The organism is Sphingomonas endophytica, assembly GCF_014199415.1.
GTDB lineage: Bacteria > Pseudomonadota > Alphaproteobacteria > Sphingomonadales > Sphingomonadaceae > Sphingomonas > Sphingomonas endophytica.
The window spans coordinates 226,410-275,540 of the sequence record NZ_JACIJN010000006.1 but is presented as its reverse complement, the minus strand read 5'-3'; the positions used below and the strand labels follow the sequence as shown (position 1 = coordinate 275,540).

Sequence of the window (49,131 nt, the reverse complement as noted above, 5' to 3'; positions counted from 1 at the left end):
AACCATCTCACACACACACACACACACAACGGCCCCGTCTCCAACGAGACGGGGCCGTCGTGCGTTCGATACCCGCCAAAAACGCACAGCCCGCGATACCCAGACCGCGTTGTGCGCCTTACTAAAGAACCTCCGCCCCCAACCTCCCCCGCGCCACCTCAACGATAACCTCCCATCGTCACCTTCAGCACCTGCGGGCGGTCGACAAGGTTGATCCCATAGTCGGTTTGATCGCCGTTCCAGATACGCGAGGTTACCCAGCGTCCCTTGTCGAACGCGCCTTCTTCCACGCGCAGCATCATCGCGCCGGGTGCCTTCTCTGCCGCCTCGATCTCGATGCGGACATGATCGCCGACGATCAGAAATTCGTCGGGGGAGAGTTGCGCGACCGCCACCCCGCCGACCGGCTCCTTCGCCCATGGCGCCGGCTCGGCCTTGAGCCACGTCCAGTTCCGCATCCCGAACTGCCACTCGCCCCAGGACGCCTTGATCGTCCACATCCCCATCCGGGTCGTTTGGACCGCGCCATCGTCGGGCTTGGCGACACCCCAGGTCGGCCGCGCATAGGCGATCCGCGCCCAGTCGCGCATGATCGAGCCGAACATGCCATAAGCGAGCGTCAGCGGCGCGAGCGTCGCGTCGCTCAAATCGCGCGCGCCGAGCGGGAAGTTAAAATAGCCGCTTTCGTCGGTTCCGAACGGCGCATAGCCGATCGCGCCCCGTCCAAGCGCGGCGTAGACGTAGCGATGGAAGTCACGCGCATTGCCGACTTCCGGCACCATCAGCGCGTTGTCGGCGCGTGCATATTGGTCGAGATAGGAAGTGGCGTTGGCGCTTTTGCGGTCATAGATGTCGGGTGCGGCGAAATCGACGTGCGGTGCCGCGACCTTCCAGATGTCGATTACATCCTGCTGCGGGCCGCCGCTCGCGACGCCGTCCGGATCGGGGACGTTCGACGGGCCTGCGAGCGCGGCATTGACGTACATCGGCAACGGCTTGACCGCCTTCCCCGCTGCGGCGATCGCGTCGACGTACGAGGCGACATACCAGGTGTTGAAGGCACGGTCGGCCTGCGCGCCAAACACCTGCGTCCAGGTTCCGCTCCGGCCGACCCGCCTGGCGAGCGCGGCCGGGATGGCTTTGGCGAACAGCGCATTGCCGATGCCCGAATAATCGCGCGGGTTGCGGTAGCTGCCGGTCTCGTTTTCCGGCTGCACCATGATGACGGTATGCTGCGGATCATGGTCGCGCAGATATTCCATGACCTTGACGAATGCGGCCCGATCGGCGGTCAGCGTCGCTGCCCCATGCGGGCTAAGCACGCCGTGATCGCTGCCATCGCGCTTCTTCATGCGTGGGAAGCGGCGGTTGTCGAGCTTGACCCAGTCCGGGGTGTAGCCGGGTGAGGTGTTCTTCCATGTTCCGAACCACAGCAGCACCACGCGCTTGTCGTGCGCGCGCGCCTGATCAAGCAATTGCTGGAGGAAGGAGAGGTCGAAGCGGCCTTCCTGCGGTTCGACCTGCTGCCACGCGATCGGCACCTCGACGGTATTGGCGTGGATGCGATCGAGCACCGGCCATGCTGTCTTGAGCGCTTCGGGATAGTTGCTCGAATTGTTGACCTGCCCGCCGAGGATCGTGAACGGTGCGCCGTCGACGATCAGGGCATGTCGGCCGTTCCGGCTCTCCAGCCGCGGAACGTCCGCCGCGGCGACAGTCGCCGTCGCGAGCAGCAGCCCTGTGGCAATGGTGGTACGTCCGATCATGTCCTCTCCCCGTCACCCCGAACAGGGTCGACTTTTGCGGCGGATCATCCTGTTGCAAAGGAATGGTAGCGCTACGAACGTCGAGCGCAACGGGGAGCGGGTGATGATCGAGCACGCGGACCGGGCCCTGACGAGGCGCACGTGGCGGATCGCGCAGTGCGACCCTGACGTCGGACGACGCCGCAGGGCGGTTGCGTGCATCGGGCAAGTTGCCGACCGGGCAGGATGCGGCGCGGTTGGTGCAGGTGGTTAAGTAAGCGGGGGATCGTCGCCCCAAGCCTGAACCGGGGCGACGAACTTGGTTCAGCGCCCGTGCCCGCCCGCGCCGTCGATCGACCATTCCCATAGGCCGGCACCCGGCGTCGCCAGGGTGAGCCGCAGATAGCGCGTGTCGACCGGATGGCGAAGCGTCACCGGAGACCCTTGATGCTCGCCTGGCGCGAGCAACGGGGTCCACGTCTTTCCGTCACGTGAGGCCGCCACGGCATAAGTGTAGCGGCGTGTGGCAAATTCCGGGCGCAGCCGGCTGCCGTTCACGCGTCGGACGCTGCCGAGGTCGGCGACGATCGTCCCGCTCCCATCCGGGCGCGCGCGCCACAGCGTCGCGTAATTGTCGTCGGCCGCCTTGGCGGCAGCGCGATCGCCGATCGGCGTCCACGTCAGCCCGTGATCGCGCGCCGCGGCGAAGCCAGCCACTTGGCTGCCGTGCGTCGGCCGCACGCGCGCCAGCGTGCCATCGGCCTCGACCGTCAACGGATCGACCGCAACCTGCCGCAGGACCGCATCGCCCGGCTGCGGCCATGGCAGCGCTTGCCGATGATAGAGGATGTAGCTCTGCCCTTGCGAGCGGAACACGGCATGATGGCCGGGGCTGATGATGTCGCGCGCGGCGTCGGTCTGAAGCAGCGGGCTGTTCGGCGCCTCGTGAAACGGACCGAACGGGCTCGGCCCGATCGCATAGCGGACCTTGTAGGTGTCCTTGGTGGTGTTGCCGTCGCTATAGGTCAGCAGATAGCGGCCGTGCGCCTTCATCATGAAGGGACCCTCGAAGTAATTCTCCGGAGTGACGTCGCGCGGGGTGCCGTCGAACGTGACCATGTCTGGCTTGAGCTTGACGACGAAGCAATGGCCGTTGGTCCAGTTCAGCCCCGAGCCCCAATAGAGATAGGCCTGCCCGTCATCGTCAACGAACGCCTCGGCGTCGATCATGTGGTAGGCGGGGGCGAAGTCACGCGCGATCAGCGGCTTGCCGCCGTTGGCGTCGCGCCACGGCCCGGCCGGGGATGGCGCGGTGCCGACCCATACCTCGCTACCGACCGAGGCGTACATATACCAGCGGCCGTTCGGCGCGCGGACCACCGATGGCGCCCACACCTTCGAGTCGCCCGACGTGGGGCTGGTCGCGGCCGCCTTGGTCGGCCAATCGGGGGTGGAGAACCGCCAGTCGCGGCCGTTCTCGGACGTCCACAGGCCGAGCCGGTCGTCGCCCCAGGGATCGATCGTCGCGAAAATATACCAGCGGTTGCCGTCCCGGACGATTGAGGGATCGGCGAAATAGCCGGGCAGCAACGGATTGCCGGCGCCGGGCGCATCCCAGCGTGCGGGTTCGTCGGCGGCGAGCGTCAGCGGGGCGGCGAGCAGCAGCAGCGCGGGGGCCCAGCGGCGTCGGCGTGAGGTCAGGTAGGGCATGGCAGGTCCTTTCCGCCGTCGCGGCGCAGGATGAGCGTGACGACCGCGCGCGCGGGGGCAAGCGTCCCGGGCGCGCAGGCGGCACGGTGGTTGGCATCGGTGACGACCATCTGCGTCGTCCAGCCGGCGGGCACCGCCAGCCGCCGCGGGGTGACGCCGGGGTTGACGTGGACGAGCGTCAACCGCCGGCCGTCCGGAGACAGCGCGCCGATCGTGTCAAGATCGTCGACGGGGACCAGCCGGTCACCAGGGCGGATGTAGCGGCTGAACTGCGCCATCGCCCAGTATTTCTGCGTGACGTGGATCGCATGAGGGACGTTGGCCGGCCCGCGCAGGTCGGCCTTGACCAGCCCCCAGTTACTGCCCTTCGCGCCATCGGTGGTGCTGAGCGTCTCGACCGCCTGCCAGAAGACCCAGGCGGCGGGCTCCAGCCGCTTCATATCGAGCACGATATGTTCGGCCATCGCCAGCGGCGAGGCCATGCCCGCGAAATCCTCCGGATCCTTGTCGAGCGGCGCGTCATTCTCGCTCATCCACAGCCGGATGCCCGCCGCCCACGCGGCGTCGCGCACGCCGGTCTGATGGATGGTGCCATAGCTGTGGACGTTGAGCTGCCCGATCCGCGCGCGCGTTGCAGCGGGATAGGCCGCCCAATCGGCGAGGAAGAGCACCGAATTGGTCTCGTCCGGCGCGGCGACGACCGTCTTCAGCCCCTGCGCTTTCAGCGCAGCATCGGTGGCGTCGATCATCGCGGCCTGTCGCGCCGGGCTCCAGTGTGCGCCTTCCTGCTTGTTGGCGGCGAACCAGTAATCGGTGTTGGGCTCGTTGACCGGCGAGAGCGTGCGAAAGGTGATGCGGTGGCGCTGCTGCAATTCGGCGACGCTGCGGGCGAGATAGGTCGCGAACGCCTTCTCTAAGCCGGGCCGCAGGTTGTCGTCGCTGGCCTTCTCGGCCCCCGACACCCGGCCAGAGACGGTCATGAACCACGGCGGCGAGTTGGAGAAGGCCTCGAAGATCGGCGCTGCCACACGGTCGCGGATCGCGTCGAGCCACCAGCGCTGGCGCTGATCCTGCGACCAGTCCCACATCGCGGGATCGTCGGCGCGCCACCAGTCACGCCCCTGCGTCCCCGCCGGCTGCTGCCAGAAGCCCGGCACCGCACCGCCGGGGCGCAGGTACGGCGGCGTGCCCGCGGCATTGCCACCACCGATATTGTAGCGCGCGATCGTCCAGCCGAGCCCGTCCTTGCCGTAGAAGAGATCGGCGAGCCGCCGACGCTCGGCATCCGGCCAGCCGCCGGTCACGTCGGCGAACCACGCCAGCGCGGTGCCCCAGCCCTCGAAGGTGGTTGTCGGTCGATCGACCGACGGGCGCAAGGTGACGGTGACGGCGCGCTCCTGCGCGGCGGCGGGGGCCGCAAGTCCGGCTAGCGGCAAGGCTGCCATCAACAATCGACCAGGAACAGCCCTTCTCCCGCTTTTTGTATTACAATAGCGAGGCGGTCTGCACGGTCAAGGAAGACCGATGACGTGCGCTCCTCCGTCGCTCCGCTCGCGATCCGGACGCGACGGAGGCGGGGAGCCCCGGATCAGGTCAGGCGCGACGACGCGAGGAGATCTGATCGGCGCTAGAAGCGGTAATCGTAATCCTCGTACGGACCGCCATCCTCGTCGCGCGGCGGTCCGCGCTCTTCCGGATAGCGCTCCACCGGGACGCGCTGACGGGGCAGCGGAGGCTCCGGCAATTCGACCCCCAGCTCGCGCAGCCGGTCGACCGCATCCTCGATCGACGGCTGCGCGCCGTCGATCACGCGCCCGAAGCGATCGACCGCTTCCTCCATATTGTCGAGCGGCGCGCCCATCTCGTCCGCCTCCGGTTCGACGACGACCGGAATGTGCAACGCGGACATCATGAACTGCCGCCAGATCTGCGCGGGAATGCCGCCGCCGTGGAGGCCGGGATTGGGCGAGCTGTCGTCCTTGCCGACCCAGACCCCGACGACGAGATTGCCCGCAAAGCCGATGAACCAGCCGTCGCGCCCGCCCTGGCTGGTGCCGGTCTTGCCGAAGGCATCGACAGGCAGGTTGGCGTCACGCCCGGTGCCGCGGATCGACGAGCCGAGCAGCGAGCGCATCTCGTCGCGCACCTTCCCCGGCATCGCGGTGTCGCTCCCCGCGATCTTCTCATACCAACTCGCGCTGCGGTTGCCCTCGACCCCGCGCGGCGTGACCGGATAGCGGCCGTTGGCGATTGCGGCATAGGCGCCGGTCAATTCGAGCAACGAGACTTCGGCGGTGCCGAGCCCGATCGTCGCCTCGTTGGGGATCGGCGTGGTGATGCCCAGATCGCGCGCGGTCTTGATGACGTTGCGCACGCCGACCTCCTGCGTCAGCCGCGCGGCGACGACGTTCGAGGAACGCGCGAACGCGCGGCGCAGCGTGATCGGGCCGAGATAACGGCCGTCGTCGTTGCGCGGCTTCCACCCGGCGATCTCGACCGGCGAATCGTCGCGAATGTCATCGGGGGTCAGCCCGGCGCGCAACGCGGCGAGATAGACGAACAGCTTGAAGGTCGAGCCCGGCTGGCGCTTCGCCTGGACGGCACGGTTGAAGGCGCTGGTCTTGTAATCGCGCCCGCCGACCATCGCGACCACCTCGCCATCCGGGCGCATCGCGACCACCGCCGCCTGCAGCCCGCGTAAGCTCGCCTGCCGGACGACGCGTTCGGCGGTCGATTGCAGCCCGCGGTCGAGCGTGGTCTTTACGGTCGCCTCGGTGCCCGAATCGCCCGCGACCTCGCGCGCGGTGGGGAGCACCCAGTCGGCGAAATAGGTGCCGGTCGGCAAAGTGTCGGCGCGGGCGGCGAGCACGCGCTGCGGCTGGACGGTGGCTGCTTCGGCCTTGGTGAGGAAGCCGGCATCCACCATCGCGCCGACCACCACCGCCTGCCGCGCGCGCGCGCCCTTCAGGTTGCCGGTGGGCGCGAGCCGCGACGGCGCCTTGACCAGACCCGCCAGCATCGCCGCCTGCCCGACGTTGAGCTTCTGCGGGGTACGGCCGAAATAATGTTTCGACGCCGCGGTGATGCCGTAGACGTTGTCGCCGAAATAGACGTTCGACAGATAGCGCGAGAGAATCTCGTCCTTGCTGAGCCATGCCTCCAGCCAGAAGGCGATCATCACCTCGCGGATCTTGCGCGCGGCGGTGCGATCCGAATCGAGGAAGGCGTTCTTCGCCAGTTGCTGCGTGATCGTCGAGCCGCCCTGTCGCACCCCGCCAGAGCCCACGTTCGCCCAGGCGGCGCGTGCGATCCCGCGCGGGTCAATGCCCCAGTGCGAGTAGAAGCGGCGGTCCTCGATCGCGAGGAACGCCTCGCGGACATGCGGGGGCAGCGTGCTGGCGTCGACCGGCGTGCCGATGATCGCGCCACGCCGCGCGATCGGCGTGCCGTCGGCGGCGGTCAGCGTGATCGACGGCGGGGTCGGTGGCTTGAGCGAGCGCGACAAGGGCGCGGTCACCGCCAGCCAGATGACCGCGAGCACGAACAGCACGATCGATGCCGCCAGCCCGCGGATGATCCACTTGCCCCATGCGATGCGGCGCCATCGCGGCGGCGGATCGCCGCCGTCGTCATAGCGCGGTGGTTCGTAGGAGGAGGCGGCGTCGTGCGCGTGCTCGTGCCACGCACCGAACGACGGCAGCGGCTCCGGCGGAGCGCCGGGCGTATCGCCGCGTGCGTGGTTGTAGCGGACGCGGCCGGTGTCGTAGGGGTCGGGGCGCATGGCTGTTGGTGTCTTACGCTGATATAACAGTTGTCGCAAGCCTCGCCCGCGTGAACCAAGGATAGCCAAATGCAGGATGATGCGAAAGGCGCGCCCGCGCCGCTGGTGGTGGGGATCGGAGGCACGATCGGCGGCGTGTCGTCGACCGAGCGCGCGCTGAGGATCGCGCTGGGCGAGGCGGCGGCGCAGGGCTTCCGCACCCAGATGTTCGGCGGTGCCGACATGGCGCGGCTGCCGCTCTACGACCCGCGCGCAACCTCGCGCACGCCGGAGGAGCAGGCGTTCGTGGAAGCGGTGCGGAATGCCTCGGCGGTCATCATTTCAAGCCCCGGCTATCACGGCAGCATCTCGGGCGTGGTGAAGAACGCGCTGGATCTGCTGGAGGAAACCGCGCGCGACTCGCGGCCGTACCTTGCCGACATGCCGGTCGGGCTGATCGCCACCGCTTATGGCTGGCAGGCGACAGGCTCGACGATCGCGGCCTTGCGCTCGATCGTCCATGCGCTGCGCGGCTGGCCGACGCCGTTCGCGGCGGCGATCAACACGCAGGTGACCCGGTTCGACGACGAGGGCGGGGCGAGCGACCCGGCGGTGGTCGAGCAATTGCGGCTGATCGGGCGGCAGGTCGCCCGCTTCGCGCCGCTGTCGGGCGGCGTGGCGGCATGACGAACGCGGTGCGGCCGCGGCGGAGCGCCTTGTTCCTGCCCGCGTCGAATGCGCGCGCGATCGAGAAGGCGCGGACCTTGCCGTGCGACGTGGTGATCCTCGACCTGGAGGATGCGGTCGCACCGGCGCAGAAGGAGGCCGCGCGTGCGGCGGCGGTCGCCGCGATCCGCGACGGCGGGTTCGGCGCGCGCGAGCTGGCGGTGCGGGCGAATGCGCTCGATACCCCATGGGGCGCCGACGATCTGATGGCGCTCGGTGAGGCGGCGCCGGATGCGGTGGTGCTGCCCAAGCTGGAAGATGCAGCGACCTTGTCACGGGCGCGGGCGGCGTTGGGCGACCGGCCGGCGTTATGGGCGATGATCGAGACCTGTGCGGGGGTTCTCGCGCTCCCCGCGATCGTCGCTGCCGCCGCCGATCATGGGCTGACCGCGCTGGTAGCGGGCACCAACGATTTGGCGCGGGAGTTGCGTTGCCGGGCCGGGCCGGACCGCATGCCGTTGCTGCCCGCGCTGGGGCAGATCGTGCTGGCTGCGCGCGCCGCGGGGCTGGTGGCGCTCGACGGGGTCATCAACACGCTCGACGATCAGGCGGCGATCGCGGCGGAATGCGCGCAGGCGCGAGCCTATGGCTTCGACGGCAAGACGTTGATCCATCCCGCCCAGATCGCGGCGGCGAACGATGCGTTCGGACCGGCCGATGCCGAGGTCGCCGCGGCGCGAACGTTGACGGCCGCGTTCGACGGGCGCGAGGATGAGGGGGCCATTCGCGTCGACGGGCGGATGGTCGAGCGATTGCATCTGGAAGAGGCGCGGCGCGTGCTCGCGCTGGCCGAGGCGATCGCTGCGCGAGATCGGCCGCCCTTGTCGCACCCGAATGAACGGGACGACACTTACTTCCGGCAATAACCCTCGCCGGACTTGACGATCAGGCAGTCTTTCTTTCCCGCCAGCCACTTGAGACCGGTCGCGTCGCCATTGCCCGGCACCGCGGTCTCGGCGATGCCGTTGCGCATGAAGCGCAGCCCTTCGGCGGTGACCGACCCGTGGAACGTGCCGCGGTGATCGAGGTCCCACTGCATGTCGAGCGTCACGCCCCCCGCCTCGCGCCGGGTGACGTCGAGGAACGTTCCCTCCACCCCGATCCAGCGCCCCAGATACCGTTCCTCCAGCGCGGCAGTGGCGGCGGGCTCGAGCGCATTGTCGCGGAGCTGCCCACCGCCCGGCCCGTCGCGCGGCGGGGCGAGCGGACCGACGCGTTCGGTCGGCGTCGCGCTGGGCGACGGGTCGGGCGCCGGCTGCGCGCAGGCGGCGAGGGCGAGCGGGACGGCGAGGAGGAACGGGCGCTTCGTCATGGTACATCAACCAGCAAGGGCGGGGCCGCGTTCCGGGTAGCTTTGGCGCGCATGGATCGCTAGAGCGCGGCGATCCAGTCCTTTCGGGAGTCGATCCTTGCGTATCGCCATCGCCTGCGACCATGCCGCCGTCCAGTTGAAGGACGAACTGCGCGAGTGGCTGAAGGGCGAGGGGCATGAGGTACGCGACCTGGGCACCCATGACGATTCCAGCGTCGACTATCCCGATTACGGCCGCCGGCTTGCCGACACGCTCGCCGCCGGCGAGGCGGAGCGCGGCATCGCGTTGTGCGGTTCGGGGATCGGGATCATGATCGCCGCCAACCGCAACCCGGCGGTGCGCTGCGCCCTGGTGAACGAGCCGCTGTCGGCGGCGCTGGCGCGCAGCCACAATGACGCCAACGCGATCGCGATGGGCGCGCGGCTGATCGGCACCGAAATGGCGCGCGCCTGTGTACGCGCCTTTCTTTCCACGGATTTCCTCGGCGGGCGCCATGCCGCGCGCGTCGACATGCTCAAGGAGCCCGCATGAGCACCAACCCGACCTCGCTTTCCGACATCCAGCCGGATGGTTTCTTCACCCGCGGCCTCGCCGACGCCGATGCGGCGGTGTTCGCCGGTGTCGAGCATGAACTGACCCGCGAGCAGACGCAGATCGAGCTGATCGCGTCGGAGAATATCGTCAGCCGCGCCGTGCTGGAGGCGCAAGGCTCGGTGTTCACGAACAAATATGCCGAGGGCTATCCCGGCAAGCGTTACTATCAGGGCTGCCACCCGTCCGACGAGGTGGAGCAGCTCGCGATCGATCGCGCCAAGCAGCTCTTCAACTGCGGGTTCGTCAACGTCCAGCCGCATTCGGGCGCGCAGGCGAACGGCGCGGTGATGCTCGCGCTGGTCAAGCCCGGCGACACGATCATGGGGCTCAGCCTCGACGCGGGCGGGCACCTGACGCACGGCGCGCGTGCCGCAATGAGCGGCAAATGGTTCAACGCCGTGCAATACGGTGTCGCGTCGGACACGCATCTCATCGATTATGATGCCGTCGAAAAGCAGGCGGTGGAGACGCAGCCGAAGCTGATCATCGCCGGTGGCTCGGCGTACCCGCGTCACATCGATTTCGCGCGCTTCCGCGCGATCGCCGACAAGGTCGGCGCGTTCTTCATGGTCGACATGGCGCATTTCGCCGGGCTGGTCGCGGGCGGCGTCCACCCGACACCGTTCGGCCATGCGCATGTCGTCACCACCACCACGCACAAGACGCTCCGCGGCCCGCGAGGCGGCATGGTGCTGACCGACGACGAGGCGATCGCGAAGAAGATCAACTCGGCGGTGTTCCCGGGGCTGCAGGGCGGGCCGCTGATGCACGTCGTCGCCGCCAAGGCGGTGGCGTTCGGCGAGGCGCTGCGGCCCGAGTTCAAGAGCTATGCCGCGGCGGTGGTCGAGAACGCCAAGGTGCTGGCGGCGACGCTCAAGGAGCGCGGCGCGGATCTCGTGTCGGGCGGGACCGATACGCATCTGGCGCTGGTCGATCTCACCCCGCTCGGCATCACCGGCCGCGACGCGGACGAGGCGCTGGAGCGCGCCGGGATCACCTGCAACAAGAACGGCATTCCCAACGATCCGCTGCCCCCGGTCAAGACAAGCGGCATTCGCGTCGGCTCGCCCGCCGGCACGACGCGCGGGTTCGGCACCGCCGAGTTCCGCGAAATCGGCAACATGGTCGCCGACGTGCTCGACGGGCTGCGCGAGAAGGGCGAGGCCGGCGACGCCACCGTCGAGGCGAACGTGCGGGAACGTGTTCGCGCGCTATGCGCTCGGTTCCCGATCTACAGCTAAGGAGAACGAGCGGTGGCCGATTTCGACAACAAGGTGAACGAAGTGCGCGGCACGGTGAAGAGCACGCCGGGTCTGGGCAAGAGCATGGCGAAGTGGAGCGCGCTGGGCGCGGTCGTCGCCATTCCGCTGCCGGTGGTCGGGCCGATCTTCGGCGCGATCGCGGGCGCGGCCTGGGCCTATCACAAGGGCACCAAGAACAAGTGAACCGCTGAATGCGCTGCCCCTTCTGTGGTCACGACGCCAGCCAGGTGAAGGACAGCCGCCCCACCGACGATGGGGCGGCAATCCGGCGGCGGCGGCAATGCGAGGGCTGCGCCGCGCGCTTCACCACCTTTGAGCGCATCCAGTTGCGCGATCTGACGGTGGTGAAGAGCGAGTCGCGACGCGAGCCGTTCGATCGCGAAAAGTTGCTGCGCTCGATCTCGATCGCCGCGCGCAAGCGGCCGGTCGAGCCGGTGCGGCTGGAGAAGCTGGTCAGCGGCATCCAGCGGCAGCTGGAAACGAGCGGCGAGGCCGAGGTGTCGGCCAAGCGGATCGGCGAGATGGTGATGGACGGGCTCAAGGGGCTCGATTCGGTCGCCTATATCCGCTTCGCCAGCGTCTATCGCGACTTCAGCGAGGCGCGCGACTTCGAGGAATTCGCGGGCAGCGTCGAGGAAGCGGGGCGGGGCTAGGCGGGAATTTGACATCCCCACCGTTCGTCCTGAGGAGAGGCTGAGCTTGTCGAAGCCTCGTCTCGAAGGACCTGCCCCGCGTGAGTTACTACACCTATCTCCTGCGCTGCGCCGACGGCAGCTATTATGTCGGGCATAGCGACGATCTCGAGGCGCGGATCGGCGCGCATCAGGCCGGCGCGCTGCCCGGCTATACGCAAAATCGACGCCCGGTCGAGCTGCTCTGGTCGCAGGACTTTCCCACGCGGGATGAGGCACTCGGCGCCGAGCAGCAGATCAAGGGCTGGTCACGTGCCAAGAAGGAGGCGCTCGTGCGGGGTGATTGGGAAGCGATCCGATCGCTTGCGCGCCGGGCGGTCCTTCGAGACGAGGCTTCGACAGGCTCAGCCTCTCCTCAGGACGAACGGATTGAGGGAGAGGAAGGGGCGGGCGGCGTCTCGACTGGGGAAGCTGACGCTGACTCAGCCGCTCCGCAGGACGAACGGATTGGGGGAGAGAAGCCCTCCGCCCAGGCCCCCGTCATCGTGCTCGTCCGCCCGCAATTGGGTGAGAACATCGGCAAGGCGGCGCGCGCGATGCTCAACTTCGGGCTGGTCGAGCTGCGGCTGGTCGCGCCGCGTGACGGCTGGCCCAATCCGCAGGCCGGGCCGGCGGCATCCGGGGCGGACATCGTGCTGGAACGTGCGCAGGTGTTCGAGACGGTTGCCGAAGCGGTCGCCGATTGCGCGCACGTCTATGCGACGACGGTGCGCAAGCGTGGCGTGACCAAGCCGGTCGTGACCCCGGCCGAAGCGGCGCAGACGATCCACGCTGCCCCGGGGCGATCGGCGATCCTGTTCGGGCCCGAGCGATCGGGGTTGGAAACCGACGATGTCGCGGTGGCACGGACGATCATCACGGTGCCGATCAACCCCGAATTCGGCAGCCTCAATCTGGCGCAGGCGGTGATCCTCGTCGCCTATGAATGGTCGAAGGGGCAGGCACTGGCGAGCCCGCCGGCGGTCGATGCCGATCCGCCCGCGCCGCAGGTCGAGCTGGACGGGATGATCGCGCAGCTCGACGCGTTGCTCGACGACGGCGGCTATTTCTTCCCGCCCGATCGCACCCCCACGACGCGGCGGATGCTGCGGACGTTGCTGACCAAACCGGGCTGGTCGAGCCAGGAGGTGCGAACGGTGCGCGGCATCTTGTCATCGCTGGTGCCGAAGCGGCCGCGCGGCGGCTGATCTCAGTCGATCTCGGGTGACGGCCGGCGCCCGTCGCAATAGGCGCTCGTTGGATCGCGCAGCGACAGGCCCGCGGCACCCGCGCGCTGGATGATGAGGCGGATCGAGCCGTGCTTCGCGCTGTTCGTTTCGTCCGGGCCGCCGCAGTGCCGCAGGCAGTCGGGGGAAACGAGCAGCCCGCCAACGGTGCGTTTGTACGGGCCACCCTCGCTGGTCAGCGGTGCGATGCGACGCCGGACCGTCGTGTCGGGGGTGGAGAGCGCGCGCGCGACCTGCGCGACGCGCACCGCATGGCGCGGCAGCAATCGCGGCGCGCCGTCGAACCCGCTGAGTGCGCGATCGGCCTTGAGCGCGTGATAATTGGCGTGCAGCACGACGGAGAAGATCGCCAGGTCGAGCGGCTCGGCGCAGAGCAGGCGGTTGGCCTCGACCAGTGCAAGGAACAGGTCGACCGCCGCGCAGACGCCATCGGTCAGCGCCAGACGTCGCGGATGGGAGGGCGGCACCGGCCCGACAGGGATCGCACCTTGCGCGACCGCGTCGGCGATCAACCGGACGAAACAGTCATGCGCGTAGCGAAGCTGCTGCCAATTGTCGGCACGCGCCCAGAACGCCTCGGACAGGGTAACGCCATTGCGCGTCCGCTCGCATACGCGCTGGTCGAGCAGCGCGCAGATATGTCGGCGCACCGTTTCGAACGGTCGTCCCAGCGACATAGCGGCGGAGTGGACCGAGATCGTGCCCCTGCGTTCCGGTTGCGAAAGGCTGGTCCGCAACAACAGGCAGAAGACCATAAATCGGTCGATGTTGCCGCTGAAGTAACGAAGGCCGGTCATGCTCAAGCTGCTGTGAAATTCAGCCAGCAAGGCGGCGAGCGGCGGTATGAGGCTGTCCTGCCGGGCAGGAGGGCGAATATTCGTCAGAGTGGCAACGTTCTGCAGCGCGGCCGTGTAGTTCGGCACGATACCCATCCTCCCTGAGGCGCCTATCCACTGCGCGCCTGCCTAGCCGTATGCAGTAACAAGACTGTAACCGAAGGCGGTCCTAAAACATGCGGATACGGCAAACGGATCGGCACGGCGTGAGAAAGGACGGCATGCCCTGAGGCAAGTTCTTGTTACTACGCATATCCTTTCACAATGCGATCGGTTCATGGTGAACAGTGGTTATCCGTTTTGCGACAGCCATGGTTCAACAGGACCGACCCACTTTGGTCTTCTACTGACCTCATAGTCGGATATCAGGGAGGATGGTCGAAAGTATACTATTATCTGATTAAAATATGTTGGTTGATGCCGCGGTAGCGTGGAAGCCGCCGCGGCAATGGTGATTATTCAGCGGGTTGCGTGAGCGGCGCCACCGGCAGCGCACGACCGGCGAGCGCGGCGTCGAGCGCCGGCCGGTCGAGTTTGCCCTCCCAGCGCGCGACGACGATCGCGGCCACGGCGTTGCCGACGAAGTTGGTGAGGCTGCGACACTCGCTCATGAAGCGGTCGACGCCGAGGATCAGCGCCATGCCGGCGACGGGCACGGTCGGGACGATCGACAGCGTCGCCGCCAGCGTGATGAACCCGGCACCAGTGACCCCGGCCGCGCCTTTCGACGACAGCATCGCGACGCCGAGCAGCAGGAGTTGCTGGCCAATCGACAGGTCGACGTTGCAGGCCTGCGCGATGAACAGCGCCGCCAGCGTCATGTAGATGTTGGTGCCGTCGAGGTTGAACGAATAGCCGGTCGGCACGACCAGCCCGACCACGCCGCGGTCGCAGCCGGCGGCCTCCAGCTTGGTCAGCAGTCCTGGCAGCGCCGGCTCCGAGGAGGAGGTGCCGAGCACCAGCAGCAGCTCGCCCTTGAGATAGGCGATCAGGCGCAGGATCGAGAAGCCGTGCAGCCGCGCGACGATGCCGAGAATCCCGAACACGAACAGCGCCGAGGTCAGGTAGAAGGTCGCGACCAGCCCGCCGAGGTTGACGAGGCTGCCGACGCCATATTTCCCGACGGTAAAGGCGATCGCACCAAAGGCGCCGAGCGGGGCGACGCGCATCAGGATCGCGACGACGCGGAAGACGACGATGTTCAGCCGCTCGACGAGATCGAGGATCGGCGCGGCAGGGGCGCCGACGAGGCTGAGCGCGACGCCGAACAGGATCGCGACGAGCAGCACCTGCAGGATGTTCCCCTGCGTCAGCGCCGAGATCAGCGTGTCGGGAATGATGTTGAGCAGGAAGCCGGTCAGGGTGGTGTCATGCGCCTTGGCGGCATAGTCGGCGACCGCCCCGGTATCGAGCGTGGCGGGGTTGATGTTCATGCCCGCGCCCGGCTGGATGACATTGGCGACGATCATCCCGACGATCAGCGCGAGTGTGGAGAAGAAGAAGAAGTATCCGAACGCCTTGCCCGCGACGCGCCCGACCGCGCGCAGCTCGCTCAGTCCCGCGATCCCGCTGACCAGCGTCAGGAAGATGACGGGGGCGATCACCATCTTGACCAGCTTGATGAAGCCATCGCCGAGCGGCTTCAGCGCCGCGCCGAGCTGCGGGTAGAAGTGCCCGACGATCGCGCCGACGACGATCGCGATCAGGACCTGGACGTAGAGATGGTGGTGAAGGCGGCGCGGGCCCTCGGCCTCGGGCGGAATGACGGTGCTGTGCATAACCTCTCCTCGCGTCCGCAAGCAGCGGACGTCTTGGGCGAGAGGCTAACGCGGATCGCGTTCGCGGCGAAGCATCCTCTCTCCTAGAGTTAAGATGCTGAAAACAGACATTTAAAACGAAATAGTAGAGGTCGGTAGGCCTTGGGTGTGCGGATCGCCGCCAGCGCGCGCTGGCTCCTGTGCCAAATTCCGCACGTTACGGCCGGCCGGCGCGCTCCCATGCCGCAATGTCGGCGACGCCTTCCGCGAGACTGATCCGCGGCGTGAAGCCGGTCGCCCGCATGCGGTCGATCGTATAGCGTACCGACGTGCGGAAGCGCGCGACCTCGTCATGCGAGGGCGTCCGCGCGACGAACCGTTCGAGCGGATCGAGCGCCACGCCGGCGCGTCCGGCGACGGCACCGATCGCCTTGGCGAGCTTGCGCGCCGCCAGCGTCGCGGTGCCGGGGAGCGCGCCGGTGCCGGCCGGCGCCTGTACCGCGTCGCGCAGCGCTTCCAGATAGGCGTGCCACGTCGGGATGTCGGCGCCATTGACGTTGAAGGTGCCGGCGATCGGCGTCGCGCTGGTCGCCAGATGGGTGATGAAGCCGGCGAGATCGTCGACGTGGACGAGATTGGCGTCGCCGCGCCCCGCGGCGCCGAGCACCGGCCAGCCGTCGTGCAGCCGGTCGAGATAGGCGGTCGTCCATGCCGCGCTGCGTGGACCATAGATCAAGGTCGGGCGCAGGATCGCCACCCCCAGCGCATCGCCCGCCTGACGGCAGGCCAGTTCGGCGGCGACCTTCGCTGCGCCATAGCCGCCGTGCGGCTGCTCGATCGGGGCATCTTCGTCGATCGTGCCCGTGACGTCGCCGTAAACCGCGACCGAGCTGATCTGGACGAAGCGCTTGACCCCCGCGGCCTGTGCCGCCGCCAGCGTGTTGCGGGTGCCGTCGACGATCACGCGCGTGTCGCGGGGGCCGCCGACCGCGGTATGGACGACGGTCTCGACGCCGGGCATCGTCACTGCCAGTGCCTTGGGCTCCAGCACGTTGAGCGCGGTGCCGCCCGGCGGTGGTCGGCGATAGCCCGCGACAACCGGCACGCCCGCTGCCTCAAGCGCCGCGACGACGCGCTGCCCGACGAACCCGCCGGCGCCGGTCACCAGCACCGTCCCCGTCATGCGTGCTGCTCCTTGAGATGGTCCGCGAGCCGCAGCGCGAGCGCAATCGCGGTCAGCGTCGGGTTCGCCTGGCTTGAGGTCGGCGTCACCGCGGCGCTCGCCACGTAGAGGCCGGCGACGCCGTGCACCCGACAGTCGCGGTCGACGACGCCGTCGCGCGCACTGTCCGCCATCCGCGTCGTGCCGCTGTGGTGTCCGCCGTAAGCGGCCGAGTCGAGCAGCGCATCCTCCAGCGCGGCCTCGTCATAGTCGAGCGTGCCGGTGCCGGTGCGCGCCAGTTCGTCGCGGATCAGCCGGTAGGTGGCGCGTGCCGAGTCGAAGTCGGCGGAAGCGACGCGCCAATCGACCGCGAGGCGGCGCATCCCCAGCGCGTCGCGCTCGGCCGACAGAGCGACGCGGCTGTCCCAATTGGGCGATTGCTCACTGACGAACTCGAACGGATAGCGATTGTCGCGCGACGGCAGCGCGATCGACGGGATGCGCCGCGACGCCAGATAGCGCTTCACGCCCCACGTCCGGACGAAGTTGAACAATTGCACCGGGTGGCGCGCGATGTTGCCGACGTGGCGCAGATACGGCCCGAGCGACCGGTCCGCCTCGCGCGCCGCACGACTATATTCGTACTTCACCGCGAAGGCCGCGAGGAACATCAGCGACAGCACCGGATCGCCGTGCGCGGGATCGTTGGCGTCGCGGATGTGCAGCCGCACCGTGCTGTTGAGCAATTGCCGCGCGCGCTGCGCCTCTGGCGTGGGGGCGAGGCGGCGGCGGATGTAGATCCCCTCGGCATCGCGTTCGTAATCGAAGCCGATCTTTTTGCGATCACCGGTGAAATGCGCCATGCCGAAGGTCGCGGCGAGGTGGCACATATAGCCGCGCCCCAGCCAGCCGCCGGCGTTGCCGGGTCCATCCGGCAGCACGTCGTCGGAGGCGAGCAGCAGCCGTGCGGTCTCGAGCCCGCCCGCCGCGAGCACGTAGTTCGTGGCGCGCACCTTCCAGTTCGTGCCGTCCGGCGCGCGCACCTCGAGATGGTCGACGCTGTGGCCGTCCGCGGTCAGGCGGACCGCGGTGACCGGCGCATGGGTGAGGACGCGGACGTTGGCGGCGGCGGTCAGTTGCTGGCCGTAGCGCGTCCAGAAATTGGTCGGGCGGCTGAAGCGTTCGATCGTGGTATGAAGCCACTCGCCTTCGAGCCCCGGGACGATGGGCGCGGAAGGGGTGTGGTCGAACGCGCCCGCCTCGGCCGCCTCCATCGCCGCCGGATAATAGCGTGCGACCTCGTCATAGCCGATCGGCCAGCCCGAATGCGCCACCCACGGGCGCGGCTCGAAGTCGATCGGGTCGAACGGGATCGAGCGTCCGCCCCACAAGGCGGTGGTGCCGCCGAGCGCGCGGATCCGGTAGGTGTCGAGCGGCCAATGGACGCGCGGATCGGCGATCTGCCCGGCATAGGCGTCCTGCACCGCGGGATCGGCGTTCGGCCCGCCGGCCTCGAGCACCAGCACCTCCAGCCCCAGCGCGGCGCAACGCGCGGCGAGCGAGAGCCCGGCGGCTCCCGATCCCACGATGCAGACATCGGCGGGGGCGGGCGGGGCGGTCAGTTCGCTGGCATCGGCGCGCACGCTGTCTCCTTCGGGCTGCGCGGCAAGGCGTAGCACGACGCGGCGCGGGAGCAAGCATTGCGGCTCCACCGCCGCAACGGTGGAGCCGTGTCATTTTGGGCAGTTACAGGATCGCGCGCGCGATCGCCGACGCCTCCACGTCATAGGCCCATGGCATTTCGTGAAGGTTGTCGGCGAAGGCGCCGCCCGCCTGTGCGGCGACGCGCCCGCCGAGCATCGTCTCATCATCGATGAAAAGGCAGCCGGTTTCAAAGGCAAGCGCCCGCAACGCGCCGCGCCATAGGGTGCGGTTCGCATCGCTGCCGCCCGCGGGGCTGACCCCGGCCACGGCGGGCCAGGTCAGGATCACGCTCCCGCTCAGCCGCGCCTGCTGGACGATGATGCGCAGGTTGCCGAGCCAGAGCGCCATGCCAACACCTTGCGCGATATCGTTGGTGCCGAGGTTCACGATCGTCAGATGCGGCGCATAGCTGGCGAGCGCCGCGGCCGGGGAGAAGGCGTTCGTCATGTCCGCCTGATAGCCCGACACCACGCCATAGACGCCGAAATTGGCGATCTCGACCCCGGGCTTGCTGCTGTCCCAGGCGATCAGTCCCGCGAGCTGCAGATTGCCCGAGGTGCCGCTGCGCGCGATCGCGATCGGTGCGGCGTCGCGGGTGGCGAAGCTCGCCTCCAGCCGCGCGAAGCCGCCGCTCGGCCCCGATGGGGTGAGCGTCACGCTTTCATTGCCCTTGGTCAGCGTGAACGCCGGCCGGTCGCTGCCGTTGCGGATGAAGACCGCGCAGCGGTCGACCGCGCCGCCGGGCTGGAACTGCCCGGGGTTGGCGTTGCCCGCGCTCATCATCGCGCCACCCAGCGAGTTGCTGCCGCCGCCCCAGCCCGAAAAGCCGCTGCGCCGCGGATCATAAGCGAGCACGTCGGCGATGCTGCCGAGCCCGGCACAGCCGAAGAAACCGTCCGCGCGCGTCGCCAGCCCACCCGCCGCCAGCAGCGCGGCGACCCGCGCGGGCCGCGACCGCGCAAAGGCGCCGACGGTGAAGCCGGTGCCGGTGCCGGCGCCCGCGCCCATCGTCTTGCTGTCGCCGACGAAGGCGATCCGCGCGCTGTCGGTCATGCCGCTGCGCAAGCGCCCGCGCGCCGCCGTCCAGCCGAGCAGCGCGGTGGCGGAGCTTGTCTCCACTGCGGGCACCGGCGCGCCGATCCGCGCGAGCGATGCGGCGGTCACCGCGCCGCCGATCGATCCCGAGGTTCGCGTCATCTCAGGCCTCCGCGATCAGGTTGGTCGCGGTGGTGCCGGTCGCGCGGACGTACAGCGCGCGGACCGCGACATAGCTGGCGTCGGGGAGGTTGCGATAGGCGACATCCTCGCTCCCCTCGACGCCGCGCAACACCAGCGTGCCCCCGCCGCCGACATAGATGCCGCGTGGGATGCTGGGGAGCGGGACGACATCGTCGGGCTGGATCGCATAGGGGGCAGTCGCGGGTGCGCTCGCGCTGTCGGCGCTGTTCTGGAACTTGTCGGGCATGTCATCGTCCTCCATGGTCGAGAACGTTCCCTTTATGTTCATAAGGCGCTTGTAGGACAGCCCCTGCGCTGTGCCGGAAACGGACCGCCTTTTCTGTTGGCGATGCGGTGCTTACGTTCTAGCGTCGCCTCGGAAACGGAACGTTTGCGCGCTCCGCCGATGCGACATGACCAGGGATTGCGTAACACGATGGCCCGATCGCTGACGCTCGACGCCGCTTCGCTCGATGCAAAGGAGCGCACCGCGCGCGACCCTGCCGAGCGCCGTCCGCGCAGCGAGGTGCCGGCCGCACCGGCGTCGTTCGAGGACAAGGTCGTTCTGGCGATCTTCGCGGTCGGGCTGGTCGGCAACACCGTTCTCCAGAAGATTGCGTTTCCGTTGAAGGCGGGCGGCTTCGTGCCGCTGGTACTACCGTTGTTCGTCGCGGCGATCGCGCTTGGGCCGATCCTGATCCGTCCGAAGTTCGACCCGGCGCGGATCGGCGGCTTCTTCCTCGCCTTCCTCGTGGCGGCCTTTTCGACCTTCTTCCTTGCGCCGCGGTACAGCGCGTCGAGCCTGATGCTGTTCGCCGCGCTCTACGCGCCGTTCATGATCCATTACGAGACCAGCGCCGCCAATTACCGGCGCTGCATGAACCTGCTCATCTCGGTGATGCTGGGGTTCGTCGGGGTAACGCTGGCGCAGCACCTGATCCAGCTCGCGCTTTCGTGGCGAGCATGGCCGAACCTCAACCTGCTGCTGCCGCAGGAATGGCTGGTCCCGGAATATAATTACATCCAGCCGATCATCTACGGCTCGCGCTTCATGAAGCCCAATGCGGTGGCCTTCCTCGAAGTGTCTTTGCTGTCGCAATTCATCGCGGTCGCGCTGGCGGCGGAGCTGGTGCTGTTCCGGCGACCGATCCGCCTGATCGTGCTGGCGAGCGGGCTGCTGATGACGTTGGCGGGGACTGGCGCGCTGCTGCTCGCGCTGACGCTGCCGGTGCTGCTCGGGCGGATGCGGATGCGCAATGCGGTGGTGATGATCGCCATCCTGCTGGTGGTCTGCGTCGTCGCGTTCCGGCTCGGCTGGTTCGATATCGTCAGCTCGCGGATGGACGAATACAAGCGCAACGGCTCCAGCGCGAACATGCGCTTCATCCTGCCGCTCGAGCGGATGGTCGAGTTCCTGCGCGACCCGCGCGGGCTGATCGCCGGTATCGGCGCGGGGCAGATCGAAAAGGGGCGCAACTTCATCTGGTGGCCGTTCACCAAGGTGGCGATCGAATACGGGCTGATCACCGCGATCATCTTTTATGCATGGGTGATCTACTGCCTGTTCCGGCGCGCGCCGGAGCGGGCTTTCGCGTTCGTGCTGCTGGTCTGGTATTCGTTCGAGGGGACGTTGCTGACCGCGCACAACGTATTGTCGCTGGTGCTGTTCGGCACGCTGCTGCGCGTCGCGCCCGAAGAGCCGCTGCGCCGCCGCAGCAAGGAGCCGAAGCCGCCGCAGCCGGACGGCGCGCTGCCGGTCGCGGCGACGGCGCGACCGAGCCGTACGTCGCTCCCCGAGCCGGTGCCGGCCGGAGACGTGAGCGGCGAGGCGCTGGTGCGCGTGCTCGGCACGCCCGACAGCGGCGGGCGGCTGATCTACGCGATCGGCGACCTGCACGGCCGCGTCGACCTGTTCGACCGGCTGATCGCGCGCATCCGCGACGATATCGCGGCGCATCCGGGCGGATATGAGGACAAGCCGATGGTCGTGCTGCTCGGCGATTACATCGACCGCGGCCCCGCGTCGGCGCAACTGATCGAGCGCATCCTCGCGCTGCACGATGACGCAACCATCGAATGGCGCGCGGTGCTGGGCAATCACGAGGATGCGATGGTGGCGTTCCTCGATGCGCGCAGCAGCGGGCAGAGCTGGGGCCGTCACGGCGGCGCGACGACGCTGGCTTCCTACGGCATCACCGCACCCGAAACCGCCGAGGGCTGGGACGCGACCCGCGAGCAGTTGCGCGCGGTGCTGCCCGAAGCGCATGACGCGTGGCTGCGCGGGCTTGAGCATCATATCGTGCAGGGCGGGCTGATCTTCGTCCATGCCGGGCTGCGCCCGGGCGTGCCGCTGGAGAAGCAGCGGCTGAAGGACATTCTGTATATCCGCGAGGAGTTCCTCGGCGCACCGGTCGACAGCGACCTGCTGATCGTCCACGGCCACACGCCGCAGGACGAGGCCTATGGCGCACCGGGGCGGATCTGTCTCGACAGCGGTGCCTATGCGACCGGCGTGCTAACCGCGGCGCGCTTCGACGGCGGCCCGGTCAAGCTGCTGACCTCGCGGTAAGCGGCGCTGCCGGCGGCGTCAGCGCCGCCGGATCGGCCGCATCGGGCGCAGCCGCACCGCGAGGCAGATCACGGTCGGCCAGAACAGGGTGTTGATGACGTCGGGGATCGTGTCCCACCACCGCCAGCTATGATAATGGAGGCGGTCGAGGACCTCGTTTGCCAGCTCGGCCGCCACCACCACCGACAGCGGGATGAACGTGCCGAGCGAGCGGCGCGTGACGATCCGCGCGATCATCAGCACCGCCATTCCGGCGTGGATGTGCAGAACCGTGTCGGTGGTCCCGGTGCCGTCGCCGATCCAGTTGATGAAGCGGGCGTACAGCCCCGGTACGTCGATCACCGGGTCACTTCTGGCAGGCGACGATCGCGGTGACGACGCTGATCGTTTCCTGCGGATCGCGGACGCGGACGCAGTCGACCCCGGCTTCGTGCGCGGGATAGTCGTTGCCGCCCGGGAAGATCGCGTCGCCGATGAACAGCATGTCCTTCAGCCCGAACCCGCTCTCCTCGGCAAGCTTGCGCAGGCCATAGCCCTTGTCGACACCCTCGCGCGTAATGTCGATCGAGGTCGCGCCGCCCATGTTGATCGCGAGACCCGGCAGCCGCTGGCGCAGGTCCGCCTGGATCACCTTGCGCTTGGCGAAATCGGGATCCCAATGTTCCTTGGCCTCGATCGGCGCTTCCTGGCCGAGCGCGGAGAAGGTGATCTGGCTGCCGCGATCCTCGATCCGCTCGCCCCAGGTCTGTTCGGGGACGAAGCCGGTCGCCTCCAGCGATTCACCGAAGGCGGTGATGATCTTCTGCTTCTCGGTGTCGTCGAACAGCTCGGCATAGACCGTCTGCCACGCGCCGTCCTTGTGGACGTAGAGCTTGGTGCCGGTGGTCGGCATCAGCCACAGCCGCGAACGGTCGGCGCGTTCGGGCAGGCGGCTGGCGACCTGCTTCTCGAACTGCGGCCAGTCGCCGCCGGAGATCACCGCGACATCGGCGACCGTCAGCAGATCGGCCAAAGTCTCGCCCATATCGTCCTTCAGCGGTTGCTTGCTGAGCGCGAGCGTGCCGTCGAGGTCGAAGGCGACGAGCTTCTTCATTCGGTATCTCCGGTGCGCAGGATAATCATGTCGATGGCGTGCGCTACGCCATCTTCGTCGTTCGCGCGAGTGGTGGTGTGCGCCTTCGCCTTCACCGCGTCGGGCGCGTTGCCCATCGCGATCGACAGCCCGGCGCGCGCCAGCATCGGCAGGTCGTTGGCCTGATCGCCGATCGCTGCGGTGTCGGCGAGATCGACATCCAGCGCCCCGGCGAGCGCGGCGATGCCATCGCCCTTGTTCGCGGTCAGCGCGGTGACGTCGAGATAATAAGTCTGCGACTGCGCGACGGTCGCGTCCTTGCCGTAGCGGGCGTGGACGCGTTCGTAGAGCGCGTGGAGCGCGGCCTCGTCGTCGCTGACGAAGGTGATCTTGTCGGCCTGGTCGAGCAGGTCGTTGAAGGAAGCGACCACCACCGGTTCCTGCGCGCTGCTCCGGCGCTCGCTGCGCGTGTGCGGGCCGTCGCCGTTGCTGGCATACCATTGGTCGTCGGCGAAGACCCAAGTGTCGACGCCCTCGGCCATGTCCATGACCCCGCGCGCGATGTCCGCCGGGATCGTGGTGTGGCTGACGATCGTGCCGTCGCGACGGAAGACGATCCCGCCGTTGAACGCCGCGACGTCGCCGTCGAGTCCGAGCGGTTCGAGCAGCGGGCGAATCCCCGACATCGGTCGTGCGCTGATGACCGTGAACCCGACCCCCGCCGCGCGCAACCGGTCGACGGCGGCGATCGTGGCGGGGGTGAGGTTTTTGTCCTTATTAACCAACGTGCCGTCGAGATCCGACACCAGCAGGCGGATCGTCATTATTGCGGCATCTCGACATGGCCGCCGAAGCCGAAGCGCATCGCCGACAACACCTTCTCGCCAAAGGTATGTTCGACGCGGCTGCGATAGCGTGCGAACAGCGCGGTGGTCAGGACATTGGCGGGCACCGCTTCTTCCATCGCTGCCTCGATCGTCCACTGGCCCTCGCCCGAATCGGCGACGTTGCCGCTGAACTTCTCCAGCTTGCCATCGGCGGTGAGCGCGTCGGCGGTGAGGTCGAGCAGCCACGACGAGATCACGCTGCCGCGCCGCCACACTTCGGCGACGTCGGCGAGATCGATGTCATAGCGTTGATCTTCGGGCAGCTTTTCCGATGCCTTGCCCTTCAGAATGTCGAAGCCTTCGGCGTAGGCCTGCATCAGCCCGTATTCGATGCCGTTGTGAACCATCTTCACGAAATGACCCGCACCGGCCGGGCCGGCATGGATGTAGCCGTTCTCAGCGCGGGGGTCGGTGCCGTCCTTGCGGCCGACGGTGCGCGGAATGTTACCCATTCCGGGGGCGAGGGCGGCGAAAATCGGGTCAAGATCCTGCACAACGTCCTTCGGCCCGCCGATCATCATGCAATAGCCGCGTTCGAGCCCCCAGACGCCGCCGGAGGTGCCGACGTCGACGTAATGCATGCCCTTCTCCGCCAGCGCCTTGGCGCGGCGAATATCGTCCTTGTAGAAGCTGTTACCGCCGTCGATCACGACGTCGCCGGCGCTGCCGCCCGCCGCGATCTGGTCGACCATCCCGTCGGTGATCTCGCCATGCGGGAGCATCACCCACCAGATCGCCGGACTGCCCGCCCTCACGCGCGCATCGTCGACCGAACTGGCGGCAATCGCGCCATCGGCGACAAGCTTTTCAACGGCTTGGGCGTCACGATCGAAGGCGACGATCTCGTGCCCGGCCTTCATCAGGCGGCGCGCCATGTTGCCGCCCATCCGGCCGAGGCCGATCATCACCAGTCGCATTGCAAACTCCCTCGCTGGCCGCTTAATCACCCGACCATGCGTCAGGTTCCGCTGGCGCAACAACCCCTGGGAGCGTTCGCGTGTTGCATCGGCCCCGCCTGCTTGTCGTCTTCGGGACACGGCCGGAAGCGATCAAGATGGCGCCGGTGATCGAAGCGCTGCGAAATTACCCGCAGATCGACACCCGCGTGCTCGTTACCGGGCAGCATCGTGGGCTGCTGGAACAGGCATTGCGCGCGTTCGGGATCGTTGCGGACGTCGATCTGGCGCTGATGGGCGCGGCGGCGACGCTCGAAGGGCAACTGGCGGCGATGCTGGTCGCGATCGGCGCGGCGCTCGAGCGCGAGCGGCCGGCGCGGGTGGTGGTGCATGGCGATACGCTGACGACGCTCGCCACCACGCTCGCGGCGCACCTGCGCGGGGTGCCGGTGGCGCATGTCGAGGCGGGGCTGCGCAGCGGCGACCTGTCCGCGCCCTGGCCCGAGGAAGGGAGCCGGCGCGTGGCGGGGGTGCTCGCCGACCTCCATTTCGCACCGACCCCCGCGGCGGCGGCGGCGTTGCGTGCCGAGAACGTCCCGGCGGCGGCGATCCATCTGACCGGCAATACCGTCGCGGACGCGCTGCGGATCGTGCGGGCGCGGATCGCGGCCGCGCCGGCACCGGCCGACGCGGTCGCGGCGGCGCTGGCGCGGTTCAGCGGACGGCGGATCGTCACCGTGACCGCACACCGGCGCGAGAATCAGGGCGAGACGCTCGCGGGGATCGCCGAGGCGGTCGCGCGGCTGGCGGAGCGCGCCGACCTCGGGATCGTCGTGCCGCTGCACCCGAACCCGGCCGTTGCGGGGCCGCTGGCGCTGCGGCTGGGCGGGAGCGCGCGGATCGCACTGCTCCCGGCGCTCGATTATGCCGCGTTCGTGCGGCTGATGACGGCGAGCACGCTGATCCTGACCGACTCGGGCGGGGTGCAGGAGGAAGCACCCGCGCTCGGCGTGCCGGTGCTGGTGCTGCGCGACGTCACCGAGCGACCCGAGGGCGTTGCGGCGGGCGGCGCGAGGATCGTCGGCACCGACCCGGCGCGGATCGTCGCGGCGGCAAGCGCGCTGCTCGACGATCCGGCGGCGATCGGCGCGATGGCGGTGGCGCGCGATTGCCATGGCGACGGCCATGCCGCGGGACGGATCGCGGCGATCCTCGCGGCGGCACTGGCGACATGAGCTTGGTCGCCCCAAGCTTTTCTGCGCTTGCCGCCCGACGCCGCGCGTCGCAGGTAGCGAGGATGAACGGGGGCAGAACGCTTTGGACGCACTGAGCACGCTGGCCGGATTTCTGGTCGGCACGATCGTCGGGCTGACCGGGGTCGGCGGCGGATCGCTGATGTCGCCGCTGCTGATCCTGTTGTTCGGAGTCGCGCCGACGACGGCGGTCGGCACCGATTTGTGGTTCGCGGCGATCACCAAGATCGTCGGCGGGACGATGCACCACCGCCAGAACAATGCCGACTGGGCGATCGTCAAGCGGCTGTGCTGGGGGAGCCTGCCGGCGGTGGCGATCACGCTCTGGTGGCTGTCGGGCCATGGCCACAAGGCGGAGAGCAACGGGCTGATCGTGCGCGTACTGGGCGTGACATTGGTCATCTCCGCCTTGCTGACGCCGTTCCGCGCGAAATTGGCGCGGCGGTTCGCGCGCGCCGAGGGCGCGCGGACCGAGGCGATGCTGCGCTGGCAGCCGTGGCTGACTGCGGCGGCGGGTGCATTGCTGGGGACGCTGATCACGCTGACCTCGGTGGGCGCCGGGGCGCTGGGGGCGACGCTGCTGCTGATGCTCTATCCGTTCCGGCTAAACGCCAAGCGGCTGGTCGGGACGGATATCCTCCATGCGGTGCCGGTCGCGCTGATCGGCGGGATCGGCCATGCGGTGATCGGGAACATCAATCTGCCGCTGCTGGGGTCGTTGTTGCTCGGGTCGGTGCCGGGGGTGATCCTCGGCGCGAAGCTGACCGACCGGCTGCCGGAGCGGGTGGTGACGCCGGCGCTGGCGGTGGTGTTGTTGATCGTGGGGGTACGGCTCTTGATGTAGGGTTGGCGGCGGCGACCGGGAGCCTACGCCGTCCGTTCGTCATTGCGAGCGTAGCGAAGACGCCCTGGATTGCTTCGCTACGCTCGCAATGACGGCGGGAGCGAGCGCCGCACGACGACGATAGCCGGGCGTAAGAAGCGGGATCCCGGATCAAGTCCGGGATGACAACTTACCCAAGCGCCGCCTTCACGCGGTCGGCGAGGCGGAGGACCGCGGCGTCGTGGATGCCGGCGGTGCTGACCAGCACGCCATAGGCGCGCGGATCGGGCTTGTTGAACACCAATGGCGCGCCGACCGCGTCGCTGACCGAGGCGCCCGCCGCGCTCGCCACCAGCACCGCGGCGGCGATGTCCCATTCGTTGCCCCAGCGCAGCGTCGCGACCAGATCGGCGTGGTCGGCGGCGACCATCGCAACGCGCAACGCGATCGAGTTCGGCTTCTCGACCGCGGTCAGGTCGCGGTCGACCTTCGGCAGTGCGTCGACCGGGACACGTGCGCCGGGCAGCGAAGCGCGTCCGCCGGCGGTGACGCGGACGCCGTTTCGGGTCGCGCCGCCGGGCGCGGTCGCGCACCATACTTCGCCGCGGGCGGGAGCGTCGAGCACGCCGATCACCGGGCGGCCGTCCTCGACCAGCGCGATCGACACGCACCAGCCGGTGCGCCCGCGGATATAGTCGCGCGTGCCGTCGATCGGATCGACCACCCAGACGCGGCGACACGCCAGCCGGTCGGCATTGTCGGCGGTTTCCTCCGACAGCCATCCGGCGTCGGGGAGCAGCGCGCCCAGCCGCGCGCGCACCATGCGGTCGACGTCGAGATCGACCTCGCACACCGGGCTGCCCTCCGACTTCTCCCAGCGCGCGAAGTCGGTGCGCCAGCGCGCGAGCGCCATCTGCCCGGCGTCGCGCGCCACCGCGACGACCGCCCCGACCAGCCCGGGGTCCGGAGCGGCGGCGTCAGCCACCGGCGACCGTCATGCCGTCGATGCGCAGCGTCGGCACGTTGACCCCCTGCCGGAACACGAGATCGTTGGCGGGGGTGAGCGCGCGGAACATCGCGAGCAAATTGCCCGCGATCGTGAAGCCGGCGACCGGCGCGACGATCTCGCCGCCGCGGATCGTGAAGCCGGCTGCGCCGCGGCTGTAATCGCCGGTGACCGGGTTCACGCCCTGACCGATCAGCTCGGTGACGTAGATGCCGTCCTCGATATCCTCGATCAGCGTCGCGACGGGCATTTTACCCGGCTCCATATAGAGGTTGCTGGTCGACACGCCCGGCGCGCCGGCGATGCCGCGCGCGGCATGGCCGGTCGGCTCCAGCCCCAATTGCCGGGCCGAGGCGCTGTCGAGCAGCCAGCTCTCCAGCATCCCGTTCTCGATGATCGCGACCGGCGAGACCGGCAGCCCCTCGCCGTCGAACGGACGCGAGCGCAGCCCGTGCGGGCGGTGCGGATCGTCGCGGATCGTCACGCCGGGCGCGAAGACCTCGGTGCCGAGCGAGTCGAGCAGGAAGCTGGTGCGGCGGGTAATCGCGCCGCCGGTGATCGCGCCGCTGAGATGCCCGAGCAGGCTGGCGCCGACGCGCGGATCGAAGACGATCGGCATCGTCCCGCTGCGCGCGACGCCCGGATCGAGCCGTGCGACCGCGCGCTCGCCGGCGAGCTGGCCGATCGCCTCGGGGGTGTCGAGATGCGCGAGGTGGCGCGCGGAATGGAAGGCATAGTCGCGCTGCATCGCGCTGCCCTCGCCCGCGATCACGCTGGCCGAGACGCTGAACCCGGTGGTGGCGTAGCTGCCCGCGAAGCCGTGGCTGGTGGCGAGCGCCCAGACGCTCTCCGATGCCGCCGCGCCGCCGCCCTCGCTGTTGGTGACGCCCTCGACGGCGCGCGCGGCGTCCTCGGCGCGCTGCGCGGCGCTGCGGAGCTGTTCGGGGGTGCAGGCGTGGCGGTCGGCGAGGTCGAGCGCGGGGGGCGCGCCGTGGAGCAGCCGCTCCTGCGGGGCGAGCCCGGCCCAGCGATCCTCGGGCGCCTCGCGCGCCATCGCCACGGCGCGTTCCACCAGCGCGTCCATCGCGGCGGACGAGAGGTCGGAGGTCGAGACGCTGGCCGAGCGACTGCCGACGAAGACGCGCAGCCCGAGGTCCTCGCCCTCCGAGCGGCCGACATCCTCGAGCTTGCCGAGCCGGACCGATACCTCGGTCGAGGCGCTGGCGGCGAAGACCGCGTCGGCGGCGTCGGCGCCGGCGGCGGTGGCGCGGCGGACGATGTCGTGGGCGCGATCCTGCGCTTGGGAGGGCGTGAGCATCGGATCGACTTAGGAGTGAAAGGTTGCGGATGCCATATCGCGGAGAACGTCGCGGCGGCGTTATTGGATGCGCGTGCCGACCACGACGCAGGCGAGGAACATCAGCAGCCCGGCGGTGCGGTTGCTGCGGAAACGGTCGAGCGCGCCGCTGCCGTCGTCGTCGCGCAACGTCGCGACCTGCCAGAACAGGTGGAGCGCGAGCGGGGCAAGCGCGGCGAGGATCAGCGGGTCGGCGCGGACCTGCCACAGCGCCGCCACCCACAACGCAAGCGCGAGCGCGTAGCAGGCGCTCACCCCGGCGCGGACATGGCGGCCGAGCGCGAGCGCCGAGGAGCGGATGCCGACCAGCGCATCGTCCTCGCGGTCCTGCAATGCGTAGATCGTGTCGTAGCCGACCACCCAGAAGATCGTGCCGGCGTAGAGCGTTACGCCGGGTAGCGTGAGCGCGCCCCAGGTCTCGGTCCAGCCGACCAGCGCCGCCCAGGAGAAGACCAGCCCGAGCCACGCCTGCGGCCACCAGGTAATGCGCTTCATGAACGGATAGGCGGCGACCGGCGCGATCGCGGCGAGCGAGACGATCGCGGCGGGCAGATGCAACTGGAGCAGCACGACGAGCCCGATCAGGCAGAGCGCGAGCAGGAACGCCCAAGCCGCCTTCGCCGACACCGCGCCGCTGGCGAGCGGGCGGCTGCGCGTGCGCGCGACGCTGGCATCGAGATCGCGGTCGACGATGTCGTTGTAGACGCAGCCCGCGCCGCGCATCGCGATGCTGCCGAGGAGCAGCCACAGCAGCAGCGGCCAGCGCTCGATGACGCCGCCGGCGAGCGCGACGCCCCACGCGCCGGGCCAGAACAGCAGCCACCAGCCGATCGGCCGGTCGAACCGCGCGAGCGACGCGAACAGCCGCGCGCGTGGCGGCAGGAGCGACAGCAGGCCGCGGTGCTGGGTGTCGGGGACGATGTCGGTCACGTCGCCGCGATAGCGGGGGATGGGGCGGGCGTCAGCGGCTATCGTGCTGCGGGCGGCGAGTCCTTGCGACTTCCGCCCTCCCGTCCGTCGCCCCGGACTTGATCCGGGGCCCCGCTTCTTGTTCTTGGCGGACGACGTAAAGAAAAAGCGGGATCCCGGATCAAGTCCGGGATGACGAGAGGGGGAGCAGTGGCTTGCCCGCCTTGAACGTCGCGGGGCCGCGTGACGGAAGTATGCGGGTGACCGGTTCACGCCACCGTCAACCGTGCCTACATACAACGCCACCGGTTTCGTAAGGATCGTGCGTATGTTGACCCTTCTTGCCCTGCTCGCCGCCGCTGCCACCGATCCGCTGGCGGGGACGTGGCGCAATGCCGCCGACAGCGTGCGGATCCGTGTCGCGCCGTGCCGTGGCGAGCCGGGGATGTGCGGCACCGTGGTGTCGGCGAGCGACAAGGCCAAGGACGATGCCGCGGCGGGCGGGACCGACCGGCTGGTCGGCACGTCGTTGTTCCGCGGGTTCGAGCAGGATGGCGACGGGACGTGGGCGGGGACGGTGTTCGTCCCCGATATCGGGCGCGAGGTCGAGGGCACGTTGCAGCTCGACGGGCGCAACACCTTGATCGCGCAGGGGTGTCTGTTCGCTGGCTTCGGGTGCAAGGAGCAGCGCTGGACGCGCGTCTCGGGTAAGTGATCCATCTGTCGGTCGCGATCGGCCGGTTTTTCGAGGCGCTGTTCTATGCCATCCTGCGCGTAGCCGGGGTGGTGACGGGCGTGGTGCTGGTCGTCGCGCTGGCGGGGGCGCTTCTGTTCCTGATCGCGCGCCTGTTGATCGGACGGGGAAGGAAGAAATGATGGGGGCGGTGCCCGCCTGGCCGCCGCGCTCGACGCCGCGGCTGTTCGTCGAGACGGCGCTCGCGCCCGGTTCGCTGTCGCTGTCAGGGCCGCAGGCGCATTATCTGGTGTCCGTGATGCGGACGAAGCCGGGCGATCCGGTGAAGCTGTTCGATGACGTCAGCGGCGAGTGGCTGGCGGTGGCGAGCGTGGTCGGCAAGCGCGACCTGACGCTCGACGTGCAGGAGCGGCTGCGCGCGCGCGAGGCGGTGCCCGATCTGTGGCTGGTCGCCGCGCCGCTCAAGAAAGGGCGCGGCGACTGGATGGCGGAGAAGGCGTGCGAGCTGGGCGTCGCGCGGCTGGTGCCGGTGGTGACGCGGCGGACGGTGGTCGACAAGCCGAATACCGAGCGGCTGCGCGCGCATATGATCGAGGCGGCCGAGCAATGCGGGCGGACCGCCGTGCCGGAGGTGGCGGAGATGGTGAAATTGCCGGCGCTGCTGCGCGAGTGGCCGGCGGAGCGGGCGCTGTTCTTCGCCGACGAGCTGGGCGGCGCACCGGCGGCGGCGGCGATGCGCGAGCGGCGCGGGCCGGCGGCGATCCTGATCGGGCCGGAGGGCGGCTTCGACGACGAGGAACGCGCCGCGATCCGCGCGCATCCGGCCGCGGTGGGGGTGGCGCTGGGGCCGCGCATCCTGCGCGCCGACACCGCGGCGGCGGCGGCGGTCGCGGTGTGGATGGCGGTGGCGGGGGATTGGTAGCCCACCGGACTAGGTCCGGGATGACGGCTAAAGGCTGTGCCTCGCCCCGACGGGCCGGTGCGACCCGGCTTTACCCATCGCAGTCCGATCCGCTCTAGCGCAGGTGTTCATCGCGGCGTAAGGCGCGGCCATGACGACCAAGACGGTTTCGGACACGCGCGCGAGCACCATCGAATCGCGCGACCAGCTGATCGCCCGCTTTGCCAGTGGGGAGAAGCCGGCCGAGCGCTGGCGGATCGGCACCGAACATGAGAAGTTCGTCTATGCCACCGGCGATCATCACGCGCCGTCCTATGACGAGCCGGGCGGGATCCGCGCGCTGCTCGGCGAGCTGGAGCAGCATGGCTGGCGGCCGGTCACCGAAGACGGCAACGTCATCGCGATGAGCGGGGCGGACGGGTCGATCAGCTTGGAGCCCGCCGGGCAGTTCGAGCTGTCGGGCGCGCCGCTGGAGAACCTCCACCAGACCTGCGCCGAGACCGGGCGGCATCTGGCGCAGGTGAAGGCGGCGGGCGAGAAGCTGGGGATCGGCTTCCTCGGGCTCGGCATGTGGCCCGACAAGACGCGCGCCGAGCTGCCGATCATGCCCAAGGGCCGCTATGCGATCATGCTGCGCCACATGCCGCGCGTCGGCACGATGGGGCTCGACATGATGCTGCGCACCTGCACGATCCAGGTGAACCTCGATTACGCCAGCGAAGCCGACATGGTGAAGAAGTTCCGCGTCGGGCTGGCGCTGCAACCGCTCGCCACCGCGCTGTTCGCCAATTCGCCGTTCACCGAGGGCAAGCCGAACGGCTTCCTGAGCTATCGCAGCCATATCTGGTCGGATACCGATCCGGCGCGGACGGGGATGCTGCCGTTCGTGTTCGAGGACGGGTTCGGGTACGAACGCTACGCGGAGTATATGCTCGATGTGCCGATGTACTTCGTTTACCGCGAGGGGCGCTACATCGACGCGGCGGGCTTGAGCTTCCGCGACTTCCTGCGCGGCGAGCTGTCGGTGCTGCCCGGCGAGAAGCCGACCATCGAGGATTGGGACGACCATCTCTCGACCGCCTTCCCCGAGGTGCGGCTCAAGACCTTCCTCGAGATGCGCGGCGCGGACGGCGGTCCGTGGAACCGGATCTGTGCGCTGCCGGCCTTCTGGGTCGGGCTGCTGTATGACTCCGTTGCGCTGGATGCGGCGTGGGATCTGGTCAAGCACTGGACGCTCGACGAGCGGCAGGCGCTGCGCGACGCGGTGCCGAAGCTGGGGTTGTCGGCGCCGATCGCGGGGGGCGGGCAGTTGCGCGACATCGCCGGTGCGGTGCTCGACATCGCGCATGGCGGGCTGAAGGCGCGCGCGCGGGTCAGCGCGGCGGGCGAGGACGAGACGGGGTTCCTCGAACCGCTGCGCGAGATCGTGCGCGCGGGGAAGGTGCCGGCGGAGCGGTTGCTCGATTTGTATCACGGCGATTGGGGCGGGGATGTGTCGCGCGTGTATCGCGCGGCGAGTTTCTGAGGTTGTTACCCCGGACTGATCCGGGGGTCTGCGCACTGCCGTGACCGCTGGCCATAATGGCCATCGGTCGAACACGCCGATCGTCATTGCTTCGCTACGCTCGCAATGACGGATAAGGGCGGCATTATCGGGTGTCGAAGAAAGAAGCGGGACCCCGGCTCAAGGCCGGGGCGACGGCTACTTCACGGGGCCGCGCCGCGCTATTCCGCGTGGGGCCAGCCCTTCGCATCCCAAATCAGCCGCTGGATGCGCAGCGTCGGGGTGCCGTTCCGCTGCGTGTCGTAGGCATGGTAGACGATGCGGTCGCCATCCGGCGCTTGCAGGATCGCATTGTGCCCGCGCCCGACATAGCGGCTGCCGGTGCCCTGTCCCGAGGCGAGCACCGGAGTGCCACCACCTCTCAGCATCGGCGTGCCGGCGCGATCGCGATACGGGCCGGTCGGCGTGGTCGCGCGGCCGACGACGGTGTTGTAGCTGCTCTTCGCGCCGCGACAGCAGAAGTCGAACGAGGCGAACAGATAATAATAGCGGCCGTGGCGGATCACGAACGGCGCCTCGATCGCGCCGGGCGACGGGCGCGCGGCGAGGCTGTGCATCGGCGTGCCCGGCTGCCGTAGGCCCGTGGCGGGGTCGAGCGCGATCAGCTTGATCCCGCTCCAGAAGCTGCCGAACGCCAGCCATTGCTTGCCCTCGGCGTCGGTAAAGGCGGCGGGGTCGATCGCATTGTAATCGCCGCCGGCGGCGGACTCGACGACCGGACCTTTGTCGACCCAGTTGGCGGCGGGGGCGGCGGGGTCGAGCCGGCGCGCGGTGGCGAGCCCGATCGCCGAGCGGTTCTTCCCGAAGGTCGAGAGCGAATAATAGAGGCGGTATTCGTCGCCGCTTTTGGTGATGTCGGGCGCCCACATGCCCGCGGTGCCGGGCACGTGCTTGTCCGCCCATGCGGGAAGCGCCGGGAAGGAAGCGCCGCGCAACCTCCAGTGCTTGAGGTCGGTGGAGGTGCGGAGCGGGATCAGCCCGTCGCGGCTGCGGATGTGGCCGGTGACGAAGAGGTAGTAGGTGCCGTTGTCGGCGATGATCGCCGGGTCGTGGACGGGGGTGAGATCGCCGGTCAGCGGCGGCGGAGCGCTAGCGGCGGGGATGGTGGCGAGCAGCAGCAGCGCACCGGCGCTGCGGAGGAGGTTACGCATCGGGCGGCTCCTGTCGGAGGTGCAGACATGATCTGCAATACTCATACAATTGCCGATGGGTCGTGACGGACTGGGTCGTCATTGCGAGCGTAGCGAAGAAATCCAGGGCGTCCTGGTCCGGCTCTGGATTGCTTCGCTCCGCTCGCAATGACGAGGTGGCTGATCCGCTTTCTTCCCAACGCAACGAGAAGCGGGGCCCCGGATCAAGTCCGGGGCGACGGTACGTTAAGCCCTGCGCGGCAGCGGGCCGTTGGCGACGGGCGGGTCGAATTGCGGGACGCCGGCCGCATCGTAGCGGATCGGCTGGACGCGGGTGTGGCGGTTGGGGTCGAACAGCGGGTCGCCGACGATCTTCTCGTAATCGCGCGCGTGGAAGACCAGCATGTCGCGCCCGCGCTCGTCGACGGTAAAGCTGTTGTGCCCGGGGCCGAAGATCTTGTGTTCGCGCGAGGTTTTCATCACCGGCTCGGGCGATTTGGTCCACACCGCCGGGTCCATGATGTCGGCGTCGTCGCGCGCGGTGAGCATCCCCAGACAGTAACGCGCGTCGGTGGCGCTCGCCGAATAGGTCATGAACAACCGGCCGTTGCGCGCCAGCAGCGCGGGCGCTTCCGCGACCTTGAAGCCGCGGATCTCCCACGGCAGCTCGGGGATCGTCAGCCGCGCCGGCTTGGCCGCGAAGGTCAGCGGGGTGGCGAGCGGGGCGAGATAGAGGTTCGAGTTGGTGTCGATCCCCGCTTCGCGCTGCGCCCACGCCAGATAGCGCTGGCCGCGGTGGACGAAGCTGGTCGAATCGAGGTTGAAGCTGTCCCACGGCGTCTGGAGCTGGCCGAGCACCGTCCAGTTGCCGGTCATCGGATCGGCGCCGTCGCAGACCACCGCATGGGTGCGGATGCGGAACACGTCCTCGCCGCCGCCGCTGGGGCCGGCGGCGAAATACATGATCCATTTGCCGTCGATCAGATGCAACTCGGGCGCCCAGAGGAAGCCCGACAGCGGGCCGCTCTTTTCGTGCCGCCACAGCACCTTCTCGGTCGCATTGGTCAGGCCCGCGATCGTCTTCGAGCGGCGCAGCACCAGCCGGTCATATTCGGGCACCGAGCCGGTCATGTAATACCAGCCGTCGGTGTGGCGAAACACCTGCGCGTCGGCGCGCTGGCGGACCAACGGGTTGACGATGGTGCCGGCTGCCCCGCGGGTGCGGGACAGCGCGGGGGCGGCGGCAAGCGCCGCGCCCCCGGCCACGAACAGGCGGCGTGACAGAAGCGCCAGATCGTCGCTCATCAGTTGAGGTCCAGCATGACCACCGACTTGGCCGGCAGCGTGACGGTGAGCTGTCCACCGTTCAGTTGCGCGCCGTTGAAGGCGGCGGGCGCGACGGCGTTGGGCTGGTCGAAGGTGTTGAGCGAATTGACCTTCGGCCCGGTCAGGATCGTGCCGCCGACGCGCGACGCAGTGACCCCGGTCAGCGTGGTGGTGACGGTGATTGTGCGGTTCGGATCGGCATTGGCAAGCGCGACGTGCGTCACCCCGGCCTTGTCGCGGACCGCCGAGGCGCTGACCGCCGGAATCGTCCACTGGTCCTTGTTGTACCACGGCGACTTGATGTCGATCGGCAGCACCGTGCCGTCCATGAACGGCTTGTACATCTTGAAGACGTGATAGGTCGGCGTCAGCACCATCTTGCTGCCGTCGGTCAGGATCATCGCCTGCAGCACGTTCACCATCTGCGCGATCGCGGTCATCTTCACGCGATCGGCGTGTTTGGCGAAGATGTTGAGGTTGATCGCGGCGACCAAAGCGTCACGCAGGCTGTTCTGCTGGCGCAGGAAGCCGGGATGCGTGCCCGGATCCTGATCGTACCAGGTGCCCCATTCGTCGACCGCCAGGTACACTTTCTTCTGCGGATCGTATTTGTCCATGATCGCGCTGTGCTTGGTGACCAGCTCTTCCATCTTCCACGTCTTGGCGAGGGTCTCCGCCCAGCCGCGTTCGTCGAAGTCGATCGCCGAGCCCTTCTTCTCCCAGACGCCGGGGACGGTGTAATAATGGAGCGAGAGACCGTCGAGCATCCCGCCGGTCTCGCGCATCATCACCTCGGTCCAGTTATAGTCGTCGCCGTTCGCGCCCGAAGCGATCTTCTCGATCCGGGTGTTTGCGGGCGCCTTGACGAAGGTGGCGTAGCGGCGCGTCACGTCGGCGGCATATTCCGGCTTCATGTTGCCGCCGCAGCCCCACAGCTCGTTGCCGATGCCGAAATAGGGCAGCTTCCATGGCTGCTTGCGACCGTTCTTCGCCCGCTCGTCCGCCAGCGAACCGGCGGGCGAGGTCATATACTCGACCCATTCGGCCATTTCCTGCGGCGTGCCGTTGCCGACGTTGCCAGAAATATAGACGTCGGCGCCGATCTGCTCGGTGACGTCCATGAACTCGTGCGTGCCGACGGTGTTCGGCTCGGTAACGCCGCCCCAGTGGGTGTTGATCTTGACCGGGCGCTTGTTCTTCGGCCCGATCCCCTCGCGCCAGTGATATTCGTCGGCGAAGCAGCCGCCCGGCCAGCGGATCACCGGCGTGCCGAGATCGCGCAGCGCGTCGACGACGTCGTTGCGGAAGCCGCGCGTGTTCGGGATCTTGCGGTCGTTGCCGACCCAGAGGCCACCGTAGATGCCGTTGCCGAGATGCTCGGCGAACTGGGTGAAGATGCGCTTGTCGTAGACCGGACCCGGCGTGTCGCCGCGCACCGCCAGCGTCGCGGATTCCGCCGTGACCGCGGGGGCGTCCTGCGCGGTGGCAGGCGCGAGCGCGGCGCAGCCGATGGCCAGCGCTCCGGCATAAGCGAACAGACGTGCCTTCATCCTATCCTCCCGAAAGAAGCGCGGTCGGGCCATTGCCCACCTCGCTGTTTTTGCTCATTACTCGGACATTAGATTTCGGTATCGAGCATTGCAACGACCATTTGCCGGCGCGGCGCACGCTTGCCACCGCGCAATGAGGCAGGTCACAAAGGAGGGGTGATGGCGGATCGGGAGAGCGGCGTGCCGCAGCGGGAGGGCGACGCGCCACCAGCCGGCGGCGAAACGGCGGAGACGGCGCGCGCCTCGGTGCGCGGCACCGGGCGGCGGCTGCACGGCGCGATCGCGCACAAGCTGGGCACCGCGATCGTCTCGGGCGAATATCTGCCGGGCGACACGCTGTCGGGCGAGGTCGCCTTCTCCGAGGCGCTCGACGTCTCGCGCAGCGCCTATCGCGAGGCGATGCAGGTGCTCGCGGCCAAGGGGCTGGTCGAAAGCCGGCCGAAGGCGGGGACGCGCGTGCTGCCGCGCGAGCGCTGGAACCTGCTGGACCCCGACGTGCTCGCCTGGGCGTTCGCGGGGGCGCCCGACATCCAGTTCGTCCGCGCGCTGTTCGAGCTGCGCGCGATCGTCGAGCCGGCCGCCGCGGGGCTGGCGGCGCAGCGCCGCGACCGCAACGACCTCAAGGCGATGAAGGACGCGCTCGCGGCGATGCGGCGGCACACGCTGGCGACAGAGGCGGGGCGCGCGGCCGACAAGGACTTCCACAATGCGGTGCTGCGCGCGACGCGCAACGACGCGCTGATGGTGCTGAGCGCGAGCATCGGCGCGGCGATCCACTGGACGACGCAGTTCAAGCAGCGCGCGCGCGCGCTGCCGCGCAACCCGATCCCCGACCATGTCCGCGTCCATGACATGATCGCCGCCGGCGACGTGGTCGGCGCGACCGCGGCGATGCGGACATTGGTCGACCTCGCGCTGGAGGATACGAAGTCGGCGATGGAGGGCTGAGGGCGCTCGCCGTCGCCCGAAGACGCTGGCGATCCGCGCGGGCTTCTGCCACGGAGCGGAAATGATTCCGTTTGCGTTGCTCCTGCTCGCCGCGGCCCCGGTGCAAGATACGCCGCAGCAAGGCGACATCACCGTCCGCGCGCCGCTGCCCGCCACCCCGCAGACCCCGGCCACGATGGTGGTCGAGCCGGTGGCGATGATGATCGCCGCCTGCGACCGCGACGGCGACGCGAAGGTCGAGCGCTACGAGCTGGAGGAATGCGTCGCGGCGTCGCTGGCGGCGTTCGATCCGAACAAGACCGGCAAGCTGCGCTATATCGCGTTCGGCGACTGGGCGCTGCGCTACCTGGGCGACCGCGCCGCCTTGCCGAGCCCGTATGAGGTCGATCGCGACAATGACGGCGAGGTGACGCTGGCCGAGTTGCAGGACCATTTCTCGCGGCTGTTCGCGCGCTACGACCGCGACGGCGACCATGCGATCAGCCGCGCCGAACTGTTGACCTATCGCACGATGCCGGTCGATGCGCGCGGGCCGACCGCCGGGCGGCGGCCCGAGAAGAAGGACGACGCACCGGACGGCGACAAGCGGCGGCGGGGAGGCCGGCGATGACGCGCTTCGCGTTCGCGATCGCCGCGACCGATGGCGCGGCGCGCACCGGCACGATCACGATGCAGCGCGGCACGATCCGCACGCCGGCATTCATGCCGGTCGGCACCGCCGCGACCGTCAAGGCGATGAAGCCCGGCGACGTCGAACGCGCGGGCGCGGACATCATCCTCGGCAACACCTATCACCTGATGCTGCGCCCCGGCGCAGAGCGGGTCGCGCGGCTGGGCGGGCTGCACCGCTTCATGGGCTGGGACAAGCCGATCCTGACCGATTCGGGCGGCTATCAGGTGATGAGCCTGTCGGCGCTGACCAAGCGGTCCGAGGAAGGCGTGGCGTTCGCGTCGCACCTCGACGGCACGCGGCACATGATCTCGCCGGAGCGCTCGATCGAGATCCAGCGGCTGCTCGGCAGCAACATCGTCATGGCGTTCGACGAATTGGTGCCGACCACCTCGACGCGCGAGGTGCAGGCGGCGGCGATGGAGCGATCGATGCGCTGGGCGAAGCGCAGCCGCGACGCCTTCGACGGCGGTGGCGACCATGCCGCGAACAATGCGATCTTCGGCATCCAGCAGGGCGCGCTCGACGAAGGGTTGCGCAAGGCGAGCGCCGACGCGCTGATCGACATCGGCTTCGACGGCTATGCGATCGGCGGGCTGGCGGTCGGTGAGGGGCAGGCGGCGATGTTCGGCTGTCTCGACTTCGCGCCCGGGCAGTTGCCGGCCGATCGCCCGCGCTATCTGATGGGGGTGGGCAAGCCGACCGACATCGTCGGCGCGGTCGAGCGCGGGGTCGATATGTTCGACTGCGTGATGCCGACGCGATCGGGGCGGACCGGCCAGGCGTTCACGAGGCAAGGGCCCATCAACATCCGCAATGCGCGGTTCGCCGAGGATCAAGGGCCGCTCGACCCGGAATGCGCGTGCGCGGTGTGCACGACATGGACGCGCGCCTATGTGCACCATCTGGTGCGGGCGGGGGAGATGCTGGGCGCGATGCTGATGACCGAGCACAATATCGCTTTCTACGAGGCGATGATGGCCGACCTGCGCGCCGCGATCGCCGAGGGGCGGTTGACGGCGTTCGCCAATGACTTTCGTGCGCGCTATGACGCGCCAAAAGGAGAGTGACGTGAGCGACGAGCAACCCAACGAAATCCTGCAAGCCGCTGCGGCCGCCAAGGCGCACGAGGAAGCCGGCGCGCCGGGCGCTGCCGCGCATCAGCGCAAGGGGCGGTGGCAGCCGGGCAAGACGTGGCTGGGCGTCGGGATCGGTTCGGCGGCGGTCGCGGCGGCGCTGCTGTTCGCGAATTCGCGGAAGGACGAGGGGAAGAAGTAGGTTCGGGCGGCCGGCGTGTTGCGATCCGGCTGATTAACCCCGTCGCCCCGGACCTGATCCGGGCCCCGCTTCTTCTTCGCGCCGCGCGCTAAAGCGGGACCCCGGATCAAGTCCGGGGTGACGAATGAAGTACGTCATAGCGAGCGTAGCAAAGCAATCCGGGTCCGGATCAGGACGCCTGGATTGCTTCCCCCGGCCTGCGCCGGGGTCGCAATGACGAGAGATGATGTACCGCGCTCTGCGGGTTCGGCCGCCGACGTGGGGGGCACGCCGGCGGCCCCGACTGTCGCAGCCACGGGGCGACCCGAAGGGCTGTTCGGCCGGTACAAGGAGGAAGGGACCGGGCCGCGGCCGACTGGCCGCCACCCGGTCCCTCCCAATTCTTCAAGGGCTTGCTAGCCGATCTCTCAGTGCGTGACCAGATCAAAACGATCCGCGTCCATCACCCTGGTCCATGCCTTGACGAAGTCGGCGACGAACTTTTCCTTCGCATCGTCACAGGCATAGACTTCCGACAGCGCACGCAGCTGCGAGTTGGAGCCGAACACCAGATCGGTGCGCGACGCGGTCCATTTCTGCTCGTGCGTGGTGCGATCGGTGCCGACGAACTCCTCGTCGCTTTCGTCGCTGACCTGCTTCCACGCGGTGTTCATGTCGAGCAGGTTCACGAAGAAGTCGTTGGTCAGCTGACCGACGCGCTTGGTGAACACGCCATGCTCGCTGCCCTGCGCATTGGCGCCAAGGACGCGCAGCCCGCCGACCAGCACCGCCATCTCGGGTGCGGTGAGGCCGAGCAATTGCGCGCGGTCGACCAGCAGTTCCTCGGTCGGCACGTTGAACTTGACCTGCAGATAGTTGCGGAAGCCGTCGGCCTTGGGCTCGAGCACGTCGAAGCTCTCGGCATCGGTCTGCTCCTCCAGCGCGTCGGCACGGCCCGGCGTGAACGGCACGCTCACGTCATGACCGGCGTCCTTGGCCGCCCTTTCGACCGCGGCGCTGCCGCCGAGCACGATCAGGTCGGCAATCGACACCTGCTTGCCGCCGGTCGCCGCGCCGTCGAACTCGGCCTTGACCTGTTCGATCACGCCGAGCACGCGCGCGAGGTTCTCGGGATCGTTGACCTCCCAGTTGCGCTGCGGGGCGAAGCGGATGCGCGCACCGTTCGCGCCGCCGCGCTTGTCCGACCCGCGATAGGTCGAGGCCGAGGCCCAGGCGGTCTTGACCAGATCCTGCACCGACAGGCGGTCGAGCAGCGTCGTCTTCAGCGAGGCGACATCGCCGGCGTCGATCAGCGGATGGTCGACCGTCGGGATCGGGTCCTGCCAGATCAGGTCTTCCTGCGGCACCTCGCTGCCGAGGTAACGGATCTTCGGTCCCATGTCGCGGTGGGTCAGCTTGAACCACGCGCGCGCCCACGCCTCCGCGAAATAGGCGGGGTCGGCGCGGAATTTCTCCATGACTGCGCGGTATTTCGGGTCGACCTTCAGCGCCATGTCGGCCGAGGTCATCATCGTCGGCACCTTCTTGCCCGGCGTGTGCGCGGCCGGGGCGAGCGTGTCGTCGGGGTTGCCGACCGGCTGGAACTGGTGCGCGCCGGCCGGGCTCTTCACGATTTCATATTCGTGATCGAGCAGCATGTCGAAATAGGTCATGTCCCACGTCGTCGGGGTCGGGGTCCATGCGCCCTCGATCCCTGAGGTGATCGTGTGATCGCCCATGCCGCTTTCGTGGGTCGACGCCCAGCCGAGCCCCTGCGACGCGATGTCCGCGCCTTCCGGCTCGCGGCCGACCAGCTTGGGGTCACCCGCGCCATGCGCCTTGCCGAACGTGTGGCCACCGGCGGTGAGCGCGGCGGTTTCCTCGTCGTTCATGCCCATGCGCGCGAACGTCTCGCGCATGTCGCGCGCCGAGCCCATCGGATTGGGGCAGCCGCCCGGTCCTTCGGGGTTCACGTAGATCAGGCCGTGCTGGATCGCGGCAAGCGGGCTTTCGAGTGCGAGCCCGGCTTCCTCGTCGATGCGGGTCTGGCCGAGCCATTCCTCCTCGGTGCCCCAATAGACGTCCTTCTCGGGTTCGAACACGTCCTTGCGCCCGCCGCCGAAGCCGAAGGTCGGGCCGCCCATCGATTCGATCGCGACGTTACCGGCGAGGATGAACAGGTCCGCCCAGCTGAGCGCGCGACCGTACTTCTGCTTGATCGGCCAGAGCAGGCGGCGGGCCTTGTCGAGGTTGCCGTTGTCCGGCCAAGAATTGAGCGGAGCGAAGCGCTGCTGACCCGCCGACGAGCCGCCGCGGCCGTCGCCGGTGCGGTAGGTGCCCGCCGAATGCCACGCCATGCGGATAAAGAACGGACCGTAATGCCCGTAATCGGCCGGCCACCACGGCTGGCTGTCGGTCATCAGCGCGGTCAGGTCGGCCTTCACCGCCTTGAGGTCGAGCTTGAGGAATTCGGCGGCATAGTCGAAGTCGTCGCCGAACGGGCTGCCCGACTTGCCCTGCTGATGGAGGATGTCGATCGACAGCGACTCGGGCCACCAGTCGCGGGACGTATGGCCGAGCAGCTTGCGCATCGCCGCGGGCTGCTTCTTCGGATCGTTGATCGGGCTACCCTCGGTGATGGCGTCCATGTCTCGTCTCCTCTCGCGACCGGTGTGCGGGGCTGGCGCTGCCGCGACATGCCGGCGTGCGCAGCCTTTCCGGCACTCTGTGACGGTCGTGGTAGCGGACCAAGACTGATCGGGAAAATGCGAAAACTCGGACGGTATGATCGATACTATCGATCAGGGTGCGGCGTGGAGCTTGCCGTGCCGGATCGCGCCCGAGGCCGGGAGTGCGACGCCATGCGCGGGGACATCGTGGCGGACCAGCGCGCCCGCCGCGATCGTCGCGTCATGGCCGACGGTGATCTCGCCGGTGACGATCGCGCCGGCATAGATGATCGTGCCATCCTCGATCACCGGATAGACCGCCTCGTTCGCGGCGCGGCGGCCGAAGGTGACGTTCTGGTAGACGGTGACGTCGGCGCCGATCACCGTGTCCGCGCCGATCACGATCCCGACCGGGTGCGGCAGCCGCAGCCCGGGGCCGATCTTCGCGGTCGGGTCGATATAGCAGCCATAGCCGAACACGATCCGCCGCCAGACCAGTTTCTCGACCAGCCGCCCGAGCGGCCCGCCGCGCAGATAGGCGTAGCGCATGATGCGGTACAGCGTGACGACCGCGAAGCCGGGGTTGAGGAACCAGCCGATCACCGCGCCCTTCACGCCGTGGCGCGAGGCATTGGCGTAGAGGTCGCGCCGCCAGCTCATCGCGCCGCGACCGCCGCGATGGCGTCGGCATAGGCCGCGCGGTTCTCGGCGACGATCCGGTCCTCCGCGAACCAGCCGAGCGCCTGCGGATCGCTGAGCCCGCCCGCGCGCCACGCCGCGGCATCGCCGAGCGCGGTGTCCATCGCGGCGGCGAGCGCCTCGACATCGGTCGGCTCGTAGGTGATCGCATGGCGCGCGAGGTCGGCGATTTCGGGGATGCCGCCCGCCTCGGCGCAGATCGCCGACAGGCCGTAGGACAAAGCCTCGATCAGCGTCCGCGGCAACGGCTCGGGCCAGACCGAGGCGATCAGCACCGTGTCGATCGCGCGGTAGAAATCGCCGGCCTGCGAGAAGCCGAGCCATTCGATGCGCGGATCGGGATAGCGCGCCTTCAGGTCGGCGACGTACTCGGGCACGCCAACCCCGGCGATGCGCAGCCGCCAGTCGGCGCGGGTGACGCGGGTGGTCGCCTCGAGCACGACGTCGATGCCCTTTTCGGCCTCGATGCGGCCGATGAAGCCGAACACGAACGGGGCGTCCGGCGCTTTCGCGTCGCGCGGCTGCTCGTCGAGCGGGACGATGTTGAAGATGCGCCGCGCGGGCACGCCGGGGAAATAGCCCTCGGCATGGTGACGGCGAATCACATAGTCGCTGTTCGAGACGAGCTGGTCGACGCTGGCCGACTCGGTCTTGCCCGGCGCGGTGAGCGCGCGGCATTCGAGGCAGCGCGTCGTGCAGTTCGCGCCGTTCTTGAACAATGCCGAGCGCGTGCACATCACCCCGTAATCGCGCAGCGTCTGGACGAGCGGCAGCTGGCGCTGCTTGATCTCGCGCCAGATCGCCGGGCTGAACCCGGTGATGACGTTGCAATGGACGACGTCGGGGCGGACCTCGTCGAGCAGCTTGCCCATGCGGCGCGCGGCGGCGCGGTTCCAGCGGTTGCGCGCGTGCCATTGCAGCCGCTTGAGCTTGGGCTGCGCGGGCGCGTCCGGGGCGTAGGGCCAATAGATATTGTCGATCGGCAGGCGACGGAGCGTCACGCCGTTCTTCACCTCGGTGACCGGCGCGGCGATGTCGTCGAGCGTCGCGACCACCACCTCGTCGCCGGCGCGGACCAACGCCTCGGCGAGCAGCGACACCGATTTCTCCGCCCCGCCGATCTTGTGCGGCGGGTAGAGGACGTTGACGATCAGGACCTTCATCGTGCGGCGACCTTCGCGCAGGCATCGGCGAGGATCTGCGCCGAGCCGCGCCACGTGTAACGCGCGACGCGCTGCTTGCCCTTCGCCAGCCGGTCGCGGCGCAGCGCGCCGTCATGATCGTCGAGCAGCATCTGCATCAGCCGTGCGAGCGTGGCGTCGTCATGCGGCTCGAAATAATCGGCGGCGTCGCCGCACACCTCCTGCACCGCGGGGGCGGTGCTGGCGAGCACCGGGCATTCGTTGACGAACGCCTCCAGCGGGGGGATGCCGAAGCCTTCGTAGATGCTCGGGAAGATCAGCGCGCGCGCGCCCTGCATCAGCCCGGCGACCTCGGCATCGTCGAGCCGGCCGGGGAGCAGCACGTCGGCACCCGGCTCGGGCAGCCCGGCCGAGCCGAACACCGTGCGCTCCATCCGCCCGACCGCGACCAGCTTCGCGCTGCCCGGCTGGAGCCGCGCCAGCGCGCGCAGCGCCACCGCGAGGTTCTTGTTGCGGGTGAGGTTGCCGAGCGTCAGGAAATAGCCGTTTTTGGTCAGCCCCAGCCGCTCGACCACGCCGGGATCGGGCGCGATCGAGAGATGCTCGGCACCGTTGGGGGCGACGACGATGTCCCTGGCCGCGACCGGGAGCACGTCGGCGAGTTCGCGGCGCGAGAATTCGGAAACGGTCGCGACCACTGCGCGGCGCGCGAGCAGCCGGTCGATGATGCGGTGCGCCAGGACATAGGGACGGCTGTAATGTTCGGGGTGGCGCTGCACCGAGGCGTCGTGGATGACGACCACCTGCCGCTTCATCGCGACCGGGCCGGTCATCGCCAGCCCCAACGCCACGCCGCCGCGCACCGCGCGCGCGAAATCGAGCTGATCCCACAGGTGCCCGTTGCGGGTGCCGACGGTGCGGGTCTCGATATGACGCAGGTCGAGGACGCGCGCGCCGGGCGGTGTGAGCAGCATGTAACGCTGTGCCAGCGCGCCTTCGCCCGCCAGGGCGTCGAGCGCGCCGACGATCTCCTGCGCATAGCGCTGCACGCCGCTGATCGACTGGGTGAGGAAGCGGCCGTTGATGAAGACGGTGGTCGGCGTCGCGGTCATGAGCGGGCGGCCTCCCGACCGAGCAACTGGCGGTAGAGCGTGGCGACCTGTCGCGCGCTGTCGCGCGCGGTGAAATGGGCGAGGAAGCGCGCACGGCCGGCCTCGGCCATCGTCCGGCGGGTCTCCGGCGTGTCGGCGAGCAGGGCGGCGAGCAGCGCCTCGGGATCGTCGGGTGGCACCAGCCGCCCGGTGACGCCCTCCTCGACCACTTCGGGCAGCCCGCCGATCCGGCTGGCGACGACCGGCCGCCCGGCGCGCATCGCCTCGATCGCGACGAGGCCGAACCCTTCCCAGCGCGACGGCATCGCCACGACGTCCGCCATCGCCAGCTGCGCCATGATGCGCGGCTCGTCGAGCCAGCCGAGCGGCGCGACATTGTCGGGCAGGTCGAGTGCCGGGCCGCCGCTGACCACGCTGGCGCCGATGCAGCGCACCGCGATCCGGTCGGGCGCGAGCCGCGCGGCGGCGATCAGCGTGTCCAGCCCCTTCTGATGATCGAAGCGGCCGATGAACAACACCTTCAGCCGCTGGTCGGGCCAGCCTTCGGGTGCGGGAAGCGCGGGGGGCGGTGCTTCCGAGATGCCGTTGTAGATGCGCTGGAGCCGCTTGGGCGGGAAGCCGAGCGCGACGCACTCGCGCATCTCCGCATCCGACAGGACGATCACGCGATCGGTGATCCGCGCGAGCGTCCGCTCCAGCCAGATGATCGCACGCCGGCGCCCCCGCGAGCCGGCGATCTGGAAGGCCCAGCCATGCGGGCTGTAGACGACCTGCGGGCGCCGGCCGGGCAGCACGCGGGCCAGCAGCAGCAGCGGGCGGACGATCATCCCGGCGAAGGTCGAGTGAAGGTGGACGATCTCCGGCCGGACCGTCCGGTAAGCGTGCCAGCTCGCCTTCGCCAGCATCAGCAGCGACCACAGCGACCGTCCGTCACGACGCCAGGTGGTGATGGCGGAATCGTCGACGCGCGGCAGCATGAAACTGTCCTGCGCGGGAAGGAGGACGCGAATGTCGAGCGGCGCGCCGGCCGTGTCGCGATCCGCGACCAGCGCGGGAAGCACCTGATTGAGATAGGTGCCGACGCCGCCATGCGCGGTCTCGGCGATATGGAGAACGCGAACGGACCCCGTCATGCACGGCCCCCGCGCAGCGGCAGCGACGCGTCATGCCTGCGCGTAAATCGGTGCACCAGCTCAAACTCCCTGCCGTATCATGAACACGGCCGCTCGTTCCGGCGGCAGCCTCGCACGCGGCGCCTTCTAGCCGCGTGCTTCTGCCGCGCGCAAGCGCGTAACGGCCGGCAGGTGGCTCAGCGCGACGCGTCGGCCTTGATGCGCGCGGTCGTCCCCGGGTCGATCCACACCCCGGTGCCGCCGGCGAGATAGGCGCCCTTGGCGGGCAGTCGCGCGATCCCGGCGGCGATGTCGGCGCGATCCGCCAGCATTCGCGGCGTGCCCGGCCGTCGTCCGAAGCGCGCGCAGCGATTGTCCTTCAGCACGACATCGGCGGCGTTGGACACCGCGATGCAGCCCTGGTCCACGCCGTCGATCTGGTTGTCGCGGATCAGCAGCCCGGCGTTGAGCGGTCCGGGCGCGAGCGGCGCCTGGCCGCCCGGACCGTTGCCGGCCAGCTCGCCGAAGACGGTGATCGCCGCCCAGACGCGGCCGGGGCGCGTGTCCTGCCCGGTGTCGGCGACGCGATTGCCGGCGACCACGACGTTGTAGGCGCCCGCGCCTTCCTTCCATGCCGCGCTGGTGAGCAGGCGGATCGCATTATAGCGCAACCCGGAGAACTGATTGTCCTGGATGAGCCCGTTGGGCGCCTGCGCCAGCACGCCGTGGCAGATGCAATCGGCCATGCGGTTGCCGACGATCGCATAGCGTTCCGACAGCAGGTCCATGTTGCGTGCGTACCGGATCTCGCCGGACGGCACGGGGGTCGTGAACATGGTCCGCATCCGCCCGGCCGGATCGCGCGGGCTGCGCGACGCGACCTCGGCGGTGCCCACCAGTTGCAGACCGGCATCGAAGAAGGCGAGCCGTGCGCCCGGATAGACGCGCGCGGTCGCGCCCGAGAGCGTCACGCTGGCCCCGCCGGGGTCGCGGCTGGCGTCGATGATCGGGCTGGCGATGTTGATCGCATCGTCGCCGGTGCCGATGAAGTCGCTGTCCTCGACGAGCAGGTCGCCGCCCGCCGCGGTGACGTGGAAGCCGTCATAGGCGATCGCGCTGCCGCCCGCGCCGCCGAGCTTCGCGCCGACGATCGCAAGCCCGCGGCCCATCAGATCGGCGACGATTCCGCCCCCCGCGGAATCGCGCACGGTGACGTGATCGAGCGTGATGTCGTGCGAGACCGGCTTGTCGCCGGGATCGCCGATGCGGATCGCGCCGCCCTTGTACCAGCTCAGCTTCACCTGCACCGGCGTGCCGGGCGCGAAATCGCCGAGCCCGCCCGGCAGCCCGCCGTCGCGGCCCAGCGACTTGCCCTGCTTGCCGAGCAACATGCGTGCGCCCGCCGGACCGGCGGCCGAGACCTGATAGACCGGCGCGCCGGCGTCGGGCGCCGCGCCGGCGAAGGCGAGCCGCCCACCGTCGACGCGCGCCTTCACCACCGGCGGGCGGGCATAGCCGACCGACAGCCCGCGCAGCTTCACCCGTGCGGCATTGGAGATCAGGATGCCGTCGCCCCATTGCGCGAACACCAGCTGCGCGCCCGGTCCGTCGATCAGCACGTCGCTGAGTCCGTCGAGCGCGATCCCCGGCGGGCCGCCCGCGATCGGCCAGGTGCCGGCTGCCAGCCGCAGCGTTCCGCCGCCCGCCGCGCGCAGCCGCGCCAGCGCCGCGGCGATCGCGGGGCCGTTGTCGCCGGGCGTCGGGTCGAGCGAGATCACCGGCCGTCCGTCGAGGCGCGGGGCGAGCACCGTCAGCGTGACAGGGCGACCGTCCGCCCCGGTCCAGCTGCGCCGCAAGCCGTCGCCGCTGGCGGGCGACTG

Annotated in this window: 44 protein-coding genes and 1 pseudogene (1 of these 45 cut by a window edge); 18 read left to right on the top strand and 27 right to left on the bottom strand. The window is 69.1% G+C overall.

The window, feature by feature from the left end; genetic code table 11:
• Nucleotides 1-158: 158 nt before the first annotated feature.
• The 4 genes from FHS97_RS11085 to FHS97_RS11070 form a co-directional block, all read right to left on the bottom strand.
• Nucleotides 159-1,766, bottom strand: a complete 1,608-nt coding sequence (locus tag FHS97_RS11085) for a DUF5597 domain-containing protein (RefSeq protein ID WP_184037227.1) — start codon at nt 1,764-1,766, stop codon at nt 159-161.
• 303 nt (nt 1,767-2,069) lie between these two features.
• Nucleotides 2,070-3,455, bottom strand: coding sequence for a family 43 glycosylhydrolase (locus tag FHS97_RS11080; RefSeq protein ID WP_184037225.1), 1,386 nt, complete (start codon nt 3,453-3,455; stop codon nt 2,070-2,072).
• Nucleotides 3,443-4,900, bottom strand: coding sequence for a glycoside hydrolase (locus FHS97_RS11075; protein ID WP_184037223.1), 1,458 nt, complete (start codon nt 4,898-4,900; stop codon nt 3,443-3,445). The genes FHS97_RS11080 and FHS97_RS11075 overlap by 13 nt, the downstream gene beginning before the upstream one ends.
• A gap of 182 nt (nt 4,901-5,082) precedes the next feature.
• Complete coding sequence (locus FHS97_RS11070) at nt 5,083-7,236, bottom strand: transglycosylase domain-containing protein (RefSeq protein WP_184037221.1); 2,154 nt, start codon at nt 7,234-7,236, stop codon at nt 5,083-5,085.
• A 69-nt stretch (nt 7,237-7,305) separates the two neighbouring features.
• On the opposite strand from FHS97_RS11070, the gene FHS97_RS11065 reads away from it, so the two are divergent.
• Both FHS97_RS11065 and FHS97_RS11060 read left to right on the top strand, forming a co-directional pair.
• Nucleotides 7,306-7,902 carry an NADPH-dependent FMN reductase gene (locus FHS97_RS11065; RefSeq protein WP_184037219.1) on the top strand — a complete coding sequence of 199 codons (597 nt, stop codon included), beginning with the start codon at nt 7,306-7,308 and terminating at the stop codon, nt 7,900-7,902.
• Nucleotides 7,899-8,807 carry an HpcH/HpaI aldolase/citrate lyase family protein gene (locus tag FHS97_RS11060; RefSeq protein ID WP_184037217.1) on the top strand — a complete coding sequence of 303 codons (909 nt, stop codon included), beginning with the start codon at nt 7,899-7,901 and terminating at the stop codon, nt 8,805-8,807. Before FHS97_RS11065 ends, FHS97_RS11060 begins: the two co-directional genes overlap by 4 nt.
• Here FHS97_RS11060 and FHS97_RS11055 read toward each other — a convergent pair.
• A complete protein-coding gene (locus FHS97_RS11055) occupies nt 8,792-9,253 on the bottom strand; it encodes a hypothetical protein (RefSeq protein WP_184037215.1) in 462 nt (153 codons plus the stop codon). The genes FHS97_RS11060 and FHS97_RS11055 overlap by 16 nt on opposite strands.
• Nucleotides 9,254-9,350: 97 nt before the next feature.
• Between FHS97_RS11055 and rpiB the strand changes: the two genes are divergently transcribed.
• From rpiB to FHS97_RS11030, 5 genes are all read left to right on the top strand, one after another.
• Nucleotides 9,351-9,785: a ribose 5-phosphate isomerase B gene (gene rpiB, locus FHS97_RS11050; RefSeq protein WP_184037211.1), complete on the top strand. Its 435-nt coding sequence runs from the start codon at nt 9,351-9,353 to the stop codon at nt 9,783-9,785.
• Nucleotides 9,782-11,089 (top strand): serine hydroxymethyltransferase, encoded by a 1,308-nt coding sequence (gene glyA / locus FHS97_RS11045; RefSeq protein WP_184037209.1) that lies wholly within the window; start codon nt 9,782-9,784, stop codon nt 11,087-11,089. Before rpiB ends, glyA begins: the two co-directional genes overlap by 4 nt.
• A gap of 12 nt (nt 11,090-11,101) precedes the next feature.
• Complete coding sequence (locus FHS97_RS11040; RefSeq protein ID WP_184037207.1) at nt 11,102-11,293, top strand: hypothetical protein; 192 nt, start codon at nt 11,102-11,104, stop codon at nt 11,291-11,293.
• Nucleotides 11,294-11,301: 8 nt separating this feature from the next.
• Nucleotides 11,302-11,763 (top strand): transcriptional regulator NrdR, encoded by a 462-nt coding sequence (nrdR, locus tag FHS97_RS11035; RefSeq protein WP_184037205.1) that lies wholly within the window; start codon nt 11,302-11,304, stop codon nt 11,761-11,763.
• An 80-nt stretch (nt 11,764-11,843) separates the two neighbouring features.
• Nucleotides 11,844-12,989, top strand: a complete 1,146-nt coding sequence (locus FHS97_RS11030; RefSeq protein ID WP_184037203.1) for a TrmH family RNA methyltransferase — start codon at nt 11,844-11,846, stop codon at nt 12,987-12,989.
• Nucleotides 12,990-12,991: 2 nt separating this feature from the next.
• On the opposite strand, the gene FHS97_RS11025 is transcribed toward FHS97_RS11030, so the two are convergent.
• The 6 genes from FHS97_RS11025 to FHS97_RS11000 form a co-directional block, all read right to left on the bottom strand.
• Entirely contained in the window at nt 12,992-13,825 is an 834-nt protein-coding gene (locus FHS97_RS11025) for a hypothetical protein (protein WP_184037200.1), read from the bottom strand.
• Between the two features lie 494 nt (nt 13,826-14,319).
• The gene (locus tag FHS97_RS11020; RefSeq protein WP_184037198.1) at nt 14,320-15,642 is read right to left on the bottom strand and encodes a dicarboxylate/amino acid:cation symporter; all 1,323 of its coding nucleotides are present in this window, start codon (nt 15,640-15,642) and stop codon (nt 14,320-14,322) included.
• A gap of 196 nt (nt 15,643-15,838) precedes the next feature.
• On the bottom strand, nt 15,839-16,804 hold the full coding sequence (locus FHS97_RS11015; RefSeq protein ID WP_184037195.1) for an NAD-dependent epimerase/dehydratase family protein: 966 nt from the start codon (nt 16,802-16,804) through the stop codon (nt 15,839-15,841).
• Entirely contained in the window at nt 16,801-18,426 is a 1,626-nt protein-coding gene (locus FHS97_RS11010) for an FAD-dependent oxidoreductase (protein ID WP_184037192.1), read from the bottom strand. The genes FHS97_RS11015 and FHS97_RS11010 overlap by 4 nt, the downstream gene beginning before the upstream one ends.
• A gap of 103 nt (nt 18,427-18,529) precedes the next feature.
• Nucleotides 18,530-19,684: an SGNH/GDSL hydrolase family protein gene (locus FHS97_RS11005; protein WP_184037188.1), complete on the bottom strand. Its 1,155-nt coding sequence runs from the start codon at nt 19,682-19,684 to the stop codon at nt 18,530-18,532.
• A gap of 1 nt (nt 19,685) precedes the next feature.
• Nucleotides 19,686-19,952: a spike base protein, RCAP_Rcc01079 family gene (locus FHS97_RS11000; protein ID WP_184037184.1), complete on the bottom strand. Its 267-nt coding sequence runs from the start codon at nt 19,950-19,952 to the stop codon at nt 19,686-19,688.
• Nucleotides 19,953-20,141: 189 nt separating this feature from the next.
• Here FHS97_RS11000 and FHS97_RS10995 point away from each other — a divergent pair, with 189 nt between their 5' ends.
• Complete coding sequence (locus FHS97_RS10995; protein ID WP_184037180.1) at nt 20,142-22,274, top strand: metallophosphoesterase family protein; 2,133 nt, start codon at nt 20,142-20,144, stop codon at nt 22,272-22,274.
• Between the two features lie 18 nt (nt 22,275-22,292).
• Here FHS97_RS10995 and FHS97_RS10990 read toward each other — a convergent pair whose 3' ends face one another.
• The 4 genes from FHS97_RS10990 to gnd are packed head-to-tail and all read right to left on the bottom strand — an operon-like array spanning nt 22,293 to nt 25,150.
• Entirely contained in the window at nt 22,293-22,616 is a 324-nt protein-coding gene (locus FHS97_RS10990) for a hypothetical protein (RefSeq protein WP_236553026.1), read from the bottom strand.
• Nucleotides 22,617-22,620: 4 nt separating this feature from the next.
• Nucleotides 22,621-23,367 (bottom strand): HAD-IIB family hydrolase, encoded by a 747-nt coding sequence (locus tag FHS97_RS10985; RefSeq protein WP_184037177.1) that lies wholly within the window; start codon nt 23,365-23,367, stop codon nt 22,621-22,623.
• On the bottom strand, nt 23,364-24,170 hold the full coding sequence (locus FHS97_RS10980) for a Cof-type HAD-IIB family hydrolase (RefSeq protein ID WP_184037173.1): 807 nt from the start codon (nt 24,168-24,170) through the stop codon (nt 23,364-23,366). Before FHS97_RS10980 ends, FHS97_RS10985 begins: the two co-directional genes overlap by 4 nt.
• Complete coding sequence (gnd, locus tag FHS97_RS10975; RefSeq protein WP_184037170.1) at nt 24,170-25,150, bottom strand: phosphogluconate dehydrogenase (NAD(+)-dependent, decarboxylating); 981 nt, start codon at nt 25,148-25,150, stop codon at nt 24,170-24,172. The genes FHS97_RS10980 and gnd overlap by 1 nt, the downstream gene beginning before the upstream one ends.
• A gap of 83 nt (nt 25,151-25,233) precedes the next feature.
• Here gnd and wecB point away from each other — a divergent pair, with 83 nt between their 5' ends.
• Both wecB and FHS97_RS10965 read left to right on the top strand, forming a co-directional pair.
• On the top strand, nt 25,234-26,364 hold the full coding sequence (wecB, locus tag FHS97_RS10970; RefSeq protein ID WP_184037293.1) for a non-hydrolyzing UDP-N-acetylglucosamine 2-epimerase: 1,131 nt from the start codon (nt 25,234-25,236) through the stop codon (nt 26,362-26,364).
• Nucleotides 26,365-26,446: 82 nt separating this feature from the next.
• Nucleotides 26,447-27,226, top strand: coding sequence for a sulfite exporter TauE/SafE family protein (locus FHS97_RS10965; RefSeq protein ID WP_246346598.1), 780 nt, complete (start codon nt 26,447-26,449; stop codon nt 27,224-27,226).
• A gap of 169 nt (nt 27,227-27,395) precedes the next feature.
• On the opposite strand, the gene FHS97_RS10960 is transcribed toward FHS97_RS10965, so the two are convergent.
• From FHS97_RS10960 to ubiA, 3 genes are read right to left on the bottom strand one after another with little or no spacing between them, the layout of a single operon-like run.
• On the bottom strand, nt 27,396-28,190 hold the full coding sequence (locus FHS97_RS10960) for an inositol monophosphatase family protein (RefSeq protein WP_184037163.1): 795 nt from the start codon (nt 28,188-28,190) through the stop codon (nt 27,396-27,398).
• On the bottom strand, nt 28,183-29,529 hold the full coding sequence (locus FHS97_RS10955) for a TldD/PmbA family protein (RefSeq protein ID WP_184037160.1): 1,347 nt from the start codon (nt 29,527-29,529) through the stop codon (nt 28,183-28,185). The genes FHS97_RS10960 and FHS97_RS10955 overlap by 8 nt, the downstream gene beginning before the upstream one ends.
• Nucleotides 29,530-29,589: 60 nt before the next feature.
• Complete coding sequence (gene ubiA, locus FHS97_RS10950) at nt 29,590-30,498, bottom strand: 4-hydroxybenzoate octaprenyltransferase (protein WP_184037158.1); 909 nt, start codon at nt 30,496-30,498, stop codon at nt 29,590-29,592.
• A gap of 307 nt (nt 30,499-30,805) precedes the next feature.
• Here ubiA and FHS97_RS10945 point away from each other — a divergent pair, with 307 nt between their 5' ends.
• The 4 genes from FHS97_RS10945 to FHS97_RS10930 all read left to right on the top strand — a co-directional run bounded on the left by FHS97_RS10945 (nt 30,806) and on the right by FHS97_RS10930 (nt 33,597).
• Entirely contained in the window at nt 30,806-31,192 is a 387-nt protein-coding gene (locus FHS97_RS10945) for a DUF2147 domain-containing protein (RefSeq protein WP_184037155.1), read from the top strand.
• Nucleotides 31,189-31,353 carry a hypothetical protein gene (locus FHS97_RS10940; RefSeq protein ID WP_028967579.1) on the top strand — a complete coding sequence of 55 codons (165 nt, stop codon included), beginning with the start codon at nt 31,189-31,191 and terminating at the stop codon, nt 31,351-31,353. The genes FHS97_RS10945 and FHS97_RS10940 overlap by 4 nt, the downstream gene beginning before the upstream one ends.
• On the top strand, nt 31,353-32,093 hold the full coding sequence (locus FHS97_RS10935; protein ID WP_184037152.1) for a 16S rRNA (uracil(1498)-N(3))-methyltransferase: 741 nt from the start codon (nt 31,353-31,355) through the stop codon (nt 32,091-32,093). Before FHS97_RS10940 ends, FHS97_RS10935 begins: the two co-directional genes overlap by 1 nt.
• Nucleotides 32,094-32,223: 130 nt before the next feature.
• A complete protein-coding gene (locus FHS97_RS10930) occupies nt 32,224-33,597 on the top strand; it encodes a glutamate--cysteine ligase (RefSeq protein WP_184037149.1) in 1,374 nt (457 codons plus the stop codon).
• Between the two features lie 200 nt (nt 33,598-33,797).
• Here FHS97_RS10930 and FHS97_RS10925 read toward each other — a convergent pair whose 3' ends face one another.
• From FHS97_RS10925 to FHS97_RS10915, 3 genes and pseudogenes are all read right to left on the bottom strand, one after another.
• Nucleotides 33,798-34,787: an arabinan endo-1,5-alpha-L-arabinosidase gene (locus tag FHS97_RS10925; protein ID WP_184037146.1), complete on the bottom strand. Its 990-nt coding sequence runs from the start codon at nt 34,785-34,787 to the stop codon at nt 33,798-33,800.
• A 231-nt stretch (nt 34,788-35,018) separates the two neighbouring features.
• Nucleotides 35,019-36,071, bottom strand: a pseudogene (locus FHS97_RS10920) (glycoside hydrolase family 43 protein); the annotation flags it as partial.
• Nucleotides 36,071-37,642, bottom strand: a complete 1,572-nt coding sequence (locus tag FHS97_RS10915; protein WP_221233252.1) for an alpha-N-arabinofuranosidase — start codon at nt 37,640-37,642, stop codon at nt 36,071-36,073. The pseudogene FHS97_RS10920 and the gene FHS97_RS10915, both read right to left, overlap by 1 nt.
• Nucleotides 37,643-37,801: 159 nt before the next feature.
• Here FHS97_RS10915 and FHS97_RS10910 point away from each other — a divergent pair, with 159 nt between their 5' ends.
• The 4 genes from FHS97_RS10910 (at nt 37,802) to FHS97_RS10895 (ending at nt 40,538) form a co-directional block, all read left to right on the top strand.
• A complete protein-coding gene (locus FHS97_RS10910) occupies nt 37,802-38,590 on the top strand; it encodes a FadR/GntR family transcriptional regulator (RefSeq protein WP_184037137.1) in 789 nt (262 codons plus the stop codon).
• 61 nt (nt 38,591-38,651) lie between these two features.
• Complete coding sequence (locus tag FHS97_RS10905) at nt 38,652-39,200, top strand: EF-hand domain-containing protein (RefSeq protein ID WP_184037134.1); 549 nt, start codon at nt 38,652-38,654, stop codon at nt 39,198-39,200.
• Nucleotides 39,197-40,330 carry a tRNA guanosine(34) transglycosylase Tgt gene (gene tgt / locus FHS97_RS10900; protein WP_184037130.1) on the top strand — a complete coding sequence of 378 codons (1,134 nt, stop codon included), beginning with the start codon at nt 39,197-39,199 and terminating at the stop codon, nt 40,328-40,330. Before FHS97_RS10905 ends, tgt begins: the two co-directional genes overlap by 4 nt.
• A 1-nt stretch (nt 40,331) precedes the next feature.
• Complete coding sequence (locus FHS97_RS10895; protein WP_311770367.1) at nt 40,332-40,538, top strand: hypothetical protein; 207 nt, start codon at nt 40,332-40,334, stop codon at nt 40,536-40,538.
• A gap of 407 nt (nt 40,539-40,945) precedes the next feature.
• Here FHS97_RS10895 and katG read toward each other — a convergent pair whose 3' ends face one another.
• From katG to FHS97_RS10865, 6 genes are all read right to left on the bottom strand, one after another.
• Entirely contained in the window at nt 40,946-43,165 is a 2,220-nt protein-coding gene (katG, locus tag FHS97_RS10890; protein WP_184037124.1) for a catalase/peroxidase HPI, read from the bottom strand.
• A 153-nt stretch (nt 43,166-43,318) separates the two neighbouring features.
• Entirely contained in the window at nt 43,319-43,846 is a 528-nt protein-coding gene (locus FHS97_RS10885) for a serine O-acetyltransferase (protein ID WP_184037120.1), read from the bottom strand.
• On the bottom strand, nt 43,843-45,048 hold the full coding sequence (locus FHS97_RS10880; RefSeq protein WP_184037118.1) for a glycosyltransferase family 4 protein: 1,206 nt from the start codon (nt 45,046-45,048) through the stop codon (nt 43,843-43,845). Before FHS97_RS10880 ends, FHS97_RS10885 begins: the two co-directional genes overlap by 4 nt.
• Entirely contained in the window at nt 45,045-46,139 is a 1,095-nt protein-coding gene (locus FHS97_RS10875) for a glycosyltransferase family 4 protein (RefSeq protein ID WP_184037113.1), read from the bottom strand. The genes FHS97_RS10880 and FHS97_RS10875 overlap by 4 nt, the downstream gene beginning before the upstream one ends.
• Nucleotides 46,136-47,272, bottom strand: coding sequence for a glycosyltransferase (locus tag FHS97_RS10870; RefSeq protein ID WP_184037110.1), 1,137 nt, complete (start codon nt 47,270-47,272; stop codon nt 46,136-46,138). Before FHS97_RS10870 ends, FHS97_RS10875 begins: the two co-directional genes overlap by 4 nt.
• Before the next feature lie 176 nt (nt 47,273-47,448).
• Nucleotides 47,449-49,131, bottom strand: partial view of a hypothetical protein gene (locus tag FHS97_RS10865; RefSeq protein ID WP_184037107.1) — the 3' portion only. Its footprint extends 117 nt past the window's final position; the window shows 1,683 of its 1,800 coding nt (coding positions 118-1,800); its start codon lies beyond the right edge, outside the window — the gene reads right to left on this strand; its stop codon occupies nt 47,449-47,451.

Bases quoted from the DNA above. Each gene is read 5' to 3' on its own strand.
- FHS97_RS10915 (WP_221233252.1), bottom strand. From the start codon at position 37,642: ATGAAGGCACGTCTGTTCGCTTATGCCGGAGCGCTGGCCATCGGCTGC.
- FHS97_RS11070 (WP_184037221.1), bottom strand. From the start codon at position 7,236: ATGCGCCCCGACCCCTACGACACCGGCCGCGTCCGCTACAACCACGCA.
- FHS97_RS11065 (WP_184037219.1), top strand. From the start codon at position 7,306: ATGCAGGATGATGCGAAAGGCGCGCCCGCGCCGCTGGTGGTGGGGATC.
- FHS97_RS11000 (WP_184037184.1), bottom strand. From the start codon at position 19,952: ATGCCCGACAAGTTCCAGAACAGCGCCGACAGCGCGAGCGCACCCGCG.
- FHS97_RS11005 (WP_184037188.1), bottom strand. From the start codon at position 19,684: ATGACGCGAACCTCGGGATCGATCGGCGGCGCGGTGACCGCCGCATCG.
- FHS97_RS11015 (WP_184037195.1), bottom strand. From the start codon at position 16,804: ATGACGGGGACGGTGCTGGTGACCGGCGCCGGCGGGTTCGTCGGGCAG.
- FHS97_RS11025 (WP_184037200.1), bottom strand. From the start codon at position 13,825: ATGACCGGCCTTCGTTACTTCAGCGGCAACATCGACCGATTTATGGTC.
- FHS97_RS11020 (WP_184037198.1), bottom strand. From the start codon at position 15,642: ATGCACAGCACCGTCATTCCGCCCGAGGCCGAGGGCCCGCGCCGCCTT.
- FHS97_RS10935 (WP_184037152.1), top strand. From the start codon at position 31,353: ATGGGGGCGGTGCCCGCCTGGCCGCCGCGCTCGACGCCGCGGCTGTTC.
- FHS97_RS10880 (WP_184037118.1), bottom strand. From the start codon at position 45,048: ATGAAGGTCCTGATCGTCAACGTCCTCTACCCGCCGCACAAGATCGGC.
- nrdR (WP_184037205.1), top strand. From the start codon at position 11,302: ATGCGCTGCCCCTTCTGTGGTCACGACGCCAGCCAGGTGAAGGACAGC.
- FHS97_RS11085 (WP_184037227.1), bottom strand. From the start codon at position 1,766: ATGATCGGACGTACCACCATTGCCACAGGGCTGCTGCTCGCGACGGCG.
- FHS97_RS10955 (WP_184037160.1), bottom strand. From the start codon at position 29,529: ATGCTCACGCCCTCCCAAGCGCAGGATCGCGCCCACGACATCGTCCGC.
- FHS97_RS10995 (WP_184037180.1), top strand. From the start codon at position 20,142: ATGGCCCGATCGCTGACGCTCGACGCCGCTTCGCTCGATGCAAAGGAG.
- glyA (WP_184037209.1), top strand. From the start codon at position 9,782: ATGAGCACCAACCCGACCTCGCTTTCCGACATCCAGCCGGATGGTTTC.
- FHS97_RS11075 (WP_184037223.1), bottom strand. From the start codon at position 4,900: ATGGCAGCCTTGCCGCTAGCCGGACTTGCGGCCCCCGCCGCCGCGCAG.
- FHS97_RS10870 (WP_184037110.1), bottom strand. From the start codon at position 47,272: ATGACGGGGTCCGTTCGCGTTCTCCATATCGCCGAGACCGCGCATGGC.
- FHS97_RS10980 (WP_184037173.1), bottom strand. From the start codon at position 24,170: ATGACGATCCGCCTGCTGGTGTCGGATCTCGACGGCACGTTGGTTAAT.
- katG (WP_184037124.1), bottom strand. From the start codon at position 43,165: ATGGACGCCATCACCGAGGGTAGCCCGATCAACGATCCGAAGAAGCAG.
- FHS97_RS11055 (WP_184037215.1), bottom strand. From the start codon at position 9,253: ATGACGAAGCGCCCGTTCCTCCTCGCCGTCCCGCTCGCCCTCGCCGCC.
- FHS97_RS10925 (WP_184037146.1), bottom strand. From the start codon at position 34,787: ATGCGTAACCTCCTCCGCAGCGCCGGTGCGCTGCTGCTGCTCGCCACC.
- FHS97_RS10930 (WP_184037149.1), top strand. From the start codon at position 32,224: ATGACGACCAAGACGGTTTCGGACACGCGCGCGAGCACCATCGAATCG.
- FHS97_RS11080 (WP_184037225.1), bottom strand. From the start codon at position 3,455: ATGCCCTACCTGACCTCACGCCGACGCCGCTGGGCCCCCGCGCTGCTG.
- FHS97_RS10910 (WP_184037137.1), top strand. From the start codon at position 37,802: ATGGCGGATCGGGAGAGCGGCGTGCCGCAGCGGGAGGGCGACGCGCCA.
- FHS97_RS10875 (WP_184037113.1), bottom strand. From the start codon at position 46,139: ATGACCGCGACGCCGACCACCGTCTTCATCAACGGCCGCTTCCTCACC.
- FHS97_RS11060 (WP_184037217.1), top strand. From the start codon at position 7,899: ATGACGAACGCGGTGCGGCCGCGGCGGAGCGCCTTGTTCCTGCCCGCG.
- tgt (WP_184037130.1), top strand. From the start codon at position 39,197: ATGACGCGCTTCGCGTTCGCGATCGCCGCGACCGATGGCGCGGCGCGC.
- FHS97_RS10985 (WP_184037177.1), bottom strand. From the start codon at position 23,367: ATGAAGAAGCTCGTCGCCTTCGACCTCGACGGCACGCTCGCGCTCAGC.
- FHS97_RS10945 (WP_184037155.1), top strand. From the start codon at position 30,806: ATGTTGACCCTTCTTGCCCTGCTCGCCGCCGCTGCCACCGATCCGCTG.
- gnd (WP_184037170.1), bottom strand. From the start codon at position 25,150: ATGCGACTGGTGATGATCGGCCTCGGCCGGATGGGCGGCAACATGGCG.
- FHS97_RS10885 (WP_184037120.1), bottom strand. From the start codon at position 43,846: ATGAGCTGGCGGCGCGACCTCTACGCCAATGCCTCGCGCCACGGCGTG.
- FHS97_RS10905 (WP_184037134.1), top strand. From the start codon at position 38,652: ATGATTCCGTTTGCGTTGCTCCTGCTCGCCGCGGCCCCGGTGCAAGAT.